Genomic DNA, 57,671 nt, shown 5'->3' with positions numbered 1-57,671 from the left:
TTTGGAACGATTGATGTTCTGCCGTTATCAATCGCGGCCCTGCCGCCGTCGCCACCGCGCCGCGCAATGCGAGCACGGCGGCGGCCGTCAGAGGCCTTTTTCGTCACGCCACGAAGTGGCATTGGGAAGCGGCCGTGCGCGTATCCATATTGCGTCCGCGGTTCAGGTGATCGTCAATTTCAGCAGCGCAGCCGAGCATGCGCGGATAGAGAAAGATCGTGAACGCGGCCGTTTCGAGATCCGCCTCGCTGAACGCTCCGCGCCTGAGCGGCTTCCACAGCATCTTGAGCAGCAGCGCGGCGATCACTGCGTCGACATTGACGCAATAGACGTTACGCGACACGCCGGCATCGAAAAGCGCCTGGACGAGCGCGCGGTAATACGCATGGAACACGTTGTACTCTCCGCGAGCTTCATAGAGGTTCGCTATGAAGACCTCGCGCGGGTCGTGATTCACCGGCTTGTCTTTGAAGACCGGATGATTCACACCCGGAAGTTTCGCGATGTCGAGACTGCCCGCATGCTTCTGGCGTGCCTTGTACTGCGCGTAACGATCGACGGAGCGGCGCGCGAGCGCTTCCAGGTCGACGGCATGGTGCGCATCGGAAGGATCATCGAGGCCGCTTTCGCGGAACGCCTCGTTGAGGAACGCAATGCCTTCATAGCCGTTGCCGCCATGCGTATAGCCGGTGTGTGTGAGGAACCCCGCGAGCGCCTTGTTCAGCTGCACGCGCTCGGGGCTCTCGGGGCCATCTGCGGATACCGCGCCCTTTGCGCCCTGTGCCGAAATTGCGCCTGGTCCGTTTGTCAGCAACAAGCCGGCGAGCGTCCTGAAGGCGAACAAATCGTCGGCGCTGGGTTTCAGGTTGAGGAGCGCCGCGAAAGCGATTTCGGTCACGGTGCGCTCGCCAAGCAGCTCTTCGGTGGCGAAGCCGCAAAAGCCCTCGGAGCTGTGGCGCGAAGCATCCGCCGAAGCGCCGATCATCGTGCCGAAGAGTTTCGTCCACCACGGCAGACTTTCCGCCGTCAGGCGCGAGATGCGCTTGCGCATGAGCGGACCCCAGGCGAGCGTCGTCGTGATGGCCGCGAGAACGGCTTCCGAATGCGGATGTCCCGGGCCGCACGCCAGCCACCGGATGATTGCGGAACTCACGCCGCGCGCGGCGAGCGCCGCGAGCATCGCTTGCGCTTTCGGGTCGGGTTCAGCGGAGAAGAGCGCCGCGCTGCCGGTGGTATCGACGGCATCGGTATCGAAAGTCTCATCGAACGCGTCCGTGAGCCTGGCTGCCGCGAAGCGGTCGATCATGAGTGCTGCCGCCTCACGCGCGGCGCGCTGACGAATCGGCCCGACGATCGCCGCCGCAGCCGCGAGCACGGCGTTGGGCGCATTGCCCGCCTCGCGCGAAGCCTGCGCGGCCGCCAGTTCCGGCGTGCCGTGCAAGTTCACCGCTGCGCCAACCGCCACGTCGATGAGCTTCGCGTCGTTCGCTCCGCCCAATTCGTGCAGTAGCGCGAGACAGACATTCTCTTCGAGCGAGTGGGTCGCCGCTTCGAGCATCGACACGCCGTGCAGGCTGCTCACCTGCGAGCTCGCATCCATCTGAGAGGCGCCCGACGCATCCTTCATCGGCTGGCGCGGCGGGACCGCGCCTATCTGGCTGTTCACCCGCGCCACCTGCTCGTTGTACGGCGCGATGGCTTCCACCACAGGCAGGGCGAGTTCACCGGGCAGTGCGAGACCCTGATCCGAGCCAAACCACGGTTTGAGCGCAAGGCTGCCTTCGGGCTCGAAGTCGGGCATCGTCGCGTTCTCGCGCATCACCGCCGTGAGTGCCGCCGGAATGTGCGCGATGTTCGTCACCACCGCGCCCTTTGCCGAGCAGCACGGATCGTCCGGCGTGAAGAGCCGCTCGACGCCAAACTTCTCCATGAACCAGCGCTCTTTCGCGCGCGCATCGTCGGCGCCGCCCGCCATCGCGCCCGCGTGGCCCACCGCACGCGTGAGACGGCTCTTCCAGCGTCCCACCACGCACGCGACGACCGGTTTCGTGAATGCGGCGTCGGCCTCGTAGTAGCCGCCCGGCTCGCAGTACAGCACGGCGGCCTTGCTGCGCGCGTCGTTGGCGAGGGCGAAGGCGAATTCCGGCGCGGCATAGTGGATGTAGACGTCCTTGCCGCTGGAGACCACGGTCGACGTACCCCAGCCGCTCATGCGCAGATATTGCGCGATGGTGGTGCTGAATCCTCCCGAGTTGGAAAAGATCGCGATGGAGCCCTGCCGCAAAGTCGCGCCGGGATCGTCGCCGCCGAGCGCGCCGCCGATGCGCACGCGCTGCCACGAATCCGCGACGCCCAGTCCGTTTGCACCAAAGATGTCGATGCCGGCCTGCTGGCCCATCGCTCGAATTTCCCGTGCGTCGTGCACCGAGATCTTCTCCGTGATGATGAAGATCTTGCGCAGATCGGGATTCACGCGGATCAATTCGGCTACGCCGTCGCGCGCGGCCGAAGGCGGCAGGTACACGACGCCGCAATTGAACCGGTGCCCGGCTTCGAGGCCTTCGCGCACGTTGTTGTAGACGGGGATGTCGCCCGCGGGAGTCGCGAGCACCTGTCCGCCTTTGCCAGGCGCCGTGCCGAACACGACGTTCGCGCCCGAAAACGCATGGCTCACCGGCGTCACCTCCGACGACTCGCCGCCCAGTATGTTGAGCACGCATACCCGGTCTTCGCGCGTGGCGATGTGTGCGAGCGACTGGATGCCTACGAAATACCTGAAATGATTGTTTCCTTGCTTGACCACGTCTATCTCCTTAGGCCACGTGCGTTTCTGCTTGCGGGTGCGCCTCGCGCGCGCCGATATGCGCCGCGACCTGCGCGCGTCCGCCGGATTGCATCCATGCATCGGCCTTCCGTGCGTACTGGATCACTTCGCTGATGTCGGAATCGAAGCCGAAGAGGCGATAGGGCAGGCCGAGCGCATCACAGGTGTCGCGCAGTGCGGACATGCCGCGCACGAGGTTCGGGCCGCCGCGTCCGAGGACGACATAGAGCGGCGTCGGACCGTGCTCGCTGAAGTGCTCGCGCAGTGCATCGGCCATCGCGCGCAGCGTTTCGTATATGTCGGTGTTGTTGGACTTGCCGCCGATGATGAACAGTACGTTGGACTGCTTCAGCCAATGTCGGAAGCAGATGCGCGCCACTTCCTTCATCTTTTCGTAGGGCGGATTGCCGCCAAAATCCGACGAGATGATGGCCGCGTCGCCCAACATCTCCGTGACGAGCGAATTGGCTCCGCCGCCGAACGTGGGCGCGAGGATCGTTCCGTTGTCGTTGATCACGTAGACATCGCTTTGACCCTGGTGAGTGCGAAGCTGATTGATCTCCTGCTCGAAGTCCGAGTAGTCCGCGGCGAACAGGTGAGCGGGCAGGCCGAGACGGGAGAAGCGCGGGTCGTCGCGATCGAATCCACATTTGAAGTCGCAGGCCACCGGAATGAGGCGCCCCTTCTTGTCCTCGCGCATGCGGATCGGATTCAGTTCGAGCGTCGTCATGCCGAAGTCGTGAAAGAGCTCCCAGAGCTTGGGCAACTGCTGCACGAGCGGAGAAATGATCTCGCGCGGCGCACCGATCTCGCTCAGCGCATTGGCGACGACGAACGCTTTCAGGCCGGTCAACGCATCGAAGGGCACCATTGCGACGTGCCTGGGATCGACCTCCTCGATATCCATGCCGCCCCTATGCGAGAGCGTCATGGTCGGAGCGCGAAAGCGGGTGGAATCGGTAATCGAAAAGTAGACTTCGTGTTTGGCTGGTACTCCGGCTTCGAACGTCACGCCGTTCGCCTTGGCCCTTACGTGCCCCACGATATGCTCGGCGAAGTAGAGGCGCTCTTTCTCCGCAAGCGCGGTCTTGAGATCGGTCGCGCGGCCGAGCAATCCGGCCTTGCCTTTTTTGCCCACGCCGCCCTTGAATACCGGCTTGATGAAGATCTGCTTGTGACGGTCGATCAGCGACTTGATCTCTTCCTCGCTCGCCCCGGGCCCCAGCACTTCGCTGGCCGGAAATCCGACAAATTGCAGCAGGCGCGCGCCGTGCAGCATTCCAGTGATTTGCATGTAGAAGTCTCCTGAATTTTCTTGCGACATGAACGGAAAGCGGCTTTGCATGCGACCAGTGCTGCGCTTCGCTCGCAGCAGGTGCGAGCGAAACCCGCGTCGTCGAGCGCGCGTGCTTGTGGCAGCGGGAATCAACGGCGACGTGCGTCGTGCAAAAGATGCGTCGGTGCGCAGCGCCGCGAACGTGACTCGAGCTCGCAGTTGGATGCGCTGATAGGAACGGCGTCACGCGCTTGTGGGTTCTTCTTCTAATGCGCTGTTCTTTTGAACCGTTTTCTCGGGCTTCTGTGACACATAGTTGCGCAAGAAGACCAGGAGTAGAAGTGCGATTTTTGGAAGCATTGATGCATGGGCGTTATCAATGCCAATGCTGCGACCGGTGAGGGCAGGCCTTGATGAGGCAGGTTTCCCTGCGATTGCGCCGGTCAGGGGGCTCTTCGCGGATGGTGGGGCATGTCCGGCAGGTGGGCGTCCAGTCGATGGCGTTCCGACGTGAACTGAGCGAACTCGGGGTTGAATCTGGAAGGATCATCGAGCGTGCCGGCGTAGAGCGTCACGATATCCGGCGCGTGATGCGGCGTACCGAATAGCAGGCTGCCGCAATGAGGGCAGAAGTTGCGCGTCGTCGGCATTCCGCTGCCGCCGATCTTCGTATAAGGCCTGATTTCACCTTCGAACGAAAAGCTGGCCGCTCTCACCACGACGACCGGCAAACCCGCGGAACCGGAAGCGCGCTGACAATCGCGGCAATGGCAGATGAGTTGCGCGAGTGAATCACCGTCAGCTTTGTATTGCACCGCGCCGCACAGGCAGCGCCCCGTCCAGGGAGTTGACATCGATCTGCTCCGGTTCAAATGTTCTCGCTGTTTGTTCGGGAGACTAAGAACACATGCGGCGGACAGTAGCTTAGCAGAGCTCCAACGTCGTTCAGCAATCGCATCGAATCAGCGAGCGAAGCGTCGGCTGATCCGTCGCGGGTGCGCCGTTTCGTGGCGCACCCGCAGACCAGCGCTCAAACTCGTGGCGCATAGACATTACACCAGCCGTCCGCCGCAACGGATTTACCCGGGAACATCGGGCACGGTCCAGCGGCCTCACCCGCTGCGCCGGTATAGAAACGACAGTTCGCGCAGGTCTGGCCCGCATGGTACTTGGGGAACTTCGCGGCGTCGACGCTGCTCGCTTTCGCACGATAGCCGAGCGAGCCGGCCGTGGCGTCGTTTTCATCGACGGGCGGCGGCGCGGCGAGCGCGAGGTCGGCGCTGGCGAGCGCGGCGCACAGGCCCGCGGCCTGGAGAATGAAATGTCTGCGATTGTGAGAGACCATGATGATGTCCTGAGAAAAGAAATGGGTCGGCCATGCCGCATTCGATCGAAGCGGCGTGGCGCTGCAATGCAATGCGAAGCAACGTGTTAGTGGCGCGGTCCCGCGTTCAGCGGTGTGGTCGAGGATTGCGCGGCCTGCGCGGTCAGCTTCACGTTGCCCGTGTCGTAGCCATTCGTATAGAGCAGATAGGCCATCAGGTCGGCGTACTCCTCGTCGCTCATCTTGCCGGGATGATCCGCGGGCATGTTGGTCGACATGTACTGATAGATGCCGCCGATCGTCAGATGCGAGTTGGCCGCTGGCGCGAAGGACGGTCCGATCAACGAAGGCGCGGTGTTGCCTTCGAGCTTCTCGCCGTGGCATTTCGCGCATGAATCGGCATATAGATGTTCACCGTGGGCGACCTGATCGTGATCGAACGACGGAGCCTCGGTCGTCGCCGCGACCTTGATGAAGCCGCCGGAGGCTGGCATGCCGCTCACGCGCCATACGTCCGCGCGCGGCGACGCTTGCGTCGGGCCGTCGAGATAGCGTGCCGGACTGCGCACGAGGCTCGCGCGAGTGGTCGCCGAACCGGTCGCGATCGTGGCGGGTAACGCCCAGTTGCGCGTTAGCGCCGCGAGCCGCCCATCGCTGCGCAAGCGCGTGAGTGCGTCGTCGATGCGCTTTTGCAGTTGCTGCGTGCCGGGTCCCGACGCGAACACGAGATGCCAGTCGGCATAGGGCGATTCGGCAACGGCGACGTCGAAGTGCTGCTGCGGGTGCGCATGTCGATACGCGACCACGGCCGGGTACCAGACGATCGCACGTTGCGCGCGTCCTTTCGCGACGGCGTCGACAGTCAGCTGGGAGGTGGTTTCCAGATCGAAGCGCGCGTTCTTCTGCTGGACCGCGATCAGTTGTGACGGGCTCGACCAGGTCGCCGCAATCGTGATCTTGCCGTCCGGTGCCGCGACATTAGTGCTGGCCGCATGGTCGCCGCGCAGCGCAATGCTGACATAGCCGGAGTGCAGATAGCCCTGGGAAAAGAGCAACTGCGAGTCGGCGCCGTCGGCGACGCTCGAACGCGGAAAGCCCGCGATCACATCGCAGTCGCGCTGCAGCGATTTCGATAGCTCGCGAGCGGAAATGCCGTCGTCGTCGCCGTTGTCGTCGATGCCGCGCGTCGCGAAGGTCGCGGCGATGCCCGCGGTGCTCAACACCGCGCGTGCAACGGACTTGTCCAGCGCGGCCGAAGGGCTGCCCGGCATCGTGCACACGCGCACGCTGGACGACGTCTGCGTGGCCGCATGGACGGCAACCTGCGCGGCGCCGGCGACGAGCGCGCTGGCGAGAGCAACCTGAGTGAGTCGAATGTTCATGATGGTGCGTTCCTGTGATGGCGGGAACACCGCGCCCGCATTAGCTGCGTGCGGGCGCGGAGAGATGCAGCTGCGAGAGTCCGAGGTACAGAACGAGGCGGGTGCAGTGGCTGCCGCGTTCAGGTGCGATCGAGCGCGAACACATACAGCGTGCCGCCGCGCGGGACGTCCTTCGCGACGTCGGCCATCGGGCCGCCCCAGATCGGATTCGCACCGCCGTAGCCCGCGAGCACGGCCACGTATTCCTTGCCGTCCACTTCGAACACGGAAGGTTGCGCGACGATGCCGCTCGCGAGTTGCGGGCTCTCCCACAGCACCTTGCCCGTCGTCACGTCGAACGCGTACAGATGACCGTCGAGCGAACCGCTGAAGGCGAGGCCGCTGGCCGTCGTGGCGACGCCGCCGTTCCAGGGCATTTTGGTCCAGTGACCCCACAGCTTCTTGCCGGTATTGACGTCGATCGCCTGAAGCTCGCCATAACCCTGGCTGCCCGGTTCAGGCTGGATCTCGAAGCCTTCGCCGAGGTAGGGCAGACCCTCCATGTAGCTGACCGACTTGCCGGACAGGCTCATGCACGCATGCAGCGAGGGGACCACCGCGATATGCCGCTCGGGATCGTACGAGGTCGACCACCAGTTCTTGCCGCCGAGAAAGCTCGGGCACGTGTTGATCGTCGTGCCGGCCTTCGGAAACCGGCTTGCATCCTGAATCGGCTTGCCGTCGGCGGTGTAGCCGGTCACCGACAGCGCTTTGACGAACGGCTCCGCGTAGATCAGCTTGCCGGTCTTGCGATCGATCGCGTGGAAGAAACCGTTGCGGTCGGCATGGATGATCGCGTCGTACGGCTTGCCCTTGTAGCTGATGTTGGCAAGGACCGGCGTATTGACGCCGTCGTAGTCCCACGTGTCGTTATTCGTGTACTGGTAGTGCCACTTCAGCTCGCCGTTCTTCGGGTTGAGCGCGAGCAGTGAATCGGAGTACAGGTTGTCGCCGGGACGCAGCGCGGCGAGCCACGGCCCCGGATTGCCGACGCCCCAGTACAGCGTCTGTGTGGCCGCGTCGTAGGTGCCGGTCAGCCACGCCGCGCCGCCGCCATGTTCCTGCATGCCGTCGGGCCATGTGTCGCTACCCTTCTCGCCGGCACTCGGGATCGTATAGCGCTTCCAGATGATCGAGCCGTCGTCGGGATTGAGCGCGGCGATATAGCCGCGAATCCCATACTCGCCGCCCGACGTGCCGACCACGATCGCGCCGTCGAGCGCGAGCGGTGCAAGCGAGAACGCGTAGCCGAGACCCGGTTCGAACATCTGCTTTTTCCACACGACGTTGCCGCTCTGCGCGTCGATCGCGGCCACCTCGCCGCTCAGCATCGCCACGTAGACGTTCTTGCCGTACAGCGCGACGCCGCGATTCACGACGTCGCAACAGGCGGTCTTGAACGATAGCGCGCCGAGCTTCGGCTCGTATTTCCACAGCTGCGTGCCGGTTTTGACATCGAACGCATAGACGTTGTCTTTGGGCGTACTGACAAAAAGGTAGCCGCCGTTGACGATCGGGGTTGCTTCGAATCCCTGCTTGAGTTCCGCGGGGAACTGGTAGCTCCAGGCCTGCTTGAGCCCGGCGACGTTCGACGCATCGATCTGCTTCAGAGGTGAATGTGACTGGCCGCTATAGCTGCGGTAATAGGTGAGCCAGCCCGGGTCGCTTTGCGCTTGAGCGAGGCGCTCGTAGGTCACGGCGGGATAGTCCGGCGCGGCATCCACCGGAGCCACGTTCAGTGCCATCGCAATCGCGATGCTCGCTCCAAGGACAGCCAGCCGGCCTGCGGCGGGCGAACGGTTCTTCATGGTCGTCTCCTGAGTGTTTGTCGATGCAGTGCCGGGAGAGGCGTCGCCCCTTCGTTCCGTGTCGATCCGGTTGCGATGCCGTTACTGCAAGTCGCATGCCATTTTTGTGAGCGAGTCCGAAGCGGCGGCGCGCCTGAAACGTGCTGTGGGATATACCGCCCGAGCGGCGCTCCATCTGTTGCGTCCTGGTACAACACCGGGCGATGGAGTGTTGAGAAACAGCGCAGTTGCGGCGCTCGCGCGCATCGCTCGGGCGAGGGCGACGCGAGCGGCGGGGGTTAAGCGCCACTCGGGTGACTCCGCATATCGCGGCGCGCATCAATTTGCGGTAATACAGCCTCTTCGCTTCACCACCGTTGATGAAACGGATGGCCCGGAGCTTGCTTAAGAGCACGAAGAAAAGCCTGGCAAGGTACCAGGCTCTCCTGGAGGGAGACAATGCGCGATGACGTTCACCCGACCGTGGCTCAGACGGCCGTCCGGTCCAATGACTTTCCCGCGCCGGCGATTCGGAAAGCGCACGAAAGGTCCGAAACGTTTGGTCTGTGCGCGTCGGCGCGACCCGAATACGAGGTTCTTTCGAACGCGAATCTCGTACTCAAACGCGAGCAGAACCGGGTGCTGTGCGCCCACGCGATGCCGGTGATGGAGACGCTGCGCGAGCAGATCGCCAACACGCAAAGCATGATCGTGCTGACCAATGCCGAAGGGCTGATCCTGCATTCGATCGGCGACGACGACTTTCTCGCGCGCGCGGAGAAAGTCGCGCTGCGGCCCGGCGCGAACTGGGCCGAGGACCGCCAGGGCACCAATGCGATCGGTACGGCGCTGGCCGAGCGTTGCGCGATGGTCGTGCACGGCGACCAGCACTACCTCGCGGCGAACCGCTTCCTGACCTGCTCGAGCGTGCCGATTCTCGATCCGTATGGCGACGCGATCGGCGTGCTCGACGTGACGGGCGACTACCGCAGCTATCATCAGCACACGATGGCGCTCGCCAAAATGTCGGTGCAGATGATCGAGAATCATCTGTTCACGACCACCTTCCACGAAACGCTGCAAGTGTCCTTCCATAGTCGTCCGGAGTTTCTCGGCACGCTGATGGAAGGCATCGTCGCGTTCACGAGCGACGGACGCTTTCTGTCGGCCAACCGGAGTGCCCAGTTCCAGCTCGGCATGTCGCTCGCCGCGCTGCGCGCGCATACGCTGTCATCGCTGTTCCAGACCACCAGCGCGCAACTGATCGATCGCGCGCGCGCGAACCTCGACCCGCACCTGATGCTCAACCTGAGCAGCGGCGCGGTGGTCTGCGCGCGGGTGCAGTTCAGGCGGGCGTCGCTGGCCGAGGGCAGCCGTCCTGTCGCCGTGCACGAGGGCGCGCGCGCGGCGGCGCGCGAGGAACCGCCGCAGACCGCTGCCGGGCTTTCGCGTCTGAGCTATCTCGACACGGGCGACCCGCAGGTCGCCGCGGTCATTGCGAAGGTCAAAAGGGTGATCGGCAAGGACATTCCGATCCTGATCAATGGCGAGACCGGCACGGGCAAGGAGCTGCTCGCGCAGGCGATTCACAACGATTCGCCGCGTCACGCCGGGCCGTTCGTCGCCGTCAACTGTGCTTCGATTCCCGAGACGCTGATCGAATCCGAGCTATTCGGCTACGAGGAGGGCGCATTCACTGGAGCGCGGCGCAAAGGCGCCATCGGCAAGCTGCTGCAGGCGAACGGCGGCACGCTGTTTCTCGATGAGATCGGCGACATGCCGTATTCGCTGCAAGTGCGGTTGCTGCGCGTGCTGCAGGAACGCGTCGTCAACCCGCTCGGCTCGACGCGGAGCATTGCGGTGGACGTCGCGATCATCTGCGCGACGCACCGTGACCTGCGCGTGATGATCGCGCAGAACCGCTTCCGCGAAGATCTCTACTACCGGCTCAACGGCCTCGTGGTGCGTCTGCCGCGGCTGCGCGACCGGACCGATCTCGCGGTCGTGATCCAGAAGATGTTGCTGCGCGAGTCGCTCGCCAGCGCGAGCGGGCAGCCGCTTCACGTCGCGCCCGACGTGATGGCGATGTTCGAGCGCTGTCCATGGCCGGGCAACTTCAGGCAGCTTGGCAACCTGCTGCGCACCGCGGCGGCCATGGTCGACGCGGACGGCGAGATCCGGCGCGAGCATTTGCCCGATGATTTCTTCGATGACCTGCGCTGTGGCGTTTCGTCGAGCGGCGCGGTGGATACGCGCGGCGCGGGCAGTGCGTCCGTGCCGGAGTGCGCGCGCCTGCAGGACGTGACCGTGTCGGTGATTGCGGCGGCGCTCGCGCGACATGGCGGCAACGTGTCGGCGGCTGCGCGCGAACTCGGCGTGTCGCGCAACATGATCTACCGCAAGATGCCCGCGGCCGAGCCCGGGCGTGCGGTGGACGACTTCTGAGCCACCTGCCGCCTGCATCGGCACTCCTGTGTCGCCAGCGTGCTGTCACACCACTGTTGCATCCCGCAGCGGTGGTGCTCCAAAAATCAACACTGCCTATCTCCCGAATGCGTCATATAGCGACGCGTTCGTCTTGCTTTCGTCACCGAATCTCCAACCGCGCTTCGCGTGACGACACCGGCATGTCCTTTGCTTTGAAGGGAACGGCCGCGCATCGAGTGCGGTTCTTCCATCCAATCGCAAACAAGGAGACATGCCATGCAATGGATCACCCCGTCGTACGCCGAAGTGCGTTTCGGCTTTGAAATCACGATGTATATCGCCAATCGCTGAGCGGGCTGCGGCGTGCCGCCCGCGCCGCATCAGTCGCGCCGCGGGCGGCGTACGCAACGAACGACGATGAAGACACCAGGATCGCGATGAACACGCGTGACGCCGATAGCGGCGTGCCGCTGCGCCCCCGCCTGCGGAGCGTCTTCCGCCTGCAGTGGGAAGCGGCGCAGGACACCTACGTGCTGCTCTACCCCGAAGGCATGGTTAAGCTCAACGCTAGTGCCGGCGCGATCCTCGCGCGTTGCGACGGAGCACACGAGCTCGACGACATCATCGGCGAACTCGAACGGCTTTTCGGCACGTCCGAACTTGCGCCCGACGTCTATCGTTTTCTCGATCACGCGCGGCTGCGCGGCTGGCTGGATTGACCCGGCCCAGGACCTTGCGCGCGTTGCCCGCACATTAGATCGCGAAAGATGTTCGAATATTTCGAACGATTGCATCGCCCGGACCGTACGGTATTTCAATTGAAAGGGCGCATCATTGAATCGCGGTAACTCACCTGACTCATTGGAGAAAGACATGACGCGATTTGATGGCAAATCTGTATTGGTCACTGGCGGTAGCAGCGGAATTGGCCTCGCCACAGCAAAGGCGTTCGCCGCGGAAGGCGCCCGGGTAGTCATCACGGGCCGTGACAGCGCGGCCCTCGAAGAGGCTAAACGGGGGCTTGGCGCTAGCGCGGCGGTGGTTCGTAACGACACAGGATCGGTCGCGGCCGCGCGCGAGCTTGCGCGTGCGATCGGCGATGCAGGCATCAAGCTCGATGCGGTCTTCATCAACGCGGGCGCCGCAAAGTTCGCGCCGTTCACTGACGTGGACGAAGCGCTCTGGGACGCGAGCTTCAATACCAACGTCAAGGGCGCCTATTTTCAGATCCAGTCGCTGCTGCCGTATTTGAATAATGGTGCTTCGGTGGTGATCAACGGCTCGATCAACGCGCACATCGGCATGCCGGGTTCATCCGTTTATGCGGCCAGCAAGGCTGCCGTGATTTCGCTCGCCAGGACTTTGTCCTCGGAACTATTGCCGCGCGGCGTGCGCGTGAATGTGGTCAGCCCCGGGCCCGTGCAAACGCCGCTGTATGGCAAGCTCGGCATGGATGCCGCGACTCTCGAAGCCACCGCCGCTCAAATTCTCAATCAGATTCCGCTGGGACGCTTCGGCACGCCAGAGGAAATTGCGTCCACCGTGTTGCATCTGTCGGCACCCGAATCGGCGTTCATTGTCGGCACGGAGATCATTGCTGATGGCGGCATGAGTCAGCTTTAAGCGACGCGATCGAAACCGATGCGGTCTCAGGTGCGGCCCAATATCGGGCCGACGATATGAATCAGGTTTCCTTCCGGATCGCGCAACAAGGTTGAGCGCCGCTCGGCGCTCAACGGCTGGTCAGCCCACACCATGTCTACGGTCATGACGAAACCGAGCCCAGGTTGCCCACGGCGAGCGCAACGTTATTGAGTCGCAGGCCGCGAACCGGAGGGAGCATCGGATGAGCCTTGCACATGACTGAGGTTCCCTAGCTGGCAGGCGTGAATCGCGCGCGATCGTGAGGGGTGGAGAAGTCGAGCACCGGTCCAAGCGGTACGATGCCCGTAGGGTTGATTCCACGATGGCTTTCGTAATAGTGCCGTTTGATGTGATCGAAATTGACCGTTTGCGCGACGCCCGGCATCTGATAGATATCGCGCGTATAGGCGGAAAGGTTGGGGTAGTCGGCGATCCGCTGCAGGTTGCACTTGAAGTGACCGACATAAACGGCGTCGAAGCGTATCAACGTCGTGAACAGACGGATGTCCGCTTCGGTGAAGGTTTCGCCAGTCAGAAAGCGTTGTGTCGAGAGCCGCTCCTCGAGCCACGCCAGCGTCTCGAACAGCGGCTTGACGGCTTCCTCGTACGCGCTTTGCGTTGTTGCAAAGCCGGATTTGTAGACGCCGTTATTCAGCGTGTCGTACACACGGCTATTGATTTCGTCGATCTCGCGGCGCAATGGCGCCGGATAGTAATCGCCAGGCGTAGCGCCGAGACCGTCGAAGGCCGAGTTCAACATACGAATGATTTCCGACGATTCGTTATTGACGATCGTCTTCTGCTGTTTGTCCCACAGCACCGGCACGGTGACTCGTCCGGTGTAGTGCGGGTCGGCGGCGGTGTAGACCTGATGCAACAAGCTGGCGCCGTTGACGGTATCGGGCACGGTGCCGGGCCCCTCGGCAAAGGTCCATCCGTGCTCGAGCATCAGCCAGTGGACTACCGACACACTGACCATCTCGTTCAAGCCCTTGAGCGCCCGCACGATCAACGCACGATGTGCCCACGGGCAAGCGAGGCTCACGTACAGGTGGTATCTGTCAGCGTCGGCGCGAAAGCCGCCACGCCCGCTGGGCCCGGGACTGCCATCGGCGCTCACCCAGTTGCGAAACGCGGCGTCCTTGCGGACAAAACGACCACCCGTGGACGCCGTGTCATACCAGCGGTCTTGCCATTCACCATTAACCAGCAGGCCCATATCGATGCTCCTTGTTCGCGAGACGTTCAGGTTCGTTACAGCATGATGGACCATCAGCATGGTATTGCCGTACGATCGTCCCAATGAATACGTTCGATGGAGTGGAACATGTTGTCGGCGGAAGAGCTTGCATTGCTGGAAGCGATTCGGGAGACCGGGAGCCTGTCGCGCGCGGCCGCGCAACTGGGCAAGGCGCCGTCAACTGTGTCGCATGCCGCGCGCCAGCTCGAGAGCCGCTTCGACGCGTTGCTGTTCGATCGCCGGCGCTACCGGTTGCAGCTTACCCCGGCTGGGCATGCGCTGGCAGAGGAGGCGGGCCGGCTCATGCAGGACGTGGCTCGCATGACTCAGCGGGTTCGGCAGATCGCGAGCGGCTGGGAGGACCGGTTATGGATCGTGAGCGACGAGATCATCGAGTTCGAACTCGTGATGCCGGTTATCCGTGCGTTTGACGCGTTGCAGTCGGGGGTCAAGCTTCGGGTCACGAATGAAGTGCTGGGCGGCACGTGGGAGGCGCTGCGCGAAGGTCGGGGCGAGCTGGTTGTCGGGGCGACGAACGAACCCCCGGCGATACCGGGGCTGCGGTGGTTCGAGCTGGGTGTGATGGAGTGGGTGTTCGCGGTCGCGCCGCATCATCCGCTGGCGGCAGCCAAAGGTCCGCTCAGGCGCGAAGATATCTCGGCCCATCGTGCCGTCGTCGTGGCCGATTCGTCGAGAATGACGCCGGGCCGCGCCTATGGCGTTGTTGGCGGCCAGGCTTCGCTGGCCGTTCCCAGCATGCGCGCGAAGATTCTGGCTCAGCGTGACGGCCTCGGGGTCGGCTGGCTGCCGAGACGCAGGATTGCGGCGCTGCTCAAGCGAGGCGAACTCGTCGAGAAAGACACGGCCGATCCCCGTGAACCCAATGTGCTCTACGTTGCCTGGCGTGGCGACCACGAAGGGCGCGCGCTTCAATGGTGGTTGGAGCAATTGCGTCAACCGCGTCTGGCCAAACGACTGGTGAACGGACTCGATCTGTTCGCATAAGCGATCCGCATAGCTGCATGGGCATTTCCGATGCGAGGTCGCGTAGGCCGCCCCTCGATAGAAAGCGATGGCGTCGCGATTACACGACAACGATTTCGCATTCGTTGGCCGTGTGACTGTTCATGTCTGTGACACGCGCAAACGATAAATTTCGCGGGTCGAAGGGCAGGAACACTCAGGATTTGTTTGCCACAGCATGAAGCCGATGCAATGTGCCGCAATGGAATGGAGTCAATGAGACCATCGCCATCCAGAATCGCCATCGCCGTCTCCGCTGCAATGTTGTCGCTCGCCAACGGTGCGAATGCACAGCAGACTCAACCCGCGGCCGCTCAACCGACTGAAGCGCCGGTCACTCTAAGACCCATCGTTGTCAATGCGACCAGACCAGCGGCCGCTCCCGATAACGTGGACGATCCCGAACAGATCGTGGGCGTTAGCAAGACCGGCACTCCGCTCGGCGACCTGCCGATGAGCGTGGAGATCGTCCCGCGCGGCATTCTCGACGAACAAGGCGCGATGTCGTTGCAGGATGCGATCCGCAAAGGCAACGTGTCCGGCGTGAACTACGGTGGTACCGATTCGAAGGGCTTCACCGACCACTTCATGATCCGTGGCCTGCAGGCGCAGACCTATGACGACGGCTTCTCGGACGGCGATCAGGTCAACGGCCCAATGCATTCGCTGCTGGGCGTCGAGCGCATCGAGGTGCTCAAAGGTCCGGGGTCGGCGCTGCTAGGCAGCGGCCCTCCGGGCGGCTCGATCAACCTGGTCCACTACACGCCGTCCGCGCAGTTCCACTGGGGCGGCGATATCCAGGCCGGCTCTTTCGGTACGGTCAACGCGAGTGGCTATGTCACCGGTCCAACCGGCATCGACGGACTGAACTATCGTTTTGACGCCAGCGCCGGCCGCTCGGACGGCTACCGCGCCCTGGCGTCCTGGAACCGGGAAATCCGTCCCGATCTGCAATGGAAAATCGGCGACCACAAGGTCGAATTCTCGATCGACGCGCAACAGTACATGGCAACGCCCGACTCATACGGGATCATCTACTACAAGGGGGCGCCGATTCGCAATGTCCCGTTCAACGCCAAATATTCGACGCCATTCGCGAACGCGCACGGCAACTACATCCGCGCCACGCTGACGGACGAGTGGCGCATCAGCGACTACCTGACGATCAATAATCGCCTGTCATACATGCATCACACGCTGGACTTCTACAGCAACGGCGACAGCACGCACGCGAAGGTCAAGGGCAACGCATTCGTCGGCCGCCAGTTGCGCGATCAGGACGATTCGCTCAACACGTTCGACTACCAGATGGAACCCGTGTGGAAATTCTCGACAGGCAGCATCCACCATACGCTGCTGACGGGCTTCGAATACCTGAACCAGGATCTCAACAGCGCGAAGACGACAGCAGACCTTCCGGACATAAGCGACATCTTCGCACCGGTGCCGCTGGAAACATCCGTCGCAAGCCTGCACTTCCAGTGCGCGCCGTCTCACTCGTGCCAGAACGATCATGTGAGCGCGAACTTTTACAGCCTTTACGCGACCGATCAGGTGGACGTGACGGATAGATTCAAGCTCCGCGCCGGCGTGCGCAAGGACTGGTTCGGTACGTCGCTGACGCTGAACCCGGTCCCCGGCGAGCCGAATCGCACGGCCAACGACGGCATCACGCTGGTTCCTGGCAACACGTACACGCGCAACGATGCCCCGACCAGTTGGAGCGCCGGGATGTTGTACAAGCTGAGCCCGTGGATGACGCCATATTTCGGCGTATCGCGCAGCTATCTCGCGAATTTCAACTCCGAAAACACGGCATTTTCCGTCGGCCCGCCGGAATCAGCGCTGCAATACGAACTGGGCGTCAAGTGGTCGTTCGACGACGGGCGCTACGTGCTCAACACCGCGCTGTTCGACGTAAAGCGGGAACACGTGGCGACTCCGTTCGGTGAAGACCAACTCGCGTTCGATTCGCAGCGCACGCGCGGCGGCGAAGCTTCGTTCGACGCGGATCTCACGTCGAACTGGCACGTGTACGCGAACTTTACCGGACAGCAGGCGCATATCACTTATAGCCCGGACACCCCGGGCGCGGTCGGAACGGCCCCGCAGGGCGTGCCCGCCTTTATGGCGAACCTGTGGACGACATACCGCTTCAGCCTCTTCGGCAGGGCGGGTTTTCATGCGGGTGCCGGCATTGATTACATGAGCCGGATGACGAACGGCTTTGCCAACGGCTACGACTGGGCACCGGCTTCCGTGATCGCGAACCTGCAGTTCGGTTACGCGGAGCGTCACTGGGGGGCCGATCTGAACATCGACAACGTCACCAACCAGCGCTACTTCATCGCCACCAACGTGGTCGGTGCCTACCTCGGCTCGCCGCTAGCCGCGTACGTTCGCCTGCACGCGGACTTTTGATCGTGCACGGCAGCGGGCGGCTGTCCATATGGATAGCCGCCCGCCGATGGCTGCTACTGCGCGTGCAGCGCGACGGGCGATGCGAACCCTCGATCAATCGTCATCGTCGTCGGCAGCGGCGACCGTCTTCGTACCCTCGGCAGACATCTTCGTGTAGATCGAATGCGGCACCGGATACGGCTTGTCTCCCATCACGCCGGTCCACAGCACGCGGTTGAAGAGCTCCGGCGGAACGCGATCCTCCCTGGAGAAATCGAAGCCCTTCGTCACGCTTGCCCAGTAAGTCGCGTCATGCAGCGGATGAATGTCCGGCCCCTGTGCATACTGGTTGCCGTCGTTGCCGCCGGACGTCGGGCCGGTGGCCACATTGCCCACGTTCGTACCTCTCAGAATCGTCGATGCAACCGCAGTGTAGGTCCACGAACCATCCGAGCCAGTGTCGAAGACGTCGGCCATCGGTTGCGCATACGCGGTGTTCAGATTGATGTGCTGGGTGCCGAGCACGTCTTCCATGGTACGGATCGCGTTCACCTGGCTGTACGCGGTGCTGACAACGGCGTTCTTCTTCACGTATGCGCCAACGACGTAGGCCGGGGCGCGATGCGAGTCGACGTGATCAGAACCGGCCTGCGAGTCGTCCTCGACCACCACGATCAGCGTGCTTTTCGCGTACGGGCTGTGTGCGACCGTCTCGATCAGCTTGCCCACCGCGAAGTCGTTATCCGCTTGCTCCTGTTCAGCCGTCCCCATCTGACCGACGTTCTGCGCATAGCTGCCGGTGTGATCGGAACCCATGCGGACGAATTCAAACGACGGCAGACGGCCGTTCGCGACGTACTGCTGGAACTCGCGGTTCCATTCGAGTTCGCGGAAGGTGTCCGGATAGGCCTGATCGAAGCCGCGGTAGTACGGGTCCGTCAGCGTGACGAGCGACGGCTTGAGCGGGTACGCCTGAATGTTGCCGGCGGCAAACGGGTTGAGGAGGGGGCTCGCAATCGTGCCGATCGAACCGGTGTTGTTGACCATGCCGCCGTAGTTGCGGACCGTACCGCCGGCTTGCAGCACCGCGTCGTAGATGCTCGCCTTCTGATAGCCGAACGGCGCATCCGGTACCGAAATGTCGGCGATACCCGGCAGCGCATTGGCCGTGCCGCCCGGCAGCGACGATGTGACCGTACTGTAGGCCCCGCCCGAGGCGCCATCGCGCATGGCGGTGGTGGCGAGGCCAACCGGCAGACCGCGATTGGCGCCTTCGGATTCATACGACATGCCGCGGCTCACGCCGGCGTAGTTTTCCTGCTGCGAAACTTCCTCGGTCGGCGTGACGTGCGCGTGCTGCACCCACGACCAGCCATCCATCGAGCCGTCGCCCGGATCGGCGAAGTTGTCGATCGTGACGAAGTTGCCAGCGATATTGTGGAAGTTCGGGGTGGTGGCCTTGCCATACATCGTCAGCGACGGATCTCCGTTCGAGCCGTTGCCGAGGTCGCCGAGAATCTGGTCGAACGTCCGGTTTTCCTTGACGACATAGATCACGTGCTTGATGTGATCGTGCAGGAAATTCATCGTCTGGCGGTCGCTCTGCGACTCTCTGACCGAATAGTGGTTGTTCTCGTCGACCTGGCTCGTCAGCCGGGCAAGCACGTCGCCCCTCGGGACCGGTGCGCTCACGAGGCTGCTCTGCTCGAGACCGAACTGGTACTGGGCCGTCGTGCCCGACGTGTACAGCGGGTTCGGGCCGGTGTTCGACTTGCCGTTGATGATGTACATCTGCGAGCCGTCGGCGCTCAGCGTGACGTCCTTGGGCGCATACGCGGTCGGGATCAGGCCGGTGACGTGGTAGCCCTCGTTGCCATCGAGCGAGATCACGGCGATCGAATTGTCGCCGTTGTTGACCGCATACAGGGTTCGCCCGTCGCGCGATACGGTTACGTTGACCGTGTCGCGGCCGCTGTACTTCCTGTTGTTGCCGCTGCCGTGGTCATCGCCGTCGCCGGACTGGCGGGCGATGTCGATCGTCTTCTCGACCCGGTGGCTGGCCGTATCGATGACCGCAACCTGGTCGGTATTCGACACGGCGACGTAGAGCTTGGACTGATCTGGCGAGAGAGTCATTCCGTAGGCATTTCCTTTCACCGGAATGCGAGTGATGAATTGCGGTGCGGCCGGGTTCGACAGATTGAGCACCACGACTTCACGGTCGCGCACTGACGAGACGAACGCCGTGTCGTCGGATTTCAGCGAAACGGCCCACGGATATTCGCCACCGGCAACGCCCTGCGTGCCCGACGTATTGAACGGACGCAGATCATATTCCGACATGACGGTGTTCGACGTCGTGTCGATGATGGTAATCGAGTCGTTGTAGTTGTTGGCAACGACGAGGATCCTGCCATTGCCAGAGAGAGCGAGGCCACCGGCGTTCGGCTTCACCCCCGAGCCGATACCCTTGCCGTGGTTCAGGGCGATGGCTGCGGTTTGCGACCATTGGGCCGACGGAAGAGCCGACGGGCGGCTATAGACATAAACGGCGTCGTCAGCGCCGCCGGTGCCGTACAGGGTTTGGTTGCCATTCCATGCGAGGCCATCGAACGCATTGTTCTGGTGGATGGCCTGCACGAGCTTCGGGGTGGCCTTGTTAGCGCCCGACACGTCGTAGATGAAGATGTACTGGGTCGAGTCGGTCTTGTCCAGCGTGCTGTTGCTGGCGCCCGTGTAGACGGTGTTATAGCCGGCCGTAATCACGGCGAGCGTGTTGCCATCCGGGCTGAGTTGTGACTTGATGGCGCCGCTGACGATCTGGGTCGGCTTTGCCGAAAGCTGCGGGTTGAGCAACTGCTGCACGGCACCTGGTATGGCTTTCGGGGAGATGAACTGGCCAGTCGGCAGAAGCTCCATGTCGCCCTGCGGTGCCGCAAATGCAATGCAGCTCGTCAATAATCCTAATGCAAATCCAGAGTGAATGAGATTTCGATGCATTTTGTTTCTCCCAGATAATCAAAACAAAATAGCCAAAATTGGATTAAAGCGGAATCATTTGTCAGGTGTGTTGCTCCTGATCGCGGAAATGTGCCAGCGAGACGTCCAGGCGGAATGCATTGAAACGGCGCCACTCTGGAGCTTCAGCACCGCAATATTTAGTCAGCTGCGAATGTCAGTGGAATGACATGTTTGAACCATGCGCATTGCGAATGAATATTTACAAAAATTGTCTATCGATTGATATGTAATCGTAATTTAAACGTAAAAATAATCTTGCAATAAAGTGGTCGTAGACGACTTGCGGGGCACTGCCTTCCGAACGGTTCCATGGAAGTGTGTAATATCGACTGCATCCTTTCATTGGGAGCAGTCCCATGCTACGGGTACTCGAGCCGGGCGACTATTTCGGCACTACCACCCTGCAATACCGGGATGATGGAATCTCGGTCGTGGAGACCCAATTCGCAACGGATCTCATCATTCCGCAGCACGAACATGTGAATCCGTTTTTCTGTTTCGTACTGGACGGCTGCGGTACACGATCCTGGCCGTCACGCCGTGGCGAAGACGGGCCGATGTCCTTAACGCTTTTTCCCGCAGGCGTGCCGCACGCAAATTGCTGGTACGGCGCCGGCGGCAAGGCGCTCCATGTCGAATTTTCGTCCTCGTGGCTAGAGCGGCTTGGTGGCCGGACCCAAGTCCTCGATCGGCCGGGTGACTTTGCCAGCGGAGCTCCGCTGTCGTTCATGCGCCGTCTGGTCCGCGAGTGCCGTGAGCAGGATTCAGCGACGTCGCTAGCAGTTGAAGGGCTGGTACTCGAACTTCTTGCGGCCTGCGAGCGGGCCGCTCCGCGTACGGCGACGGTCGGCGGTTCACGTCGATGGCTCGCCCGCGTGGAAGCATTGCTGCACGATCGTTTTCGTGACGCGTTGACATTGGACGAAATCGCTTCGGACAGCCATGTTTGCGCCGACCACCTCGCGCGAGAATTCCGCAAGCACTATGGCTGTACTGTCGGAGAATACGTGCGCCAGCTTCGACTCGATTTCGCATGCGCTCAATTGACCAGTGGACGCCATTCGCTCAAAGCGATTGCTCAGGACGCCGGTTTCGCCGACCAAAGCCACTTTACGCGCGTGTTTCGGCGCAGGATGGGGCTCACACCAGGCGCGTATCGCGCGCAGTTGCTCGAAGATCGCTCCTGTACCAAAGATTGACGGTCCGGTACAAGACCAACAGAACTGCCGCGGCCTAAAGTGGCTCGCATCTTCGACACGAACTAACGTTCATGGAGACTGATGTGAGCACCGATGCCTTTCCCTATCTGACTCGCCTTAACGTCCTTTACTCCTGCGGCGAAGTCATCGACGTGCCCGCCCTCGTGGCGGCAAACCGCCATCCCTGGTACAACCAGACGCTATGTCAGGTGAACGAATCGGTAGTCCGGCTGGGTGTCGTCGAGGGCGAATATCATTGGCACAAACATGACGCGGAGGACGAATTTTTTTACGTCGTTAGCGGACGCTTCCTGATCGACCTCGAGGAGCGGGTCGTTGATTTAGGCCCGGGACAAGCGTTCGTCGTGCATAAAGGCCTGCTGCATCGCCCTCGAGCACCTGAGAAAACGGTGGTCCTGATGGTCGAGGCGGCGGGCATCGTTCCCACCGGTGACAAGTGATGCGTAGCGGGTTCAACTCTTCGACGCTACACGGTCGATTCCGCGGTCATCGTCAGCGAGGATCGGTCGAAGGTACGGCCCGACCAGTCGACTCCAGACCGATTCCACCGTCGCATATGATGGTTTGCCCCGACATGAACGAGTTCGAAATCAGAAACTCAATCGCCATGGCAACGTCGTCAGGCTGGCCAATTCGTCCTACCGGCGTAATCGCCGCATAACCGGCAAAAGCGGATTCCTTATCTTTCGCCGACAGAAAGTCCCACCACGGCGTATCAATGACACCAGGCGAAACTGCATTGATCCGCAACGGGCGCAGCTCTGCCGCGAGGATCGGCACGATCGCAGCAATCGCCGCGTTCGCTGCGCCGAGGCCCGCTGTTCCGGGCATGGCCGAGTGTGCCGACACGGCAGAGAGAAAAGTGATACTTCCGGTTTTCGCAATCGACGCAAGCGCCGCCTGGGCACACGCGAAATGAGGAAACACTTTCTCGTCGAATCCCATCCGCACCGCATCGAGACTGACGCCTGAAAACGGGCCTCCGCCCTTGCCACTGCCGAGCGCGAGAACCAGGTGATCGATCGCGCCGACCTCGGCAAACGTACCGGCGATGGTCGATGTATCGGATGCATCGAATCTCACCGTATTTGCAGCGTCGCGCAGCGCGACCTTCGCTTTGGCCAGTTTTGCGGAGTCTCGCCCGGCGATCGTGACCGCGTATCTCCGATCCAGTAGCCGGCTCGCGGTAGCGAAGCCGATTCCGGAAGAGCCGCCGACAATGAAGACATGTTGTGACATGGTTGAAGTTTCCGCTCTTTGAGAAATGCCGGGTATCCGGAACCCAGGCGGACCGACATCGAAGTTCGATGTGTCAATGTGCCAGCGAGGGGTCCGTCAACTGAAAGCTGAGCTGACGCAGCCGCTTGCGAATCGCGGGGTTGTAGGCATCGGGATGAGCTCTGGCGAGCCTTGTGCCGTCGAAATACAGGCCCGTGCGGCCTTCCATTCCGGTGGTGGCCGCAAGATGAAGAACCGCGTCCACACCTTCCGCGACCGTGCTCAGAGGCGTGATTCCGCCATTCCTCACCATGGTTGTATCCATGTATGTGGCGGGATGCAGACAATTCGCCGTCACACTGGTCCGGGCCAGTTCGTCGGCCAGATCGAACGTGAACATGATTTGCGCGAGTTTGCTCTGGCAATAGGCCAGGGTACCGCTATAGCCGTGGCTCAACATCACGTCGTCGAAATCGATCGGGCGTTGTCCCACGGACGCAACATTGACAATCCGCGATCTGGAGCCCTTCAGCAAAAGAGGCAGCAGAAGCCTGGTCAGGGCAAAACCCGCGAGGTAGTTCACAGCGAACCGCAATTCGATTCCATCCGCCGTGACTTGCCTGATCGAGCCGGGCGAACCAGTGCCGATGCCGGCGTTGTTGATCAGCAAGTCGAGTTGATCGTGTGCGCGTCCGATCGCGCTCGCCAGCGATCGAACTTCCGCGAACGTAGACAAATCAGCCGGATAAAAAGTGGCCTTGCCTCCCGCACCGGCTATCTCGCGAACCATGTATTCGCCCCGTTCCATGTTTCGCCCGTGAATAAGCACATGTGCGCCCTGGGCTGCCAGTCGCTTCGCGACGGAGCGTCCGAGTCCGTCGGTGGAACCGGTAACCAGCGCAAGCTTGTTCGTCATGTTCATGATTGAATAGACTGGAAGTTGATTTCATCTTCATGCTGTGCGCTCTGCCGCGCGACAAACAGTGCTGGATCGATACTGGTATAGGGAACTACCACGATGACGATGAACGTCAGAACCTCGGCCGCCGACAGACGCCGTTGCGAGCTAGGCGCCTTCCTGAGGTCGCGGCGCGAGCACTTGAGTCCGGCCGCGGTCGGTTTGCCTGACGGTTTTCGACGACGCACGCCAGGGCTGCGACGCGAGGAAGTCGCGATGCTCGCGGACGTCGGCACCACGTGGTACACGTGGCTCGAACAGGGGCGCGATGTCCGCGCGTCTGAAGATGTGCTGATGGCAATCGCGGACGCGTTGCGACTGGATGCCGTTGAGCGGCGGCATCTGTTCGTACTGAGCGATCGTCCGTCGCCGGAAGTCCGGTCGACGAATCCAGAGAAGCTCGAAGAACCGGTGCAAAGGATGCTTGCCAGCCTGTCGGGCCAACCCGCTTACGTCACTGGCCGTCGCTGGGATATCCTGGGCTGGAATCGAGCAGCCACCCTGGTGTTCGGTGACTATGGGCAGCTTTCGGCGGATGAGCGCAATCTGATGTTTATGGTTTTCGCCAATGTGCGGCACCGTCGTTTGCTCGTTGACTGGGAGGAAGTGGCGCGGGCGTCCCTTGCGATGTTCCGCAACGACAGCGCACGCTACGTGGGCGATCCTGATTTTGAGCGGTTGATATCGACGCTGCGACACAGGAGTAACGAATTCAATGCGTGGTGGCGCAGACACGAAGTGCTCAATCCGTTATCGAATATCAAGCGCATCAGGCATCCGCGAAAAGGCCTGATGGTCTTCGAATACACCAGTTTCGCGCTGCTGGACGGCTCTGATCGCAAGCTCACCGTCTACACGCCGCTTGACGAGTGCAGGACCGCGGACAAGCTGGACGCTCTGATCGCGTCCGTCAGGCGCGAGCCGTAAAACATTGAGGCAATCAATCCAGCGCGCGGGATGCCAGACTCAAACACGTGAGGTGGATGGTGTCCTTTCCGAGTGCAGTCAACTGCGAGCCGGCAGTTCGCAGCGCGATGCCCAGGATCTTCATCAGCCACGCGAGTGCGAATAACGCTCTCGCGCTCGCGATCGGACACTGGCTTGCCGATAACGGCTGGGATGACTACTTCCTGGACCTCGAGCCAGTCAAGGGGTTTGCGCCAGGGGAACGCTGGCAACAAGCGCTCAAGACTGCGGCCGACCGCTGCGAGGCCGTGCTGTTTCTGATTTCGCCTGCGTGGTGCGACTCTCGCTCGTGTCTGGCCCAGTTAAGCCTTGCCAGATTTCTGGGCAAGACAATCTTCGGTGTACTGGTCGAGCCGACGCCGCCCGACGCCTTGCCGAAAGAGACGATGGCGCAATGGCAGCTCTGTGATCTCGCCACCGGGACTCAACGCCAGAGCTTCCGGGTCTGGCATGACCCGCTCGTCCCGCAGACTGAAGTCTCTTTCGCTAAAGCGGGGCTTGCCAAACTCGAGCTTGGGCTGCGACGAGCAGGGCTCGCTGCGTCGAGCTTTTCATGGCCGCCGGCTAACGATGTCGAGCGGCCCCCCTATCCGGGACTGAGAGCGTTGGAGGCCGAGGATGCGGCCGTGTTCTTTGGCCGGGATACGGCGGTCGTGCGTGGCCTCGATACGCTACGCAGCGTCCGCGAGCAGGGGATCGAGCGGATGTTGGTGATCCTCGGCGCATCTGGCGCGGGCAAGTCGTCCTTTCTGCGGGCCGGCCTGTGGCCGCGCCTGAAGCGCGATGACCGAAACTTTTTGCCGCTTCGTGTGATTCGGCCAGAGCGGGCTGTTCTTACCGGCGCCACGGGACTCGTCGTCAGTATCGAGCTGGCCTTTCAGGAACTCGCTGTACCCAGGACGCGCGCCGAGATCCACCAGGCAGTTCAGACTCCGGATGGATTTGAGCAATTGCTTGGCCAGCTTCAAACGCTGCACTGCTCGCGGCTCGGGTCAGATGCCATTGCGCCGACCGTTCTGGTCTGCATCGATCAGGGCGACGAATTGTTCGGCGCAGAAGGCGAAGAGGAGTCTTTGCACTTCCTGTCCGTGCTTGCCCGGACGCTAGCCGCGGCAGAAAGCGGGGGGATTCAGGCGATCGGCAAACGGCAGCATGCGCTTGCAGTCGTGGCGATCCGCACAGACGCTTACGAGCAATTGCGGAGCGCGCCAATGCTGCGCGGCATATCACCGCGTGTCTTCAGTCTCCCTCCTTTCGAGCGTGCCGAATTCAAGGCCGTGATTGAGGGTCCTGCCGCGCGGGCGACCGCCGCCGGACGTAAGCTGACGATCCAGCCAGCGCTGACCGAGCGGCTTCTTCAGGACACTGAAGGGGCAGACGCATTGCCCTTGCTGGCTTTTACGCTCGAGCGGCTACTTACCGACTATGGCGCCGCCGGAAACTTCAGCGTAGCCGACTATGAGGCGATCGGCGGTGTGCGCGGTTCCATTGAGGCCGCAGTCGAATCGGCATTTGCCGATCCCGGAAGAGAGCCCGCTGTTCCAGCAGATAAGGCTGAGCGCGAGCGTCTACTGCGCGAGGGCTTGATTCCATGGCTCGCGCACGTCGAACGGCCGACGCAACAGCGCAAGCGCCGTGTGGCACGCTGGGATGAGCTTCCCGAATCCGCCCATGCGGTCCTGAAGCGTCTCATCAGGTATCGACTGCTATTGCAGGACCGGCGCAAGGCCGAAGCTGGCGATGAGGAAATCACCCTCGTTGAAATCGCGCACGAGGCGTTGTTACGGCAGTGGCCCGCCCTTACCGCCTGGCTCGACGCGGACGCAGATGCGCTCAAGACAGTCGAAACCGTGCAGCGAGCGGCGCACGAGTGGCAAAAGAACGGGCAGGGGACGGCCTGGCTGGCCCACGCCGGCGAGCGGCTGACGAGTGCGGAAGCAGTCCTTCAGCGTCCGGACTTCGAAAGATTGCTGGGCGCCGATGGACTTTCGTATTTGCGGGCTTGCCGCGGGCGCGACGAGGACGCGCGCGCGGAGCGCGAGTCGCAGTTACAGCAAATCGCTCAGGCACGGACGGCGTCCACGCAGCGACGCATCCAGATATTGATGGGCGTAATCGCGGTCATTCTGATTGCGACAGGGGGGTGGATCATTTATCAGACTCGGACGGTCGCACGCCAGACTTCCGCTGTGTTCGCGTCGGCCGCGACGACGGCGAACGACGCGGGAAATTACGACCGCGCAATGCGCTTCGCGATACTGGCGATGGGGAAGAGTTGGCTCTCGCCGGGATCGGTTGACGCGGAGCTGGAGCTCATGCGCGGCGCGCAAGCGTCAATGCAAATTGCGTTGCTCAGCGGGCATCGGGATGCGGTTGATTCCGCCGTCTTCAGCCCCGACGGTAAGCGGATGGTGACCGCGTCGTGGGATGGGACCGCGCGGGTCTGGGACGCGGCTACGGGCAAACAGATCGTGCAGCTCAGCGGGCATCAGGGCCTGGTTTATTCCGCCGCCTTCGACCCGGACGGCCGCCGGGTGGTGACCGCGTCCGCGGACAGGACCGCGCGGGTGTGGGACGCGTCTACGGGCAAACAGATCGTGCAGCTCGGCGGACATCAGGATCTGGTTTATTTCGCCGCCTTCAGCCCGGACGGCCGGCGCGTGGCGACCGCGTCCGCGGACAGGACCGCGCGGGTGTGGGACGCAGCGACGGGCAAACAGATTGCGCAGCTCAACGGGCATCAGGGACCGGTTTTCTCCGCGGCCTTCAGCCCGGACGGCCGGCGCGTGGTGAGCGCGTCCGCGGACAGGACCGCGCGGGTGTGGGATGCGGCGACCGGCCAGGCGATCGCGCAGCTCATCGGGCATCGGGAACTGGTGAGCTCGGCCGCCTTCAGCCCGGATGGCCGGCGCGTGGTGAGCGCGTCAGATGACAAGACCGCGCGGGTGTGGGATGCGGCGAACGGGCAGGTCATCACGCAGCTCAACGGGCATCAGGGACCGGTTTTCTCCGCGGCCTTCAGCCCGGACGGCCGGCGCGTGGTGAGCGCGTCCGATGACAAAACCGCGCGGGTGTGGGATGCGGCGACCGGCCACGTGATCACGCAGCTCACCGGACATCAGGGACCGGTAAGCTCCGCCGCCTTCACGCCGGACGGCCTGCGTGTGGTGACCGCCTCCGATGACAAGACCGCGCGGGTGTGGGATGCGGCGACCGGCCAGATCATCGCGCAGCTCATCGGACACGAGGGGCCGGTGAACGTCGCCGTCTTCAGCCTGGATGGTCAGCGGGTGTTGACTGCATCCCGTGACGGGACCGCACGCGCGTGGGACGCGGGGCAGGGGATCTTGCTGCTCAGCGGGCATCAGGAGCCGGTCGTTTCCGCCGCCTTCGGCCCGGACGGTCAGCGGGTGGTGACTGCATCCCGTGACAGGACCGCGCGCGTGTGGGACGTCGCCACGGGCAAGCAGATTGCGTTGCTCAGCGGGCATCGGGATGCGGTTGATTCCGCCGTCTTCAGCCCCGACGGTAAGCGGGTGGTGACCGCGTCGTGGGATGGGACCGCGCGGGTCTGGGGCGCGGCTACGGGCAAACAGCTCGCCCAGCTCAGCGGGCATCAGGGGACCGTTTTTTCCGCCGCCTTCAGCCCGGACAGCCAACGGGTGGTAACCGCGTGCGCGGATGGGACCGCGCGGCTGTGGGACGCCACCACGGGCAAACTGATCCTGATCCTCAGCGGGCATCAGGAGCCGGTTGATTCCGTCGTCTATAGTCCGGACGGGCAGCGGGTGGTGACTGCGTCCTGGGATGGGACCGCGCGGGTGTGGGACGCGGCCACGGGCAAACAGATCCTGGTGCTCAGCGGGCATCATGGGACCGTTTTTTCCGTGGCCTTCAGCCCGGACGGACGGCGCGTGGTGACCGCGGCCGCGGACGGCACCGCGCGGGTGTGGGACGCGGCCACGGGCAAACAGATCGCCAGGTTCGGCGGGCACCAGGGAGCGGTTAGTTCCGCCGCCTTCAGCCCGGACGGCCAGCGGGTAGTGACCGCGTCCGCGGATCAGACCGCGCGGGTGTGGGACGCGGCGACTGGCCGGGTCATCGCGCTACTCGCCGGGCACCGGGGACCCGTGAGCTCGGCCGCCTTCAGCCCGGACGGCCAGCGGGTGGTGACCGCGTCCGCGGATCGGACCGCCCGGGTGTGGCCTATCCGATGGCTCATGCAGAATCGAGGGCGGGGTCTGGCGATGGCGGTGTGCAAGAAAAAGCTCGTAGGAGCAAACTTGCTCACAACCGGTGATGCAGCGGCCCTTTCTCTCGTACGCGGGCGCGAGGGCGAAAATGTATGCGGATCCTGATTTGACGACCGGACGGCAGGAGCATCGAATGAAGCCGACACGCAACGCCGACTCTGTCCCAGGCGAGTGGTACATCGACACAGCGTGCATCAATTGCGGTGCATCGCGTCACGTCGCGCCCGGGCTGATTGTCGAGCGAAACGACAAAAGTGTCTTCTTGCGGCAGCCCGTTACGCCCGAAGAGCACGTCGCTGCCTGGCGTGCGGTGCTCGTATGTCCTACGGCGTCCGTACGCAGTGAAACGAAGCAGCCTCGTCCGAGTGGCGCCGTGATCTTTCCACAGCCGATCACATCGGCTGTGTGGCGCTGCGGATTCAACGCGCGGTCGTCGTTTGGCGCGCACTCTTACTTTGCGAGGCGTCCGGACGGCAATCTGCTGATCGACTCACCGCGCTATGCGGCGGAACTCGTGAAATGGTTTGATGAGAACGGTGGTATCGCGCATATCCTTCTGTCGCATCGCGACGATGTCGCGGACGCAGATAAATACGCCCGTCATTTCGGCGCGCGCGTCTGGATTCACCGCGAAGACATGTCGGCTGCGCCCTATGCAACGGACGTGCTCGACGATGGATCGGCCACGGACATTGCGGCCGGCGTGCGCGCGATCCCTGTGCCCGGGCACACGCGCGGTAGCGTCGTGTACCTGCTCGACGACAGCGTGTTGTTCTCGGGTGATTCGCTTGCCTGGAGCCCGCGCGCGCGGGACCTCGTCGCGTTCAGGGACGCGTGCTGGTATTCATGGTCTGAGCTCACCGAATCGCTTGGCGAGCTAGCCGCGTATCGCTTCGAGTGGTTGCTTCCTGGCCACGGCTGGCCCACGCACCTGCCGGCCGAGGAAATGCGGGCCCGCTTGCTTGCGTTGGTCGTTCGCATGCGGAAGGATTGATGTCGACGGGCTTTCGTGGCGAGATTCGGCGCATGCGCCGCAATGCAGGTAGGGCTGAGAGCGTGGTTGGTACACGCGAAGGAGCCGGCGTCAGCGGGACGTTCCGGAGTTATGAATAACAAAAAACCCCGTAAGACTTTGATCTTACGGGGTTTCTCGAACTACTTCGGCTTACGCCGGACCAACTTGTGGTGCCAGGAGAGCACTCGAACCTAGGCAGTAAGCAACGGAAAAATAAAAAGAAAATTGATTCCGATGACGATGGTATACGCACCGGTATACGCAAAAAACTTGGATGTTCGCGGCGCGCTGTGGCTCCCGTGGGACGATTATGCGGTCGGGAGGACGCTACGCTAGATTCTCGGAAGAACGAACCTGTGAGCTAACGACGGGCCTTTTGGCACCTCGGTCATGGGCATTGCGGCTCCCCTACGAACTGCAAGCCTGTCCCAGTTGATGGCAATGAGGTTTTGCTAAGTCGTCCGCACCCGCTCAAGCAACCCTCAAGCCAGATCACGCCATCATTCAAGAAATTCGCATTATGAGGAGTCGATAAACTATTGGCTCCCGCTATTTGGCAGATGAAACCGAGCAAACTAAGCTGAACTATTACCTCATGCGGATTTTCTTTCGTATAGCTTTCAGTCATGGCAAGCGCTACATGCGAACTGGGTTTTCTCTGTCCCAAATGCAGTGTTCCAATGGAAGACTGCTGGGAAATCCTCGCGGCAGGTGAGGTTCACCGCCTCACTTGTCAGTGCTGCGGTACCGTGTTCAACGGTTTGATCGTGGAGTGTGATGCGTGTGGGTCCGACGACTTTATCTCCAGTACGTCAGAAATCGACGCTGAAGGGATCGCCTGCTCCTCTTGTGGTCATCGCAATCTCCGTGACGGAGCCGATGATGAAGAGCCTTATTTTTGAGCGCGGGCTCCTTATCGGCGGAGAGCGAGTTGTGCTCAGTCTTTTTAGGGCCCCCCCGGGGTTCGTTCTGGAGCGACGACTGATTGAAAGAGATCAAACGACATTCGTCCAGGTGCTTCCCATAACGGTTCCGTACGATGTCCAACGATTCGCCGTTGCAGACAACTATTCGAAAGAACTCGCCCCGTTGTATTACGAGGTTCGGTGTCAACTTCTAGAAAGTCGCACGTTCGGATAGCTGGAGAGTTCGGGAAGGGGATAGAGGCGGAAGAGATGGCCACCCAATTGACGCCCCCAGACCTAAGCGTCCTTTTTGAAACGCTCATCACCGCCAGCGGCGATTGCGAACTTGCCGATTGCGTGAAGGCCATAGTCAGCGCACTTGGCGGAGAGTCGTACGTCTTCGTTGCCATTTACCCCGGAGTGTCGACGGCGGCGCGTCCTACGCATCGTTTTTTGATCGGCTGCAGCCCAGAATGGTGCCAGATGTACAACACCAATAAGTGGTATATGACCGATCCATTTTTGGAGTATGCGCGAAGCAACACTGCACCAATCACCGGTTCGGAGATTGCGCTTGAGACGCAAGGCCAGTGTGAAATGCTTGCAGCCGCGAGTGAACATGGCTTCAGAAGTGGAATCGTCGTTCCCGTCCACACGAGCGTTTCAGACCGTCTGGGCGTTCTGTACATCGGTTCCGACGATAGCCAGGAGATTGGGGAAAAAAAGCTCGCTGCACATCGGTTGTACTTCAGGGCGCTCGCCTCGGAGCTACTGGATTGGTTCAATCGAGTCTCAAAGCGCGAACTAGTTGAGGCACATGGAATTACCGAAACGGATCTTCGTATATTGGGCTACTTGAAGATGGGATTTACGGCCGAAGATATTGCTCGCGAATTAGATGTTTCTATTCAGACGGTTTACGGAAACTATAAAAAGATAAAGGAAAAGATTGGGGTTTCTCATATTTCGGAAGCGGTTAAGTTCGCTCAGGTAAATGACCTTCTGGCGTAACTCGATTGGTGCATTTTGGCTAGCACTAACTTTGCCGATAGCCGCCGCTGGACTGTTCCTTGTCGGACAACCGTGGGCGTTCGCGATGATCGTCCTTTTTCTTGTTCCTATGCTGGACGCGGCGATAGGTCGTGGAACTCCGGGGGCGGGGAAATTCTTCGAGAAAACAACTGAGGATCAAGTGCCGTGTTGGTTCGCGGTCGCATGGATGGTCGCGATAGGAGTCGGCGCATGGCGCGCAAGCATGTCGTCTTGGATAGAGTTGATCGGACTTGCGACAGCTTGCGGATTACTCAGCGCGACCGCGATGGCGCACCTTCATGAACTTGCGCATCGATCGAATAGATTCTGGAGGGAGACAAGTGACATCGCATTCGCCGTCGCCGGCTATCCGCATTATCGATTCGCACATCAACTACATCATCAACACGTGGGAAATCCGAAGTTCGGTTCGGCGGCGCCTTTGGGAATGTCGGCGTGGCGCCATGCCGGTAGATCCTACTCGGCTGCCTTTACCTCTTCACTCTCCCCGCAGTCGTATCGTGATGGGAAGGTACCGTTGAGTTTGTTTAGAAACCTGGTCTTCTCCTTGTCTCTACTGGCCATAGCAGCGGCTCTGCAAGGTCGAGTTGCAATGTTCTATTTTGGCTATTCCATTGTTAGTATCTTTGTTGTCGAAACAGTGGGATATATGCAGCATTACGGTATCGTCGTGGATTCCTCCCGACCCACGATAACAGCTTGGGACGTCGACTTCTGGCTGTCAAACTGTCTGCTTGTCAACAACGGATTTCACAACGCTCACCATCGCGAAAGTGAGGCGAGATATTTGAATCTCAGTTCGCAAGGCGTCGCTATGCCCGCAGGCTACTTTCAGATGCTTTGGTTAGCGTTGTTTCCGCCGGCTTGGTACTACCTAATGGATCGACGCGCAAAGGTTTTACTCACGCGTCAACGACGTCGGCGTCTCGCTCTCAGAAATCAAACGCTTTGCGACGGTAACAAGATATGATGAATCTAATGTCTCAAGTTCGACCTCTATTGGGCAGCCGGTACGCGAGTAGTTTTTTTTCGTGGAGCGCGAATATGCAGGATCATAGTAATCGAGCATGATGCTCTCGAACAAGGCGACGATTTCATGACGCTCAGCCAGCGACATCCATTTTTGTAGGGTTACGCCGCTTATGAGGGCTTTTAGATAGCTTAGGCGCGTGACTAGACCCTCGGGGTCTTTTTCGAAGTGGGGATACTCGCGACGCCACATTTCGATTCGCTCGGCCATCGGCGTTTTGACCGAAAACAATCGTCCCTCATGCATTCGATCGAACAGCGCAGTAGGCAATTGGACTTGCCCAATACGTTTGCTCTCACCTTCAATCCAGACGCGTCTCGAAGAGTCCAGCCGATAAAGCTCGGCAAGCAACATGCTGTCGAATAGCTTCTGAGTGGGTTGTTGTCGTCCGGGAATTGCCCCAATGATCGATCCTCGGTGCGAGGCGAGATCTTCGAGATCGACGATCTGTGCACCAGACTCTCTCAAAGCAATCAGCAAACGCGTCTTCCCGCATCCTGTGGGACCGGACAGCACATTGAACTGCAAGCGGGCAGGGATCTCTTCAAGAGTTTCACGAACCCAGGTCCGATATCCTTTCCAACCCTTCGGGAGCCGTTCGACCTTGTAGCCAATTGTTTCTAACGTGTCTGCCCAGAGCTTGCTTCGTTTTCCACCCCGGAAGCAATAAACGAGAATTGACATTTTTCGACTTGGCCGAAAATACGGAAGCTCGAGGTGCCGCGCAATGTTTTTTAAAGAATAGGCGACGCCGATCTGATACGCGCGCATGGGATCAGTTCGATGCGTAGTACCGACTTCGGCGTACTCATCATCGAATACAACGGGCAGGTTTATCGCGCCTGGCAAATGGTCTTCGGCGAACTCACGCGGGCTCCGCGCATCGATCACCAAGTCAAACCTCTTCAAAGCATCCACGTCGTACATGTTTTGCCTCAATTATCACAGTGACGTTTAAAAGTCAATGTAGTTTGGTATGGTGCCGATCCCGCAGCCAGCGAACTAGACTTTTTCTTGCAGCGCTGCGTCCGACAACAGGTGCTGCCAGGCCGGCTCGTACGACCGTTCTACTACTGACCGGTCGTCAGAGTGTCATGTCTGACTTCAGGATACGCTGCTCTAAGGGGGCGCTGTAATAATCGAATGAGGGAATTGCGGGAGTTGCAGGTCAACGCTAAGGGACCGTGCTGCACATTTGGATCTGCTGGACGATCGAGTCGCCGTCCGGTTTGATTTGTGGCAAGTAACGGGGAAGTGATGCGGCAGAACGCTGCAGGCGATGAGGACGATCATGGATCACTCAGAGAACCCGTGTCAGCCAGCAGGAGCACGTGACGATAGCACCGTAGCGCTTGCTCCAAATTCACTGCAGAGGCGCCTAGACCAGGCCGAGGCTGACGTTCGACGCCTAACGGAGCAATTGAGAGGGAAGGAGCGACAACTGAGCGATATGGGAAAGGCGTTGCTTCGTACGGTGGCCGTGCATCATGCGATAGAAGAGCGGCAAGAGCAGGAGCTCGAGTCGTTGCGTGCGATGGCCCCATCATGGAGGACGTTGCAATGCGCCTGCGAGGAGCAATCGGAGCATTCTTACGGGATCACCGTTCGGCTGCCGTTTATCACCGAGATTCTTTCCGGAATGTTTGATGTCATGCATATTTTCTGGTCCCACTATGACGAGAACAATCCGCCCAAGTCGTCCGTTGTAGCGCGGGCGATCGACGAACGGTTGAATCTGAAAGCTCAACCCGACGGCGAGGCGTCTCGAAGCGCGCAGACGTATGCGTCTGCAATCCGACCTGATTGGCTGAAGGAGACTGCTGGCAGCCGATACTCGCGGTCGCGGTCCTGACGGGGTCTCCTGACGGTAAGACGGACTTCCCCGTCTGTGCTTCCTGTTGCTTGAATCGGATCTGTGCCGGACAGATCCGCACAAAGCCTGGAGGACGGAAGTCATGTCGGATTCGATACGTGTGGCAGGCGCGGTCCTGCGTCGCAAACAGGTTGAGCAGGTCGTCGGCCTGTCTCGTTCCACCATCTATCAGCGCATCAAGGATGGAACGTTCCCGAGGCCAGTATCGCTGGGCGGGCGAATGGTCGGCTGGCGAGCGTCGGACATCGAGACGTTTTTGGTCAATCCCGCCGGATACCGCGTGGCGGCCAGTCCTTTCGACAGGGCGCATGATGATGATTGATCCATCGCGTGCGTCGCTGCAATCCCGTCTCGACAACTGGGCCAATGCGTCACGTGGCGCCTACAATCCGATCGACGCAGCAAGGATCGAGGCGGCCTGGCGATGTCTCGAGCCTCGTCACAAGGAATTGCTTCGTATGGTGTTCTTGTGGCACGCCGGCCGCGAAGTGGTTTGTCGCCGCCTCAAAATTCCTCGTCATCCGCGCAGTCGTTACGAACTGGAACTCGCCGCAGCCGAGCACGCGCTTGCCCGTCTGCTGGAGAAGAAACAGCCGTAACATTTTTTCTGGAATTCGCCGGGTACCTCCGGAAACTGACGGACGACAGTGCGGAAATACCGGCGATTTCGAGGCTTGCCTCCCTGCAAAATCGCACCTAGAGTGCAGTCAACAATCTGTTCCGGTCGAGGCGCAAACGCACGACCGAGTACGCGGTAGCGGCTCCGATGTCCCGACGTATGTGTGTGGGCGTATGGCCGCAATATCGAGTCAAGCCTGTGAACCCTACGGTCGCAGGCTTTTTTGTTTTCTGCTGATCCCCCTTGAACCAGCGGCGTGCCTCCTTGGGCCCGCGGGGTTCTTTTTCCCCGCACTTCCGTTTCGGAACGTCGGCGCACGACGGATTGAATCGATGGAAGGTGGATCATGATCATGGATCGTTTCGTTCTCTGGTGTCGTGAACTGCGCGCAATGCGCAGTATTGCGCGGCGCTGGTCGTTTGCGCTGGCACTCCTCGTCGGCACCTCGGTTTTTACGCCGAGCGAGGCGCATGCAGACGACTGGGGTTGCCAGGCCATGCTTTGTCTGTCGAACCCCGGCGGTCCCGAGCAGTATGGCGAATGCGTGCCGCCAATCGAGAAGCTGTGGCGCGCGCTGCGTCACGGCGAGCCATTTCCTACGTGCGAGTTCGGTGCAGGTGGGGCGCAGAGTACGTCCGCCACCAACACGTTCGCTAGCGGCGGTTATTGTCGCGAGGACTTGCTGGTTTGGGCTAGGCCGGAACAAAGCGAACTGCTGTGTCGGGCAACCGGTGCCATCAACGTCATGATCGACAGCCATCTCTTTGCGCGCGTCTGGTGGGACGTCAGTGGACAGGGGCCAACGATCACCGAATTCTATGGGGCAGGCAGTACGCAAGCGCCTTATGACCCGAGGCAGTCCGCGGTGCGCTTCCTGCAACGCCTCGACCAGCAGCGTGATCGCTTCGGCGGGGGGAACTGATCATGTCCCTCGACCTCATGGCACTCGCGCAGCAGTGCGCGCCGCAGATCGCGCCGGTCACGATGGCAGCGATCGTGCGTATCGAGTCGGGATTCAATCCATATGCGATCGGCGTGGTGCATGGCCGGTTGCTGCGGCAACCAACGAGTGCCGCCGAAGCGGTGGCAACGGTGCGCGCGCTAGAGGCGAGGGGCCGGAATTTCAGCGTCGGGCTCGCGCAGGTGAATCGCGCGAACTGGCCAGCCTATGGCCTGACTGCGGATAACGCTTTCGAGCCGTGCCGCAACTTGGCGGCGGCCGCTGAAATCCTGCAAGGCTGCTTCGCGGCGGCGCGGATTCGGCAGGTCCATGGAGATGCCGGTTCTCAGGTTGACGGACAGACCGCGCTGCGCGCGAGCCTGTCCTGCTATGCGAGCGGCAATTTTTCGACCGGCTACCGGACGGGGTATGTACAGCGCGTCGTGGACGACGCGGCGGAGCAGTCGCTATCGCCGCCGAGCGTGCCGGCGATCATCCCCATCCCGTTCGCGCCGGTTGATTCTGCGACGCCGGTTCGCCCAGCTCGCCCCCCTTCCGTCATTCGACAGCCATCGCGGCAGGACCGCGATGGAGAGACTGCCACATCACCGGTTACGGATAAGCGGCACGAGCCGGATGGCAGTGCAGTGGTGTTCTAACTCGTCGTTTTGAAGAATCAGATAGTGATCGATCGAACAGGAGCTGATCATGTATTTAGGAATACTTTATAAAGTGCGAAAAGTCGATATGTGGACGATGCGATGGCTGTCCGGCCGAACGGCGGCGCGAGGAATCGCGATCGCCGCTTCCTCCCTGATGTTCGCGTCGCCTGCGTGGGCGCAGCTCTCGCAGGTCAATACGCTGCTGAGCACGATCCAGACGACGTTGCTGGGCGTGGGGGGCGTGATCTGCTCGATCTCCATCATCTGGGCGGGCTTCCGGATGATGTTCCAGCACGCCCGGTTCGGCGACATCGCGAATGTGTTCATCGGTGGACTCTTCGTCGGCTGTGCGACGGTCATCGCTGGCATGCTGATTCCGACGAGCTGATCCGGGGTGCCTGAACAATGAACTCGCTCAAGGATCCCGTCTTCAAGGGCTGCACGCGTCCAGCGATGCTCTGGAGTGTGCCGCTCGTGCCGTTCCTGATGGTCGGCGGCGGTATGCTGATCCCGGCCATCTGGGCACTGCTCGCGAGCCCACCACTTGGTGTCGCAATCCTCTTCCTGATGATCCCCGTGTTCGTCGTGATGCGGGTGATCGCGCGGCACGACGACCAACGCCTTGCGCAGTACGCGCTCCGCGTTCGCATGGCACTGCGCCACGGCAACCGCCGCTTTTGGGGCGTGCACGCCTATGTGCCGGTCCGCCTGAAGAGGAGGGCGTGACATGCCGGCCGAACCGCAACTCGTGTCCGTCGCGAACCGGGAAGTGCCGCTCGCCGGCTACATCCCGTACTCGACGCATGTGAGCGATCACGTAGTCAAGACGCGTGAAGGCGACTACCTGCAGGTCTGGAAGATCGCGGGCATCGCGTTCGAGGCGGCCGATCCTGCCGATATCCTTGCTCGGCATGACGGCCTCAACCAGTTCATGCGCGGGCTCGCAGGCGGCCATGTGGCGCTATGGTCGCATCGCCTGCGCCGGCGTGTGTCGGATCGCTTCCCGACGGCGTACCGGAACCGCTTTTGCGAGGAACTGGCCACACGCTACTACGCGAGCTTCGCGGGCTACCGGATGATGGCCAACGAACTGTATCTGACGTTGATCTACCGTCCGAACCGCACACAGCTCGGACGCGTCTTCAGCCGTGCGGCGCGCCGCACACGCGACGATATCCGGCGCGACCAGCTCGACGCACTGAAGGTGATGGCCGAACTGGCCGCTCAGGTCGAGGCGAGCCTCAAGCCCTACGATCCGGCCGCGCTCGGTGTCTATACGCGACAAATTCCCTTCACGTCGCGCCCGCGCCGCTACTCGTCGGCGCTGGAACTGCTCGGCTATCTGGTGAACGGCGTCTGGGAGCGCGAGCCCGTACCGTCCGGCCCGATCCGCGAGGCACTCCCGATGTCGCGCCTGTTCGTCGGGGCCGAGAAGATCGAAATTCGCATGCCGGCTAAGACCCGCTTCGCCGCGATGCTCGACCTGAAGGATTACCCGGAAGACACCGAGCCGGGCATGCTGAACGGTCTGTTGTACGGCGACTTCGAATATATCGAGACGCAGTCTTTCACGATTCTCGACCGACCCAGCGCGAAGGAAGCGCTAGAGCGGCAGCGCAACCAGCTTATCGCAGGCGAGGACGTCGCCGTATCGCAGATCGAGGCAATGGACCGCGCGCTCGATGACCTGATCAACGGCGATTTCGTTCTCGGCGAATACCACTATTCGCTGGCAGTGCTTGGCGACACGCTGGAAGAGGTATCCCGCAGCGTGGCGAAGGCTCGCACGCAACTGGCCGACGCCGGCTTCCAGACGGCACTCATCGACCTCGTGGCTGACGCGGCCTGGTTTGCGCAGCTACCGGCAAACTGGCGTTACCGGCCGCGCGAAGTGAAGCTCACGTCGCGCAACTTCTGCGGCCTGTCGAGCCTGCACAACTTCGCGACGGGAAAGCGCGACGGCAATCCGTGGGGCGAGGCGATCACGATCGTCAAGACGCCGAGCGGCCAGCCGCTCTACCTGAACCTCCACGCGACATCCGACAAGCAGGACTCACTCGACGAGAAGGCGCTCGCCAACACCCAGATTATCGGCCGGGCCGGCGCGGGTAAGACTGTACTCGAACTGTTCCTGCTCGCGATGGCGACGAAGTACGGCGTCACGGCCGTACTGTTCGACAAGGACCGCGGTACCGAGATCGCGATTCGGGCTATGGAGGGTGCCTATACGGTGTTCCGTCGTGGTGAGCCGACCGGGCTGAACCCGTTCCAGATGGCGCCGGCCGAACCGGTGATCGACTTCTGGGAGCGCCTCGTGCGCAAACTCGTAGACATCGGCGAGTTGCTGTCCGCGCGGGACGGACTCGACATCTCACGCGCCGTGCGCGAAGTCGCACGCATGGACAAGCCCCTGCGACGTCTGTCGATGGTCCGGCAACTCCTGCCGAACGTGGGCGAGAACAGCCTGCATGCACGGCTTGCGAAATGGTGCGCGGGCGGCCGGCTCGGCTGGGTGCTCGACAACCCGACCGACCGCATCGATCTCGCGCAAGCGACGCTGTTCGGCTTCGACGACACCGAACTGCTCGACGACGCGGAGGTGTCGACACCCGTCACAATGTATCTGCTGCACCGGACGGAGAATCTGATCGACGGGCGGCGTTTCGTGTATGTCATGACTGAATTCTGGAAGCGCCTGGACGATCCGGTTTTCACGGACTTCGCGAAGAACAAGCAGAAGACGATCCGCAAGCAGAATGGCCTTGGGATTTTCGATACCCAGTCGCCGGCCGATGTGCTGCGCAGTGACATCGCGAGTTCGTTGATCGAGCAGAGCGCGACGTTTTTCTTCCTGCCGAACCCGCGCGCCGATTACGACGATTACGTGCGTGGTTTCAAGCTGACCGAAGCCGAATTCAACATCGTGCGCAACCTCGGCGAGAACAGCCGCCTGTTTCTCGTCAAGCAGGGCCATCGCTCGGCCATCGGCCGGCTCGATCTCGCGGGCCTTGGGGATGTGCTCGATGTGCTGTCGGGCACGACCGACAACGTTGAACTGCTCGACACGATCCGCGCCCAGGTCGGCGACGCGCCACAGGACTGGTTGCCCGTCTTCCATGAACAACTTGCGAAGCGCCGCGCAGCACAGTCAGAACAGGCCGGCACACGCCAGTCGTCGCACTCGCCGGGACTGGGGGGTGTGAGATGAGCGGCCTCTTTACCGCTGTGGGCGGCACACTCGAGAACGGCATGTCGATCTACGTGACGAACGTGTCGACGGCGCTGTCCGGCGCGCTCGTGCCAGTTGTCACGACGGCTGTCTCGATCTGGGTGTTGGCCTACGGTCTCGCGGTGGTGCGTGGCGAAGCGCACGAAGCCGTGCCGGCGTTCGCGTGGCGCGGGCTAAAGGTGGCGATCACGCTCGCGTTCGCACTGAGTGCCGGCATCTACCAGCAGGAGGTCGTCACCGCTGTCGACGGTGCGACGTCCGGACTCGCCCAGACGATCCAGAACGCGGCGAACACGACGGGCGGTGGCAATCCCGGCTGCGGCTCGGCCAACGGCAGCAGCGTGACGGGGCAGGGTGTAGCGACCGGCATCTTCCAGACGCTCGACTGCTACGACCAGCAGATCGATCTCGTGATGGACGCCTACTTCGACAAGGCGACGCACGAAGGAATCAGCCCGAGTGGCCTCGCCGCCGCGATAGGCGATTTTCTGTGTGGCCTGGTGGCCGCGCTCGGGGGCTCGATCTTCCTGATCGTTCTGGCCTTCGAGGTCGTGATGGCGAGGATGCTGCTCGATCTCGTGCTCGGGCTTGGGCCCATTTTCATCGCCTGCGCGGCGTTCGCGCCGACCGCGCGGTTTTTCGAGGCGTGGACCGCGAAGGTCGCCAATTACGCGTTGCTGCAGGTCCTCGTGGCCGCCTTCCTCGGAATGGCGCTCACCGCGTTCTCGGCTGATCTCACGTCGCTTCATGCGACGGGTAGCGCACCCGGCGCCAATGCATCGGTCCTCGTGCAAGCCATTTCCGCCTCCCTGGACGACAGCGCGGCGGCCGCCGCCGCGATTGGCCTCTTCGCGACCGGCGTGTTCCTCGCGATGGTCGGCTGGCAGTTGCCGTCCGTGGCGGCGGGCTTGTCGGGCGGCGCAACGCTATCGGGCTTTGGCGCATTCGTGGCGGGCTTGGCCTCGCGGAGTTTGGCGGTTGCGATCGGCCGTGCGATCAGCGGTAACGGGCGAGGGCCGCGCCCAGGCGGCGAAATTCGCGATCGGACGGGCTCAGGTGGTGGGCCAGGAGGCGGCGGTGCGACCCCGGCCTATCAGAGAGTCGCGCGCGCGAACCTCGGTCAGCAGGGACGTTGAAGCGGAGGAGACGATCATGAACGGACGATGCAGACGGATGAGCGCCGCATGCGTGTGGGCGGCAGGGTGCCTCGGTGCGCACGCACAGGGCATCCCGGTCTATGACGCGCAGAACCTCATCCAGGCCATTGCCTCGGTGGGGCAACTGAAGCAGGAAGTGCAGCAGGAAATCCAGATCTACCAGTCGACGGTCGGCACGCGCGGCTTCGGTGCGCTCCTGAGCGATCCGGTCGTGGCGAACTCATTGCCGTCGAACTGGCAGAGCGTCTATACAGCGATCCAGAACGGGGGCTATGCGGGCCTGACGGGCAGCGCGCAAGCGTTGCGCTCGGCCAGCCAGATCTACAACTGCGAAGACCAGACCGGGATCGACCAGCAGGTATGCCAGCGCGCGCTCAACAAGCCCTATCAGGACAAGGCGTTCGGCCTGCAAGCCTACCAGACCGAACTGCAGGAGCTGGACCAGATCCAGGGCCTTGCGCAGCGGATCGACCTGACGCAGGACCCGAAGGGCATCGCGGAGTTGCAGGCGCGTATCCAGACCGAGTCCACGGCGGTCGGCAACGAGATGACGAAGCTGCAACTCTTCCGGATGCTGGCCGAAACCGAGGACAAGCTCACGGCCGAGCAGCAGAGTGAACTGGTGCTGAGCCGGGCAGCCAAGACCAACCGGCTGCAGGACCAGATGGTGCCGGCGTCGTTCGGAAAGTGAGGAGATCACCATGTCCCTGCTGACCTCTTTGGCACTGGCTTGCTGCGTCGCCTGGAGCCTGGCTGCCTGCAGCAGCGGGCCGACGGAACCCGTGTTGCCGGACGGGCTGCATCGTGTGCCGGTCAACCGCGTGCCGCCGGTGCCTGACGCACCAGCCACGGTACCGGCGGCTCCGGATCAGCACGCGTCCTCGGATGCCGGAGACCGGTCATGAGTGCGTCGCACGATTACGGGCGCGTGCTCGACATCGAGGCGTCGCTGACCCACCTGCAGGAGCGTTCCGAACGGCGCGCATGGCATGTCGCCTATGCGGCGATCGGCGTCGCCGTGCTCAGCGCCACTGCGCTGGCGGTGATGGTGCCGTTCTATCGCGTGGTGCCGCTGCCCATCGAGGTCGATCGCCTGACGGGCGAATCCCAGGTGATCGACGTGCTCGATGCTCGCCACGTGCATACGAATGAGATCCAGGACAAGCACTGGGTCGAAACCTATGTGCGCGCACGCGAGCGCTACGACTGGGGGCTGCTGCAGATGGACTACGACAGCGTCCTTGCGATGAGCGACGACGTGATCGCTCGCGATTACCGCGGCATCTATAGCGGCCCCGATGCGCTGGACCGGCAGTTGGGGCCGGGCATCGAGCGGCGCATCCGGCTCCTCTCCATCACGCTGCCGCCCGACGAACCCGGTCATGCAGTCGTGCATGTCGAGCGCACATCGTTCAAAAACGGCGAGGCCCATGCCGAACCCACGCAGCGTTTCGTGATCACGCTGGCCTACAGCTACCGGCCGCCTGTATTCACGCACGAAAGCGTGGCGATTGCCAATCCGTTCGGTTTCAAGGTCACGGCCTACAGTCGCGACCCCGAATATACGCCGCCGGCTGCGGCCCCCGCCTCGAATGTCGGAGGCACGCCATGAGAACGCCTGCTTTAGTCGTGGTGCTCGCTGCTGTGTTGCTCTCAAGTACGGCCTACGCGTTCGACCTGCCTGGATGGAACGACGACTCGCGCGTTCGCCAGGTGATCTATCGCGCGGACGACGTTGTGCGCATCGAGGCGCAGCGCGGTTTTTCCACCCACATCGCTCTCGATCCGCACGAGCACATCCTGGTCGTCGCGCCCGGAGACCGGGACGGCTGGCAAGTGGTCGCGAACAGGGGCGATCACGACGTGTACCTGAAGCCGCAGCTCGCCGCGCACGACTCGAATCTCGAGATCCGTACCGACCGGCACAGCTACAGCTTCGATCTGGTGGTGCTCCCGCTCAAGGCTAGGTTCGGCAACGACCGTGAGATGTACCGCGTGACCTTCGTCTATCCGGATGAGCTGGCGAAGCAGGCGCAAGGGGATTCGGATGCGGCGCGGGTCGCGAAGCGCCTGGCGCAACTGCCCACCGTGCGTAACGCGCGGTACTCGATGCAGGTCATGCCGGACTCCGACGACATCGCACCGACCGCGGCATGGGACGACGGGCGCTTTACCTATCTGCGTATCCCGAACAACCGACGCATGCCGGCGATTTTCCGGGTGGCCGACGACGGCACGGAAAGCGTGGTCGACAGGCACGTCGAAGGCGACACGATGGTCGTGCACGAGGTCGCGAAACGATTTGTGCTGCGGCTCGGCAATGAGGTCGTGGGCATCTGGAATGACGCCTACGACATGGACGGAGTGCCACCTCATGACGGCACGACGGTCAACGGGGTAAAACGCGTTCCGCGGAGTCACGATGATGAATGACGAACCCCCGCGCAATGTGATCGAACCCGACGATGCGCCCGGTTCGCTGCCTCGAAGTGGTCAGAACGAGGGGACATCGGGTGCTACTCCGGATCGCGGTATGCCCGCATTGGGTCAATACCGTGGTGCCCGCCCACGCGCCTGGTGGCTGACGCCGGTCGTGATCGTGGTGATGGTCGGCGCCGGCGCCGTCTGGACGGTGCATGGATTTCTCGCGCGCCACGATGCCGAAGCGAAGGCCAGGCGTGACACGCTAACCGATACGTCTTCCCAGGGACGCGTGTTCAAGGATCTGCCTGCATCGTCGGTCGATCATGCGGCCTCGGCCCCGGTACCGCCGAGCGCGGTTGCGGCTCCTTCCACGCCGGCGTCGGGTGCGGCCGTGGCTGCCGCGCCTGCTCGCGCCACACACGCGGTGGCAACCCGCAGCTACTTCGATGCGCCGCTGCTCGCAACGGGCGGTGGACAGGAGTCCGCGGGTGGGCTCCCAGACGGGACGGCGGCCGCGGCTTCCTCAGTTGTGGTCGCGGCGAGCGGCGCTGCCGGAGCGTTGGCCCAGGGGCCGGCCGGCGGCGCGCTCGCCCAGACATTGACGCCAACCGTCACGCAGCGCGTTCGGGCCGGGACGCTGGGCAACCGGAGTCTTATGCTCGCGCAGGGCGCCAAGATCGACTGCGCGGGCGATACGGCGTTCGATTCGACCGAGGCCGGCATCTCGACGTGCACCGTGACGAAGAACGTGTATTCCGACGATGGCCGTGTCGTGCTGATCGAGCGGGGTTCGCAGATCAACAGCCAATATCGTTCGAACCTGTCGCCAGGCCAGAAGCGGGTGTTCGTGCTGTCGGCCCGTATCGAGACGCCCCACGGCGTCACGGTCGAGATCGACTCGCCCGCGGCCGACGCGCTCGGTCGTATGGGCATCGACGGCTACGTGGACAACCACTGGCGCCAGCGCATCGGCGCAGCGATGCTGCTCGGCCTCACCCAGGACGCGATTGGCTATCTGTCGACCCGCGGCGGCAACTCCAGCGGGTCGGTGGTGTATGAGAACACGCAGCAGCAGGGCAACGACATGGCCACGCGCGTGCTCGACAGCACGATCAATATTCCGCCGACGCTGACGCAGAACCAGGGCGCGGAGTTCACGATCGTCGTCGCGCGCGATCTGGACTTCGGATCGGTGTATGCCTTGGAGCCGGAGGGCACGCGATGATGCCGCATATCCACCTGCCGGATGCACCTCGCGACCCGGTACTGACCCGGCTGCCCGACGACGCATCGGTGCGCGAGCTGATGCGTCCATTCGCGCCGCTGCTCGACGATGCCGAAGTGACGGAACTGGTGATTAACCGGCCGCAACGTGTGTTGGCCGAGAATGCGCTCGGCTGGCATGTTCACGATTGCCAGGAACTCGATTTCGACCGGTTGATGTCGTTCGCCGTGGCCGTGGCGACGCTGACCAGTCAGGAAATCTCGGTCCAGCATCCGATATTGTCGGCGCTGCTGCCGGGGGACGCGCGCGTCCAGATTGTGGTACCGCCGGTCGTGCCGCCGCGAACGGTGTCGGTGACGATCCGCCGCCCGTCCGCACGCGAGAAGACGCTCGATGCGTACCGTGACGACGGACTGTTCGACGAGACGGTCTGGCATCGTCCGGATGGGCTTGATTCAGCCTTACCCGCATTGCGCGCCGAAGACCGCAAGCTGGTCCGGTGCCTGGAAGCGCACGACTGGGGCGCCTTCTTCGATGGGGCGGTCACGGGCCGACTCAACATCGCGGTCGTCGGCAATACGGGTTCCGGGAAAACCAGTTTCATGAAGACCCTGTGCCGCTCGATTCCGGCGACCGAGCGGATCGTGACGATCGAGGATGTCCGCGAACTGTTCATCCGGCACATCGAGAACTGCGTCCACCTGCTGTACAGCAAGGGCGGCCACGGCCAGGCGCGCGTGACGCCCGCCGATCTGATCGCGAGCACGATGCGCATGCGCCCGGATCGCGTGCTGCTCGCCGAGTTGCGCGGCGCCGAAGCCTATGACTTCCTGAAGCTTCTGACGACCGGACACGCGGGCTCGATCACGAGTTACCACGCGCCCAATGCGACGGTCGCGATCGAACGCTTTGCGCTGATGGCAAAGGAACACCCGGAAGCCGCTGCCCGGGACGATGCCGCGCTCAAGCGCCTGCTGTTTCTGACCATCGATGTCGTCGCGCACATGGATGCACGTCCGGTCTTCAATGCAGCGGGCGAGCAGACCGGCAGGCGGTGGGGCATGACGGAAGTGTGGTTCGATCCGGTGCGCAAGGCGCGCACTGCATTCGTCTAGGGGGCGGCGATGAGCTACCCGTCTTCCTCTTTGCTTCAGCACACCAGGACAGCCGCCATGACATTGGCCGTGCTGGCTTGCCTGATGGGTGGAGTAGCCGCATCGCTCTGGCTCGCGTCGTTTTTCCTGTACGCGAGCCTGCGGATCAATCCGCTGCACGCGGGACTGTGGGGCTGGCTCGATGCTATGCTGGCCTGGCGGCATGAAATGATGCCGAACGTCGGTCGCAAGCTCGCGGGGACGGCGCTGTTTGGCGTGCTCCTGTCCTTCGGCGGCCCGGTTCTCGGCGGGCATGCGCTATGGGCGAGCGCGAACCGGCGTCGTCTCTACGGCTGCGCGCGTTTTGCGAGCGAGTCGGACATCCGTCTGGCGGGGTTGCTATGACGATGTGCACGCACCTCGATACGCCGCGCGCGATCGTCGTCGGCATATGGCGCGGGCGTTATCTGCGCTTCGCTGGTCAGCAGTTCGTGCTGCTGGCAGCGCCCGCCCGCTCGGGCAAGGGTGTGGGCATCGTGATCCCGAATCTGCTCAGTTTCCCCGATTCGGTGGTGGTGCTCGACATCAAGCAGGAAAACTATGCGGCCTCGGCCGGTTTCCGCGCCGCGCACGGACAGGATGTATACCTGTTCAATCCGTTCGCGGAAGACGGGCGCACGCATCGCTACAATCCGCTGTCGGCGATCTCGGACGGTCTGTTTCGGGTTGGCGACATTCTCGCGATCGGCTACGCCCTCTATCCGCCGGGGGGCCATGATGATTTCTGGAAGGACCAGGCGCGAAACCTGTTCCTCGGTATCGTGCTTCTACTGTGCGAATGGCGTGACGCGCGCCGGGCCGGCAGGGGGACGCCGATTCCCGACTACCCCGTCACGATGGGCGAGGTGCTGCGGCAGTCGTCGGGCAATGGCATGCCTGTCAAGACATATCTCCAGCGCGCGCTGGTCCAGCATCGCGATCTACTGTCGGGCCAGTGCGTTGACGCGCTGAACCGCTTCCTGTCGAACGACGACAAGGTGCTGGCGAGTGTGCTGGCGACGTTCAACGCGCCGCTCACGATCTGGGCCAATCCGATGGTCGACGCGGCGACCAGTGCAAACGACTTTGACCTGCGTGATGTGCGCCGTCGCCGGATGTCGGTCTATATCGGCATCACGCCCGATCATCTGTCGGAGGCGGCGCTGCTCGTCAATCTCGTGTTCTCGCAACTCGTCAACCTGAACACGAAGCAGTTGCCCGAAGCCGATCCCACGCTGAAATTCCAGTGCCTCGTGCTGCTCGACGAGATGACCTCGATCGGGAAGATCCACATCATCGCGCGCGCGGTGGCCTATATGGCGGGCTACAACCTGCGTCTGCTGTCGATCGTCCAGTCGATCGCGCAACTCGAGTCGGTCTACGGACGAGCCGATGCGCGCACCTTCATCACGAACCACGCGATGCAGATCCTCTATGCTCCGCGCGAGCAGAAGGACGCGAACGACTACTCGGAAATGCTCGGTACGCTCACGGACCAGTCGCGCAGCGTGAGCCGCCCGAGCGGATTCTTCGGGAGCCGGGGCGGGCCGAGCGAAAGTGTGTCCGAACAGCGCCGGCCGTTGTTGCTACCGCAAGAGCTGAAGGAGTTGGGGCGCGAGAAGGAAATCATCGTGCTCGAAAACACCAAACCGATCCTGGCCGACAGGATCTGCTACTGGCGCGATCCCGGGTTTGCGTCGCGCATCGTGGCCGCGCCGTCCGTGCCCGCCATGAATCTGATCCATTTCACCGCGGTGGTCGAGCGCCGGTTGCGCGATTTGCATCACGACGAGATCGATCCGGAGGGCGCCGGGCTGATGCGCCTGCCGACCGAGTACCTGGAAGTCCTGCAGGCGTGGGATCCGCGTGACCTGCCGCCGAACCTGTCCGACATCAGCGAGGAGGAGGCCGTGGCTTACGTCGAACGGCATTTCATGCTGCTGGGTGTCCCGGCCCGACAGGTGGTGCAGGCGAGACGTCACCTGAGCGTCGACGATCTCGATGTGGCGGAACTCGATTTTGTTGAGCCGGAGCGGCGCGCAACCGCGGACGGCTCACGAGCCATGGGAGCGCTGCAATGACGACCCCCTACGTGGATGAGGCGGACCGTGCTCGTGCCGCGCTCGCCGTGATACCCGCTGACGACTATGAGACCTGGGTCGACATGGCGTTCGCGCTCAAGCAGGGCTTCGGCGACGAGGGTTTTGAAATCTGGGATGCGTGGAGTCGAACGGCCGCTAACTATAACGAGCACGCGGCCCGAACTACGTGGCGCTCGGTCAGCGCATCGGGCGGCAAGACGCTCGCCACGCTGTTCTGGCAGGCGCGCCAGCATGGTTTCGACCTGAAGCGAACGGCTTATCCGGACCGCATGTCCGCCGTGCTTGCACCGTCGCCAGAGGTGCTGGCGCAACGCGCACGCGAGGAGGCGCAACGGCAGGTGCGCCATGCGGCAGTGGCGCGAGAGGCCGTGGCGATCTGGCAGTGGGCAAGGCCAGTCGGGCCGGAGCATCCGTATCTCGTGCGCAAGCGCCTCGAGCCGATGGACACGCTGCACGAGCTGGATGCACTGGAACTGCACGCACTGCTCGGCTATGCGCCGGCCAGCGAGGAAGAACCGCTGACGGGGCGCGTGCTGATCGTGCCGGTCTGGAACGGGCCGATCTCGACACTGGAGCTGATCGACGAACACGGGCGGAAATCGTCATTGGCCGGCGGCGTGAAGAGGGGCGGCTACTGGATGACGGAGCCGACACTGGTTCCGATGAATGAATCATCGCGGATCCTGATCGCTGAAGGCATGGCGACGGCCTTGTCCGCTTCGCGCGCGACAGGCTGGTCCGCGGTGGCTGCGCTCTCGGGCGGGAATCTGTCGATGGTGGCAACGAACCTTCGCGAGCGATATCCCGATGCAGACCTGATCGTACTCGGCGAACTGGGCAGTGGCGAGGCGCAGGCGCGGCAGGCTGCGGAAGCGGCTCACGCCCGTGTGACCTGGCCGGCGTTTGCCGCTGATGCGCGCATCGACGACAAGGTGCCGACCGATTTCAGCGACATGGCGGTCTTGTCGGGCTTTGATGCCGTCGGCGCACATCTGCGCGCCGTGGTCCGCTCTGTCGTGAAGGCGGAAGGTCAACCGGGTGTCTCCACCGCATCCGGTATGACAGTGGTTGAGGTGGATGAGCGCGAGGAGGGCAGGATGATGAGCAATGTCAAGGAAAGGCTGCTGGCCGACGAGGAAGGCAAGCCCCGTCGCCGGTCCTCGAAGCTTAGTGCGCCGAAACAGGCGACGCCGGAGGTGCCGGCCACGGACGGGGCGTCCGGCTCGGCGCCCTCCTCGGTGGATGCGCCTGCGGCGTCGTCGTCGGCTGCTGCTGCGCCGGTTGAGGATCCGCCGCGGTTTGCGTCGACGCGCCCGCCGGTCGGCGAGCCGCTGTTTGGCGTGGGTGACGTGTCAAACGAGGTCAGGGCATTGGCCGAGCACCGGTTCGGCTCGCCGCTCAGGATGGGGACGCCGCGCGAAAACGGTGGCCCTTATCGCGGCGAGGTGTTCGACACGGAACACTATCTGATCCAGGAGGTCGCGACGCGCAGCGTCGTGTTCCATCGCAAGGATCAGATGACCTTCGTGTCCGAGCGTCTGAAGTGGATGGACGAAAACGCGCGGCTGAACGGTTCCGAGTTGCAGGTCGGTTATGACGGCGGCGAGGCCCGGGTCTATCCGTGGAACCGTGCGCGCGAACTGCTGGAACGCGCCGTCGGCTCGCTGAAGAAGTCCGCCCGTGAGTTGAATTACAGCCCGAATCTGGAGGGGATGCTCGACCAGTTGCAGGCGAGATCTTGGGCACGTATCCGGGAGGCGCGGGCGGCCGCGCTGGAGAAATCCCGGGAACAGAACGCGTCGCGCGAAGCAGACTCGACGCCCGACCGATAAAAGACGGCAGTTGTGCTCACGTGCGACGCCGATCTTAAGGATGCGAGGTGGTGACATGGCTCAGACAACTTCCGCTCACGAGGCCGATCCGGTCATCAACGTGATCGAACCGGACGTGCCGGGCAACAGCGGCGGCGGCCCGGCGGCTGCGGACGAACGTCGGGACAGGCTGGACTCGGCCGCGAGGGATGCGGTATCTGCCCGACGCCGGCGCGAGTTCGATGCTGCCCGCGCGCGGTTGCGCGATCAGGCGATCCGTGACGATGCCGTCACGCCACAGCAGGCCGATACCCGATCGCCAACCGGGGCGACGGTCGAGGCGGATCGGGTCCGTGCGCCGCTCGACCAGCCGCCCCAACGCGTGCGCAAGCGTTATCTGCGCGCGGGCAATCAGTATTTTCTAAAGGACGAGCCGTATCAGCTTGCGTTCGAGGATCTGGGGCCGTACCTCGTCACCGACCACAACCGGCCGGACGTGGTCGAGTCGATGATCGACATGGCGCACGCGAAATCGTGGCGACGCATTCGTGTGTCGGGCCATGAGGCATTTCGTAGCGAGGCGTGGTTGCAGGGCACGCTACTCGGTATCGAGGTGAGCGGCTACGAGCCGAAAGCCGCAGACCTGGCGCGTCTGGCGGATGCCCGGCAGGCGCGGCTGGACAATCGCGTCGAGGTGGCGCCGAAGGTCGGCGCAACGGCTGCTGCAACCGAGCAGGATCGCGTTCCGGCCGTCGCTTCGGCCGTACCTCGAATCAACATCGGCGCGACCGTCAACGGAACCTCGTCTTCCGCGTCAGTCCGTGCGCCCGCATCGAAACCGCCCATCCCTAAAGCAAACCGGAACGCTGCCAGCGACGAGGCCGACGTCCCTCGACGGTACGTCGGCGAACTGCGTGAGCATGGGGGCGCCCCGTACCAGCACAACCCCGCACGCAGTGACTCGTACTACGTAATATTTCGCGATGAGGCCGGCATCGATCAGGTCGTGTGGGGCGTCGATCTGGAGCGTGCGATACGCGAAGCGAATGGTCAGATCGGGCAGCAGGTCACTCTCGAAAACCTCGGCAAGCGCTTCGTCACCGTGCGGCTGCCCATCCTAAATCAGGAAGGCAGGGTGATCGGCGAAGAGGAGAAGGACGTCTATCGCAATACGTGGCAGGTGGAGGTCGCGCAGCGGGATCGGACAGCCGCTCGCTTGCCGTCACGATCCGACGAGTCGGCCGGCGGCGAGAGCCGATCTGCCGATTTGCGTGCCGAGCCTATTGCCGCGGAGGAATCGCATCGCCGTCGTGACGCGGAATATTCGGAGAGCGAACGAGCCTTGCACGTCGCGGTGCTGGCGGCTGCCATGCGTGAGCAGGGCTTCAGCGAGCGTTCCGTTGCTCGCGTGCAGCAGCGTGCGGAACGCATGCTGGCTGCGTTCCAGCACGAGGGCATTCCGGTCCCGACACCGAGGGTATTCGATCCGGCCGCGCCATCGGGACGGGATCGACGTAAGCGTTCTACTCCGGAACGCACGCCTGCCCGCGAGATCGACTGGACACCCGTTGAGCTGTCATCCCCGTCACCGTCCCGCTGAGGTGAATTGTGGTAATGCGCGAGCGTTTGTGTGTCGAACTCGGTGCCGTCAGGGTGCGCTGGGACGACTGGTGCGCGCGCCGGGGTTTGACGGCGGCCGAGGGGGTGCGCCAGTTGATCGCAATTGCGGTCCACGACGATCTGGATGGAGAATCCGGCGCGCTCCTGCCGGGCCTGCCCCGGCCGGTCGTCGGGGAGCCGCGCAGTCGCGTCGAAATCCGGCTAACCGCGTCGGAACTGGGCGCGGTCGAACAGCGTGCCGCTGCGTTGGGTCTCGGTGGGAATCGATGGATCGTGTCGCTGGTTCGTGCGCAATTGACGCGGCAGCCTCAACTGGGCGAGCACGAAATGCGCGCGCTATCGGTGTCCAGCCAGCAGCTCGCCGGGATCAGCCGCTTATTGAGCCAGCTCGCGCGCGCTGGCGGGATAGAACTCCCGCATCAGGATCTGACGGTCGACTGGGCGGAGACGCGAAAGCGTATCGACGACCACCTGCGTGCCACGGTGGCTGTCATGCGCGCGAACCTCGATCGATGGAGTCGCTGACATGCCTTATCCGAAAATCTACATCGATGCGATGCTCGTGAACTGGGGCGATCGGTTGTTTCAGGAGCCGTTGCGGCATGCACGTGCGTCGCAGCTCTCGCGTGTAGACATTCGGGACGAGGGTGCGCGCATGCGCGCGCAGATTGCCCGCACGCTCAGGCGCACTCCGGAGGTCATGGTCAAGATCACGAACAAGGCGGCAAGCGCGCAGGGCATGGGTGCCGTGCGTCGGCACCTACGGTACATCTCCCGTAACGGCAGGATCGAGCTGGAAGACCAGAACGGCGAGCGTATTGCCGGAAAGGATGCCCTGCGCGATCTCACGAAGACCTGGGAGCTTGGCGGGTGGGGTATTCCGGAGACCAGCACGCGGCGCGAGGTTTTCAACATTCTGCTGTCGATGCCGCCCGGAACGGACCGGCAGGCGGTGCGCAATGCGGCGCGGGACTTCGCGGCGCTCGAGTTCGGAGATGGCCGAGCGTACGTTTTCGCGGCGCACGACGACGAGGCGCATCCGCATGTCCATGTGAGCGTGCAGGTGCGCGGCCCGGACGGTCGCCGCCTGAATCCGCGCCACGGGGATCTGCAGCACTGGCGCGAGCATTTTGCGGAGACGTTGCGTGAACACGGTGTCGAGGCGAATGCCACGCCACGGCGCGCGCGTGGCGTGACGCAGCGGTATCCGAAGCCGGCGGTTGCCCATATGATCGCGCGCGGCGAAACGCCGAGATACTGGAAATCGTTGCCGACTGACGAGCAACGCGACGCGGGCTGGATTGCCCATGGTGGCGCATTCGCCGCCTGGCGAGAAATGGCCCACGTGATGGCAAGGTCGCGTGCGCCTGAGGATCGTGCGATGGCCGTTGAAATGGCGTACTTCGTCGGCGCCATGCCGGTGCAGCGAGATCGGCCGGTGTTGGGGCGTGTGCAGGATGCCCGGCACGAGCAACCGGATCGTCACGTGTCGGACACCCCAGATCGCCCGGGTGTTGCCGGGCCGGACCTGGAGCGTTGATGCCGGGAGGGCGTAATGGCTGTCGTGGATCGGCGGCAAACGCCGTCTGGCCGATATCCTGATTTCCCGGTTTCCCCCACATACCTGCTATGTCGAGGTCTTTGCGGGCGCCGGCGGAGGTCGAGTATTGAACGACGTCAACGATGATCTCATCAATCTCTATCGCGTCGTGCAGCACCATCCCGAAGTGTTCATCCGTCAGTTCAAGTGGATTCTGCTATCTCGACCCACCATACTGGCAGACTCCGGGATACAGTGTACCGTTCGGTTTTGAGCAATGCGAGCGAATGGCGAGCGTGATAAGGGCGATCGAAGGGCGTGCGATTGTGACCGTGAACGACCATCCAGACATGCGGGAAGTATTTGCGGGGCTGGATTTCGAGCGGATCGAAATCCAGTACACGCTCGGCGGCGCAGAGGCCCTTGGACCGCGTGGGGAACTGATCTTCTACAGTTGGAATAGGGTGGATGAACCGGCGGGACTGTCTTGACAGGGGCCTTAATAAACTGGTGTAAAGCCTGCTGGCCGCAAGGATGGGCGGGCGCGCGGTCTTGCTCGACCTTGATCGTTCATCAATCGATGAGCCACGCTGGTGTTCCTTTGAATGTCGCGAAGAGGAGAAACAGCAGGGCGATCGCGAGAAGGGGGATGCCGTAGAGCACCACCGGGAAAAACAGCGCGAGTTGGAGGATCGATCCGCCCGCGCCATACGGCAGGTTCGTGTCTCGAATGTTTTCGTAGATCAGCCAGATGACCGCCGCAAGGCCCATTGTCATGAGGACCACGCCGCCCGACGTCGGCTCATGATGCAAGAAGGCTATGCCCCACGCGACATAGCCCCACCAGAGCAGATTGATGCCGATGGCCGCAAGCCAGAATCCGCGTGCGGTGAAAAAGCGGTAGCCGAACCGGCGCCGGCAGTGACGGCCGAAGAGCTGGATGCCCTTGGCAACACCGGCCATAGCGCCAAGGATAATCGCAAGTTTTAGAAACTCCATCGAATGTTCTCCCGGATATTTAATTCGATTGTATTGCTTGCGCCGTTCAGTAGAAGTGGCTGGCGGCAACGGCAAGATGTAGTGATCGCTCTTTCCAAGAATAGATGACCATGCCACGAACGCAACAATTCCTATTTATGATTATTTTCATCGTTGCTTGATATTTTTTCTTGCCGGTGCTGAGCGTTAGACTCAAGCAAGGAGAGTCAAGAAGATGAGCAGACAACGCGGGCGCGCTACACGCTGAATTGGAGCTGGAAGCGGTTAGGCTGGTCAACGCCGGTTAGAGCGCTGCGGGGGGGGGCGCCCGCGACCGCCGGACTGCGCAATTTGACGGGCCGTGTCGATGACGACGGCACCGCGCCGATCTGGGCGATCACGTCGACTGTGAGCGGCAATGGCGATCTGGGGCCGACCCGAATCAAATCGTAGCGATTCGCGATATCGTCAAAAACAAGACGGCTCCGGGCGTAGCGCAGGAAAAGTTCTTAACGCTGCGCAGCGCGGGTTTCGCGGAAGTGCTAAGAGGTGATTCGTTCGATCGCTTGCGCAATTGCACAGCGTTCGACAACTGAAAGCAAGGCGCCAGCCTGACGGAGGCAAAATGTATCCATTGGTGCAAAAAATGAAGGGGCGGATAATTGGGGCTATCCGGGCCTTCGTTTCGGGACATGGCCTGCCTCATCGACGGATTTCACCAGCAAACGGCCGATTCTTCGCCTCGGTGCTCTAAATCCCACCTGATTTCTGTCGATTAACGGGTGCGGCGCGCTGATGATGACGGCGCCCACACTGATGGAAAAAAGTTGCCGACCCCTGAATTTGTGAACTATGCTCGACTTTACTGTGTTCGGGCTCAAGCCGGGGCTGGGAACACTCCTGGGAGGAACTGCGATGGCAGAGCTAGCTCGTGGCCTGTATCGGATCACCGAGCCCGCCACTCTGCGATACAGACATAACTCGAAGGGCCAGTATCACTCGGTCTTAAACGGAGAGCGGCTCCCCATCGATGCCTTGGTCATGCCTTGGTCTATTCCATCGGGGGAAATCCGTTTAGACACGCGTCGTATTTCGACGGTAACGCCACGGCCGGAACTCAGGAAGGGGCGTTGACGCTTGGCGGCTGGCGAACCGACCACACTTCGGTTCAGCATAGAACTGTGCATTTCATGCTGGACGGACTAGATGCAAAACGTGTGGTCGACGAGGCTGGTGTTAGAACGAAGTTGGGCGTGCAGGATAAGGGTAAAGGACCCGTGAAGCACTGCACCGGCGCAGAAATGAGACGATTGATGCGCCAGAGGATGTCGCACGCCGGACTTCGGGGCGGTAGAGACTATGGCATTGACTTGCAACGTGTGCAGTTCTACTTAGCCGCTGCGCGGGTGCCGGCCCCTTGGGAACCGGGGGGCACCGGGTGCGTGGACAGCGGCGTGGCGCGAATACAGCCGTCGCTGGTCAGAAAATCACCTCTAGAAATGAAACTTGCCACCAGAATCGTTGATTCACACCTCCATTTTTACGACCACAAACAGAACCGGCACACATTCCTGGACGAGGTCGATCGCGGCTACGAAGCATTTGTGGGCAATTACGACGCTCTTCCACGACGTTACTTGCTCGACGATTACCTTTCCGACACCAACGGCTATAACGTCGAGGCCGTGGTGTGGCACGAATTCCTGTCGTCGGAACCTTTCAAAGAAGCGGCCTGGGCGCAAAAGGCGGCGAATGAGAGAGGGATACGGCATGCGTTGGTCGCGTTGGTCGACTTCCTCGACCCCGAACTCGAACGAAAGCTCGATCAATACAGCACGCTTCCCAAGCTGACATCGGTGCGAGAGCATCTTGTATGGGACGAACGCAATCCTGCGTATTTCGGATGAACGTGACCGGCCGTTTCGGGATCGTGACCGGCGATTTCGGCAACGTGACCGGTTATTTCGGGAACGTGACCGAGCGGACCGGATGGCTGGATTGGCGTTGCGCATGACATCAACCACGCGGGCTATGCTCGCCGGCTTTGGCCGGAGAAAGCATGCCCGCGCACCGGATGAACATGCGCATGATCAAGGACGTTTTACGACTTAAATTCGACGGCGGTTTCTCCCACGATCGGATCGCCGCGTCGCTGGGCATTTCCAAGGGCGTGGTCACGAAGTACGTCGGACTGGCTGGCGCCGCCGGGCTGGACTGGGCAAGTGCCTGTGACATGGACGAAGGCGAGCTCGAGCGGCGGCTTCTCGGCAAGCCAACGGGGCCCGCAGCCTACGCCCAGCCCGACTACGGGCGCATCCATCAGGAATTACGCCGCAAGGGCGTGACGCTGACGTTGCTGTGGGAGGAGTACCAGGCCGAGTTTGCGGACCGGCAGACCTACCGCTACACGCAGTTCTGCGAGCACTACAAGGCGTTCACGAAACGCCTGAAGCGCTCGATGCGGCAGATCCACCGCGCCGGCGAGAAGCTGTTCGTCGACTTCGCTGGCCCCACGTTACCCCTGACCACGGGGCGCCGCGCGCACATCTTCGTGGCGGCCATGGGCGCCTCGAGCTACACGTTCGCGTGCGCGACGCCGGCCGAAACGATGGAGGACTGGCTGGGCGGCATCGCACGCGCGCTGAGCTTCTATGGCGGCGTGCCGCAGCTGATTGTGCCGGACAACCCGCGCGCGATGATTGCCGATCCCGATCGCTATGAACCTCGCGCGGGCGACACCGTGCTGGACTTCGCGCGTCATTACGGCACCTCATTCCTGCCTGCTCGCGTCTATCGCCCGAGGGACAAGCCGAAAGTAGAGGTTGCGGTCCAGGTGGTCGAACGCTGGATCATGGCGCGTCTGCGTCATCACCGGTTTGCGTCGGTCCAGTCGGTCGATGACGCGATCCGTCCGCTACTGAAGAACCTTAACGAGCGCCCGTTCCAGAAGCTGCCGGGATGTCGTGCCAGCGCATTTGCTGAACTGGACGCGCCGGCTCTACAACCGCTGCCGGCACAGCCCTATGAGCTCGCTCGATTCAAGACGGTGACAGTCCACATCTTGTGTGGCGAAGCGATTTCTGTGGCCTTGGCGCCGATGAGCTGCTTCCGGCGGAGATCCTCGCAGTCTGAAGGCCACAGAAGCAGGTCTCAATTTGAGGAGCAATATTACCTTTCCGCTTTTCTTGCGGAAGGAGGGCTCCTCATGTTCGATCAACTTTTCAAGGACCCGGCTGCAGTTGCCCGTCACACCACCGCGCCGCTCTACCGCGAGCGGGTTCGATACCTCGAGTACATGCAACGCCATCGGGCTTCCCGCAAGACCCTGATTCGCAATGCAACGTACATGATGC

49 protein-coding genes and 1 pseudogene are annotated in these 57,671 nt (G+C 62.2%); 37 read left to right on the top strand and 13 right to left on the bottom strand.

Annotated features, from left to right (window positions below):
- Positions 1-103 precede the first annotated feature (103 nt).
- The 6 genes from GCT19_RS12465 to GCT19_RS12440 all read right to left on the bottom strand — a co-directional run bounded on the left by GCT19_RS12465 (position 104) and on the right by GCT19_RS12440 (position 8,653).
- Positions 104-2,803, bottom strand: coding sequence for a CoA-binding protein (locus GCT19_RS12465; protein ID WP_321576794.1), 2,700 nt, complete (start codon positions 2,801-2,803; stop codon positions 104-106).
- A gap of 10 nt (positions 2,804-2,813) precedes the next feature.
- Entirely contained in the window at positions 2,814-4,118 is a 1,305-nt protein-coding gene (locus tag GCT19_RS12460) for an ATP-grasp domain-containing protein (protein WP_152852113.1), read from the bottom strand.
- A gap of 425 nt (positions 4,119-4,543) precedes the next feature.
- The gene (locus GCT19_RS12455) at positions 4,544-4,954 is read right to left on the bottom strand and encodes a GFA family protein (protein ID WP_026228043.1); all 411 of its coding nucleotides are present in this window, start codon (positions 4,952-4,954) and stop codon (positions 4,544-4,546) included.
- Between the two features lie 176 nt (positions 4,955-5,130).
- Positions 5,131-5,445, bottom strand: coding sequence for a high-potential iron-sulfur protein (locus GCT19_RS12450; protein ID WP_018432175.1), 315 nt, complete (start codon positions 5,443-5,445; stop codon positions 5,131-5,133).
- Positions 5,446-5,531: 86 nt separating this feature from the next.
- Positions 5,532-6,806, bottom strand: coding sequence for a c-type cytochrome (locus GCT19_RS12445; RefSeq protein ID WP_152852112.1), 1,275 nt, complete (start codon positions 6,804-6,806; stop codon positions 5,532-5,534).
- A gap of 119 nt (positions 6,807-6,925) precedes the next feature.
- A complete protein-coding gene (locus GCT19_RS12440) occupies positions 6,926-8,653 on the bottom strand; it encodes a methanol/ethanol family PQQ-dependent dehydrogenase (protein ID WP_018432173.1) in 1,728 nt (575 codons plus the stop codon).
- 438 nt (positions 8,654-9,091) lie between these two features.
- Between GCT19_RS12440 and GCT19_RS12435 the strand changes: the two genes are divergently transcribed.
- The 4 genes from GCT19_RS12435 (at position 9,092) to GCT19_RS12420 (ending at position 12,682) form a co-directional block, all read left to right on the top strand.
- Positions 9,092-11,077, top strand: a complete 1,986-nt coding sequence (locus GCT19_RS12435; protein WP_018432172.1) for a sigma-54-dependent Fis family transcriptional regulator — start codon at positions 9,092-9,094, stop codon at positions 11,075-11,077.
- 258 nt (positions 11,078-11,335) lie between these two features.
- The gene (gene pqqA / locus GCT19_RS44800) at positions 11,336-11,410 is read left to right on the top strand and encodes a pyrroloquinoline quinone precursor peptide PqqA (protein ID WP_083788695.1); all 75 of its coding nucleotides are present in this window, start codon (positions 11,336-11,338) and stop codon (positions 11,408-11,410) included.
- An 86-nt stretch (positions 11,411-11,496) separates the two neighbouring features.
- Positions 11,497-11,778, top strand: a complete 282-nt coding sequence (gene pqqD, locus GCT19_RS12425; RefSeq protein ID WP_013089229.1) for a pyrroloquinoline quinone biosynthesis peptide chaperone PqqD — start codon at positions 11,497-11,499, stop codon at positions 11,776-11,778.
- Positions 11,779-11,932: 154 nt separating this feature from the next.
- Positions 11,933-12,682 carry an SDR family oxidoreductase gene (locus tag GCT19_RS12420; RefSeq protein ID WP_152852111.1) on the top strand — a complete coding sequence of 250 codons (750 nt, stop codon included), beginning with the start codon at positions 11,933-11,935 and terminating at the stop codon, positions 12,680-12,682.
- A 250-nt stretch (positions 12,683-12,932) separates the two neighbouring features.
- Here the strand turns inward: GCT19_RS12420 and GCT19_RS12415 are convergent, their stop codons facing one another.
- Positions 12,933-13,922 carry a glutathione S-transferase family protein gene (locus tag GCT19_RS12415; protein ID WP_152852110.1) on the bottom strand — a complete coding sequence of 330 codons (990 nt, stop codon included), beginning with the start codon at positions 13,920-13,922 and terminating at the stop codon, positions 12,933-12,935.
- A gap of 108 nt (positions 13,923-14,030) precedes the next feature.
- Between GCT19_RS12415 and GCT19_RS12410 the strand changes: the two genes are divergently transcribed.
- Together GCT19_RS12410 and GCT19_RS12405 are read left to right on the top strand one after the other, a co-directional pair.
- Entirely contained in the window at positions 14,031-14,948 is a 918-nt protein-coding gene (locus tag GCT19_RS12410; protein WP_026228042.1) for a LysR family transcriptional regulator, read from the top strand.
- Positions 14,949-15,182: 234 nt separating this feature from the next.
- A complete protein-coding gene (locus GCT19_RS12405; protein WP_227749242.1) occupies positions 15,183-17,387 on the top strand; it encodes a TonB-dependent receptor in 2,205 nt (734 codons plus the stop codon).
- Between the two features lie 93 nt (positions 17,388-17,480).
- Here the strand turns inward: GCT19_RS12405 and GCT19_RS12400 are convergent, their stop codons facing one another.
- A complete protein-coding gene (locus GCT19_RS12400) occupies positions 17,481-20,285 on the bottom strand; it encodes a bifunctional YncE family protein/alkaline phosphatase family protein (RefSeq protein ID WP_227717594.1) in 2,805 nt (934 codons plus the stop codon).
- Positions 20,286-20,743: 458 nt separating this feature from the next.
- Here GCT19_RS12400 and GCT19_RS12395 point away from each other — a divergent pair, with 458 nt between their 5' ends.
- Complete coding sequence (locus tag GCT19_RS12395; protein ID WP_152852109.1) at positions 20,744-21,586, top strand: helix-turn-helix transcriptional regulator; 843 nt, start codon at positions 20,744-20,746, stop codon at positions 21,584-21,586.
- A gap of 83 nt (positions 21,587-21,669) precedes the next feature.
- Positions 21,670-22,047: a cupin domain-containing protein gene (locus tag GCT19_RS12390; RefSeq protein WP_311542639.1), complete on the top strand. Its 378-nt coding sequence runs from the start codon at positions 21,670-21,672 to the stop codon at positions 22,045-22,047.
- Positions 22,048-22,099: 52 nt separating this feature from the next.
- On the opposite strand, the gene GCT19_RS12385 is transcribed toward GCT19_RS12390, so the two are convergent.
- The 3 genes from GCT19_RS12385 to GCT19_RS44615 form a co-directional block, all read right to left on the bottom strand.
- Positions 22,100-22,846, bottom strand: coding sequence for an SDR family oxidoreductase (locus GCT19_RS12385; RefSeq protein ID WP_152852107.1), 747 nt, complete (start codon positions 22,844-22,846; stop codon positions 22,100-22,102).
- Positions 22,847-22,919: 73 nt separating this feature from the next.
- On the bottom strand, positions 22,920-23,747 hold the full coding sequence (locus GCT19_RS12380; RefSeq protein ID WP_152852106.1) for an SDR family NAD(P)-dependent oxidoreductase: 828 nt from the start codon (positions 23,745-23,747) through the stop codon (positions 22,920-22,922).
- Positions 23,744-23,971 (bottom strand): hypothetical protein, encoded by a 228-nt coding sequence (locus tag GCT19_RS44615; RefSeq protein WP_227717602.1) that lies wholly within the window; start codon positions 23,969-23,971, stop codon positions 23,744-23,746. Before GCT19_RS44615 ends, GCT19_RS12380 begins: the two co-directional genes overlap by 4 nt.
- On the opposite strand from GCT19_RS44615, the gene GCT19_RS12375 reads away from it, so the two are divergent.
- The 5 genes from GCT19_RS12375 to GCT19_RS44795 all read left to right on the top strand — a co-directional run bounded on the left by GCT19_RS12375 (position 23,904) and on the right by GCT19_RS44795 (position 32,945).
- Positions 23,904-24,710 carry a helix-turn-helix transcriptional regulator gene (locus GCT19_RS12375; protein WP_456299580.1) on the top strand — a complete coding sequence of 269 codons (807 nt, stop codon included), beginning with the start codon at positions 23,904-23,906 and terminating at the stop codon, positions 24,708-24,710. The two genes, GCT19_RS44615 and GCT19_RS12375, sit on opposite strands and share 68 nt — an antisense overlap.
- A 107-nt stretch (positions 24,711-24,817) precedes the next feature.
- The gene (locus GCT19_RS12370) at positions 24,818-29,107 is read left to right on the top strand and encodes an nSTAND1 domain-containing NTPase (protein WP_227749241.1); all 4,290 of its coding nucleotides are present in this window, start codon (positions 24,818-24,820) and stop codon (positions 29,105-29,107) included.
- Between the two features lie 28 nt (positions 29,108-29,135).
- Positions 29,136-29,996 carry an MBL fold metallo-hydrolase gene (locus GCT19_RS12365; protein ID WP_152852103.1) on the top strand — a complete coding sequence of 287 codons (861 nt, stop codon included), beginning with the start codon at positions 29,136-29,138 and terminating at the stop codon, positions 29,994-29,996.
- A 1,196-nt stretch (positions 29,997-31,192) separates the two neighbouring features.
- Entirely contained in the window at positions 31,193-31,933 is a 741-nt protein-coding gene (locus GCT19_RS12360; protein ID WP_152852102.1) for a helix-turn-helix transcriptional regulator, read from the top strand.
- Positions 31,917-32,945 (top strand): fatty acid desaturase, encoded by a 1,029-nt coding sequence (locus GCT19_RS44795; protein WP_152852101.1) that lies wholly within the window; start codon positions 31,917-31,919, stop codon positions 32,943-32,945. Before GCT19_RS12360 ends, GCT19_RS44795 begins: the two co-directional genes overlap by 17 nt.
- On the opposite strand, the gene mnmH is transcribed toward GCT19_RS44795, so the two are convergent.
- A complete protein-coding gene (mnmH, locus tag GCT19_RS12350) occupies positions 32,874-33,932 on the bottom strand; it encodes a tRNA 2-selenouridine(34) synthase MnmH (RefSeq protein ID WP_152852100.1) in 1,059 nt (352 codons plus the stop codon). The genes GCT19_RS44795 and mnmH overlap by 72 nt on opposite strands.
- 523 nt (positions 33,933-34,455) lie before the next feature.
- On the opposite strand from mnmH, the gene GCT19_RS12345 reads away from it, so the two are divergent.
- The 22 genes and pseudogenes from GCT19_RS12345 (at position 34,456) to GCT19_RS12240 (ending at position 53,831) form a co-directional block, all read left to right on the top strand.
- Positions 34,456-34,857, top strand: coding sequence for a hypothetical protein (locus GCT19_RS12345; RefSeq protein ID WP_227749240.1), 402 nt, complete (start codon positions 34,456-34,458; stop codon positions 34,855-34,857).
- Positions 34,858-34,960: 103 nt separating this feature from the next.
- A complete protein-coding gene (locus tag GCT19_RS12340; RefSeq protein WP_129956349.1) occupies positions 34,961-35,200 on the top strand; it encodes a helix-turn-helix transcriptional regulator in 240 nt (79 codons plus the stop codon).
- On the top strand, positions 35,187-35,477 hold the full coding sequence (locus GCT19_RS12335) for a hypothetical protein (RefSeq protein ID WP_321576793.1): 291 nt from the start codon (positions 35,187-35,189) through the stop codon (positions 35,475-35,477). Before GCT19_RS12340 ends, GCT19_RS12335 begins: the two co-directional genes overlap by 14 nt.
- Before the next feature lie 366 nt (positions 35,478-35,843).
- On the top strand, positions 35,844-36,419 hold the full coding sequence (locus GCT19_RS12330) for a hypothetical protein (protein ID WP_152852098.1): 576 nt from the start codon (positions 35,844-35,846) through the stop codon (positions 36,417-36,419).
- 2 nt (positions 36,420-36,421) lie between these two features.
- Entirely contained in the window at positions 36,422-37,096 is a 675-nt protein-coding gene (locus GCT19_RS12325; protein ID WP_152852097.1) for a lytic transglycosylase domain-containing protein, read from the top strand.
- Positions 37,097-37,193: 97 nt separating this feature from the next.
- The gene (locus GCT19_RS12320) at positions 37,194-37,487 is read left to right on the top strand and encodes a TrbC/VirB2 family protein (protein ID WP_227749247.1); all 294 of its coding nucleotides are present in this window, start codon (positions 37,194-37,196) and stop codon (positions 37,485-37,487) included.
- Positions 37,488-37,504: 17 nt separating this feature from the next.
- Positions 37,505-37,825 (top strand): type IV secretion system protein VirB3, encoded by a 321-nt coding sequence (locus tag GCT19_RS12315; RefSeq protein WP_152852095.1) that lies wholly within the window; start codon positions 37,505-37,507, stop codon positions 37,823-37,825.
- A gap of 1 nt (position 37,826) precedes the next feature.
- Positions 37,827-40,307: a VirB4 family type IV secretion/conjugal transfer ATPase gene (locus GCT19_RS12310; RefSeq protein ID WP_152852094.1), complete on the top strand. Its 2,481-nt coding sequence runs from the start codon at positions 37,827-37,829 to the stop codon at positions 40,305-40,307.
- Entirely contained in the window at positions 40,304-41,464 is a 1,161-nt protein-coding gene (locus tag GCT19_RS12305) for a type IV secretion system protein (RefSeq protein ID WP_152852093.1), read from the top strand. The genes GCT19_RS12310 and GCT19_RS12305 overlap by 4 nt, the downstream gene beginning before the upstream one ends.
- Before the next feature lie 16 nt (positions 41,465-41,480).
- Positions 41,481-42,176 carry a P-type DNA transfer protein VirB5 gene (gene virB5, locus GCT19_RS12300; protein WP_152852092.1) on the top strand — a complete coding sequence of 232 codons (696 nt, stop codon included), beginning with the start codon at positions 41,481-41,483 and terminating at the stop codon, positions 42,174-42,176.
- 10 nt (positions 42,177-42,186) lie between these two features.
- Entirely contained in the window at positions 42,187-42,390 is a 204-nt protein-coding gene (locus tag GCT19_RS12295) for a hypothetical protein (RefSeq protein WP_152852091.1), read from the top strand.
- Positions 42,387-43,097: a virB8 family protein gene (locus GCT19_RS12290; RefSeq protein ID WP_152852090.1), complete on the top strand. Its 711-nt coding sequence runs from the start codon at positions 42,387-42,389 to the stop codon at positions 43,095-43,097. The genes GCT19_RS12295 and GCT19_RS12290 overlap by 4 nt, the downstream gene beginning before the upstream one ends.
- Positions 43,094-43,918, top strand: a complete 825-nt coding sequence (virB9, locus tag GCT19_RS12285; protein ID WP_152852089.1) for a P-type conjugative transfer protein VirB9 — start codon at positions 43,094-43,096, stop codon at positions 43,916-43,918. The genes GCT19_RS12290 and virB9 overlap by 4 nt, the downstream gene beginning before the upstream one ends.
- On the top strand, positions 43,911-45,134 hold the full coding sequence (gene virB10 / locus GCT19_RS12280) for a type IV secretion system protein VirB10 (RefSeq protein WP_152852088.1): 1,224 nt from the start codon (positions 43,911-43,913) through the stop codon (positions 45,132-45,134). The genes virB9 and virB10 overlap by 8 nt, the downstream gene beginning before the upstream one ends.
- Positions 45,131-46,249 (top strand): P-type DNA transfer ATPase VirB11, encoded by a 1,119-nt coding sequence (gene virB11 / locus GCT19_RS12275; protein WP_152852087.1) that lies wholly within the window; start codon positions 45,131-45,133, stop codon positions 46,247-46,249. Before virB10 ends, virB11 begins: the two co-directional genes overlap by 4 nt.
- 9 nt (positions 46,250-46,258) lie before the next feature.
- Complete coding sequence (locus GCT19_RS12270) at positions 46,259-46,633, top strand: hypothetical protein (RefSeq protein WP_152852086.1); 375 nt, start codon at positions 46,259-46,261, stop codon at positions 46,631-46,633.
- On the top strand, positions 46,630-48,348 hold the full coding sequence (locus GCT19_RS12265; RefSeq protein WP_152852085.1) for a type IV secretory system conjugative DNA transfer family protein: 1,719 nt from the start codon (positions 46,630-46,632) through the stop codon (positions 48,346-48,348). The genes GCT19_RS12270 and GCT19_RS12265 overlap by 4 nt, the downstream gene beginning before the upstream one ends.
- Positions 48,345-50,201 carry a PriCT-2 domain-containing protein gene (locus GCT19_RS12260; protein ID WP_152852084.1) on the top strand — a complete coding sequence of 619 codons (1,857 nt, stop codon included), beginning with the start codon at positions 48,345-48,347 and terminating at the stop codon, positions 50,199-50,201. The genes GCT19_RS12265 and GCT19_RS12260 overlap by 4 nt, the downstream gene beginning before the upstream one ends.
- A gap of 55 nt (positions 50,202-50,256) precedes the next feature.
- On the top strand, positions 50,257-51,780 hold the full coding sequence (locus GCT19_RS12255; RefSeq protein WP_152852083.1) for an LPD7 domain-containing protein: 1,524 nt from the start codon (positions 50,257-50,259) through the stop codon (positions 51,778-51,780).
- Positions 51,781-51,833: 53 nt separating this feature from the next.
- Entirely contained in the window at positions 51,834-52,325 is a 492-nt protein-coding gene (locus GCT19_RS12250; RefSeq protein WP_321576792.1) for a plasmid stabilization protein, read from the top strand.
- A 1-nt stretch (position 52,326) separates the two neighbouring features.
- A complete protein-coding gene (locus GCT19_RS12245) occupies positions 52,327-53,340 on the top strand; it encodes a relaxase/mobilization nuclease domain-containing protein (protein ID WP_152852081.1) in 1,014 nt (337 codons plus the stop codon).
- Between the two features lie 19 nt (positions 53,341-53,359).
- Positions 53,360-53,831, top strand: a pseudogene (locus GCT19_RS12240) (DNA adenine methylase).
- An 82-nt stretch (positions 53,832-53,913) separates the two neighbouring features.
- Here the strand turns inward: GCT19_RS12240 and GCT19_RS12235 are convergent.
- Complete coding sequence (locus tag GCT19_RS12235; protein ID WP_321576791.1) at positions 53,914-54,456, bottom strand: hypothetical protein; 543 nt, start codon at positions 54,454-54,456, stop codon at positions 53,914-53,916.
- A 908-nt stretch (positions 54,457-55,364) separates the two neighbouring features.
- Here GCT19_RS12235 and GCT19_RS12225 point away from each other — a divergent pair.
- Complete coding sequence (locus tag GCT19_RS12225) at positions 55,365-56,225, top strand: hypothetical protein (protein WP_152852080.1); 861 nt, start codon at positions 55,365-55,367, stop codon at positions 56,223-56,225.
- Between the two features lie 173 nt (positions 56,226-56,398).
- The coding region (istA, locus tag GCT19_RS12215; RefSeq protein ID WP_408582383.1) for an IS21 family transposase at positions 56,399-57,671 on the top strand (1,273 nt) is incomplete at its 3' end.

The organism is Paraburkholderia atlantica (genome assembly GCF_009362785.1).
Classification (GTDB): Bacteria; Pseudomonadota; Gammaproteobacteria; order Burkholderiales; family Burkholderiaceae; genus Paraburkholderia; species Paraburkholderia atlantica.
The sequence above is the reverse complement of the archived record's forward strand: the minus strand, read 5'-3'. Positions and strand labels throughout refer to the sequence as shown.

Bases quoted from the DNA above. Each gene is read 5' to 3' on its own strand.
- GCT19_RS12460 (WP_152852113.1), bottom strand. From the start codon at position 4,118: ATGCAAATCACTGGAATGCTGCACGGCGCGCGCCTGCTGCAATTTGTC.
- GCT19_RS12455 (WP_026228043.1), bottom strand. From the start codon at position 4,954: ATGTCAACTCCCTGGACGGGGCGCTGCCTGTGCGGCGCGGTGCAATAC.
- GCT19_RS12450 (WP_018432175.1), bottom strand. From the start codon at position 5,445: ATGGTCTCTCACAATCGCAGACATTTCATTCTCCAGGCCGCGGGCCTG.
- GCT19_RS12445 (WP_152852112.1), bottom strand. From the start codon at position 6,806: ATGAACATTCGACTCACTCAGGTTGCTCTCGCCAGCGCGCTCGTCGCC.
- GCT19_RS12440 (WP_018432173.1), bottom strand. From the start codon at position 8,653: ATGAAGAACCGTTCGCCCGCCGCAGGCCGGCTGGCTGTCCTTGGAGCG.
- GCT19_RS12435 (WP_018432172.1), top strand. From the start codon at position 9,092: ATGCGCGATGACGTTCACCCGACCGTGGCTCAGACGGCCGTCCGGTCC.
- pqqD (WP_013089229.1), top strand. From the start codon at position 11,497: ATGAACACGCGTGACGCCGATAGCGGCGTGCCGCTGCGCCCCCGCCTG.
- GCT19_RS12420 (WP_152852111.1), top strand. From the start codon at position 11,933: ATGACGCGATTTGATGGCAAATCTGTATTGGTCACTGGCGGTAGCAGC.
- GCT19_RS12415 (WP_152852110.1), bottom strand. From the start codon at position 13,922: ATGGGCCTGCTGGTTAATGGTGAATGGCAAGACCGCTGGTATGACACG.
- GCT19_RS12410 (WP_026228042.1), top strand. From the start codon at position 14,031: ATGTTGTCGGCGGAAGAGCTTGCATTGCTGGAAGCGATTCGGGAGACC.
- GCT19_RS12405 (WP_227749242.1), top strand. From the start codon at position 15,183: ATGAGACCATCGCCATCCAGAATCGCCATCGCCGTCTCCGCTGCAATG.
- GCT19_RS12400 (WP_227717594.1), bottom strand. From the start codon at position 20,285: ATGGAGCTTCTGCCGACTGGCCAGTTCATCTCCCCGAAAGCCATACCA.
- GCT19_RS12395 (WP_152852109.1), top strand. From the start codon at position 20,744: ATGCTACGGGTACTCGAGCCGGGCGACTATTTCGGCACTACCACCCTG.
- GCT19_RS12385 (WP_152852107.1), bottom strand. From the start codon at position 22,846: ATGTCACAACATGTCTTCATTGTCGGCGGCTCTTCCGGAATCGGCTTC.
- GCT19_RS12380 (WP_152852106.1), bottom strand. From the start codon at position 23,747: ATGAACATGACGAACAAGCTTGCGCTGGTTACCGGTTCCACCGACGGA.
- GCT19_RS12370 (WP_227749241.1), top strand. From the start codon at position 24,818: ATGCCCAGGATCTTCATCAGCCACGCGAGTGCGAATAACGCTCTCGCG.
- GCT19_RS12365 (WP_152852103.1), top strand. From the start codon at position 29,136: ATGAAGCCGACACGCAACGCCGACTCTGTCCCAGGCGAGTGGTACATC.
- GCT19_RS12360 (WP_152852102.1), top strand. From the start codon at position 31,193: ATGGCCACCCAATTGACGCCCCCAGACCTAAGCGTCCTTTTTGAAACG.
- GCT19_RS44795 (WP_152852101.1), top strand. From the start codon at position 31,917: ATGACCTTCTGGCGTAACTCGATTGGTGCATTTTGGCTAGCACTAACT.
- mnmH (WP_152852100.1), bottom strand. From the start codon at position 33,932: ATGTACGACGTGGATGCTTTGAAGAGGTTTGACTTGGTGATCGATGCG.
- GCT19_RS12345 (WP_227749240.1), top strand. From the start codon at position 34,456: ATGGGAAAGGCGTTGCTTCGTACGGTGGCCGTGCATCATGCGATAGAA.
- GCT19_RS12340 (WP_129956349.1), top strand. From the start codon at position 34,961: ATGTCGGATTCGATACGTGTGGCAGGCGCGGTCCTGCGTCGCAAACAG.
- GCT19_RS12335 (WP_321576793.1), top strand. From the start codon at position 35,187: ATGATGATGATTGATCCATCGCGTGCGTCGCTGCAATCCCGTCTCGAC.
- GCT19_RS12330 (WP_152852098.1), top strand. From the start codon at position 35,844: ATGATCATGGATCGTTTCGTTCTCTGGTGTCGTGAACTGCGCGCAATG.
- GCT19_RS12325 (WP_152852097.1), top strand. From the start codon at position 36,422: ATGTCCCTCGACCTCATGGCACTCGCGCAGCAGTGCGCGCCGCAGATC.
- GCT19_RS12320 (WP_227749247.1), top strand. From the start codon at position 37,194: ATGCGATGGCTGTCCGGCCGAACGGCGGCGCGAGGAATCGCGATCGCC.
- GCT19_RS12315 (WP_152852095.1), top strand. From the start codon at position 37,505: ATGAACTCGCTCAAGGATCCCGTCTTCAAGGGCTGCACGCGTCCAGCG.
- GCT19_RS12310 (WP_152852094.1), top strand. From the start codon at position 37,827: ATGCCGGCCGAACCGCAACTCGTGTCCGTCGCGAACCGGGAAGTGCCG.
- GCT19_RS12305 (WP_152852093.1), top strand. From the start codon at position 40,304: ATGAGCGGCCTCTTTACCGCTGTGGGCGGCACACTCGAGAACGGCATG.
- virB5 (WP_152852092.1), top strand. From the start codon at position 41,481: ATGAACGGACGATGCAGACGGATGAGCGCCGCATGCGTGTGGGCGGCA.
- GCT19_RS12295 (WP_152852091.1), top strand. From the start codon at position 42,187: ATGTCCCTGCTGACCTCTTTGGCACTGGCTTGCTGCGTCGCCTGGAGC.
- GCT19_RS12290 (WP_152852090.1), top strand. From the start codon at position 42,387: ATGAGTGCGTCGCACGATTACGGGCGCGTGCTCGACATCGAGGCGTCG.
- virB9 (WP_152852089.1), top strand. From the start codon at position 43,094: ATGAGAACGCCTGCTTTAGTCGTGGTGCTCGCTGCTGTGTTGCTCTCA.
- virB10 (WP_152852088.1), top strand. From the start codon at position 43,911: ATGAATGACGAACCCCCGCGCAATGTGATCGAACCCGACGATGCGCCC.
- virB11 (WP_152852087.1), top strand. From the start codon at position 45,131: ATGATGCCGCATATCCACCTGCCGGATGCACCTCGCGACCCGGTACTG.
- GCT19_RS12270 (WP_152852086.1), top strand. From the start codon at position 46,259: ATGAGCTACCCGTCTTCCTCTTTGCTTCAGCACACCAGGACAGCCGCC.
- GCT19_RS12265 (WP_152852085.1), top strand. From the start codon at position 46,630: ATGACGATGTGCACGCACCTCGATACGCCGCGCGCGATCGTCGTCGGC.
- GCT19_RS12260 (WP_152852084.1), top strand. From the start codon at position 48,345: ATGACGACCCCCTACGTGGATGAGGCGGACCGTGCTCGTGCCGCGCTC.
- GCT19_RS12255 (WP_152852083.1), top strand. From the start codon at position 50,257: ATGGCTCAGACAACTTCCGCTCACGAGGCCGATCCGGTCATCAACGTG.
- GCT19_RS12245 (WP_152852081.1), top strand. From the start codon at position 52,327: ATGCCTTATCCGAAAATCTACATCGATGCGATGCTCGTGAACTGGGGC.